Origin of the sequence: Methyloglobulus sp. (assembly GCF_040079455.1) — a bacterium.
In the GTDB taxonomy this organism is placed as follows: Bacteria; Pseudomonadota; Gammaproteobacteria; order Methylococcales; family Methylomonadaceae; genus Methyloglobulus.
In genome coordinates this window covers 1-57,671 of record NZ_JBEBKJ010000010.1, presented here as the reverse complement: position 1 = coordinate 57,671, position 57,671 = coordinate 1, and the positions used below count along the sequence as shown (strand labels likewise).

General features: G+C 45.7%; 48 protein-coding genes, 1 pseudogene and 1 riboswitch (1 of these 50 running past the window's edge). Of the genes and pseudogenes, 31 read left to right on the top strand and 18 right to left on the bottom strand.

Features of this window, described 5'->3' with window-relative positions; translation table 11 throughout:
• The 6 genes and pseudogenes from waaC to ABL924_RS04120 form a co-directional block, all read right to left on the bottom strand.
• A protein-coding gene (waaC, locus tag ABL924_RS04145) for a lipopolysaccharide heptosyltransferase I (protein ID WP_349025804.1) crosses the window boundary here: on the bottom strand, positions 1-834 show its 5' portion. It extends 207 nt beyond the left edge of the window; the window shows 834 of its 1,041 coding nt (coding positions 1-834); it begins with the start codon at positions 832-834; its stop codon lies beyond the left edge, outside the window.
• A gap of 8 nt (positions 835-842) precedes the next feature.
• Positions 843-1,859, bottom strand: coding sequence for a lipopolysaccharide heptosyltransferase II (waaF, locus tag ABL924_RS04140; protein WP_349025803.1), 1,017 nt, complete (start codon positions 1,857-1,859; stop codon positions 843-845).
• 27 nt (positions 1,860-1,886) lie between these two features.
• Positions 1,887-2,813 carry a branched-chain amino acid transaminase gene (locus ABL924_RS04135; protein WP_349025802.1) on the bottom strand — a complete coding sequence of 309 codons (927 nt, stop codon included), beginning with the start codon at positions 2,811-2,813 and terminating at the stop codon, positions 1,887-1,889.
• Between the two features lie 148 nt (positions 2,814-2,961).
• Positions 2,962-3,303, bottom strand: a complete 342-nt coding sequence (locus ABL924_RS04130; RefSeq protein ID WP_349025801.1) for a DUF5615 family PIN-like protein — start codon at positions 3,301-3,303, stop codon at positions 2,962-2,964.
• Positions 3,300-3,455, bottom strand: a pseudogene (locus tag ABL924_RS04125) (DUF433 domain-containing protein). The gene ABL924_RS04130 and the pseudogene ABL924_RS04125 overlap by 4 nt, the downstream one beginning before the upstream one ends.
• A complete protein-coding gene (locus tag ABL924_RS04120; RefSeq protein WP_349025816.1) occupies positions 3,439-3,681 on the bottom strand; it encodes a hypothetical protein in 243 nt (80 codons plus the stop codon). The pseudogene ABL924_RS04125 and the gene ABL924_RS04120 overlap by 17 nt, the downstream one beginning before the upstream one ends.
• 99 nt (positions 3,682-3,780) lie before the next feature.
• Between ABL924_RS04120 and ABL924_RS04115 the strand changes: the two genes are divergently transcribed.
• The 7 genes from ABL924_RS04115 to ABL924_RS04085 all read left to right on the top strand — a co-directional run bounded on the left by ABL924_RS04115 (position 3,781) and on the right by ABL924_RS04085 (position 10,404).
• Positions 3,781-3,987 carry a hypothetical protein gene (locus tag ABL924_RS04115; RefSeq protein ID WP_349025800.1) on the top strand — a complete coding sequence of 69 codons (207 nt, stop codon included), beginning with the start codon at positions 3,781-3,783 and terminating at the stop codon, positions 3,985-3,987.
• 249 nt (positions 3,988-4,236) lie between these two features.
• Positions 4,237-5,439, top strand: coding sequence for a PilT/PilU family type 4a pilus ATPase (locus ABL924_RS04110; RefSeq protein WP_349025799.1), 1,203 nt, complete (start codon positions 4,237-4,239; stop codon positions 5,437-5,439).
• A gap of 193 nt (positions 5,440-5,632) precedes the next feature.
• Complete coding sequence (glyQ, locus tag ABL924_RS04105) at positions 5,633-6,547, top strand: glycine--tRNA ligase subunit alpha (RefSeq protein WP_349025798.1); 915 nt, start codon at positions 5,633-5,635, stop codon at positions 6,545-6,547.
• Between the two features lies 1 nt (position 6,548).
• The gene (glyS, locus tag ABL924_RS04100; RefSeq protein WP_349025797.1) at positions 6,549-8,615 is read left to right on the top strand and encodes a glycine--tRNA ligase subunit beta; all 2,067 of its coding nucleotides are present in this window, start codon (positions 6,549-6,551) and stop codon (positions 8,613-8,615) included.
• Positions 8,616-8,624: 9 nt separating this feature from the next.
• Positions 8,625-9,170 carry a D-glycero-beta-D-manno-heptose 1,7-bisphosphate 7-phosphatase gene (gene gmhB / locus ABL924_RS04095; protein ID WP_349025796.1) on the top strand — a complete coding sequence of 182 codons (546 nt, stop codon included), beginning with the start codon at positions 8,625-8,627 and terminating at the stop codon, positions 9,168-9,170.
• On the top strand, positions 9,136-9,885 hold the full coding sequence (locus ABL924_RS04090; RefSeq protein WP_349025795.1) for a lysophospholipid acyltransferase family protein: 750 nt from the start codon (positions 9,136-9,138) through the stop codon (positions 9,883-9,885). Before gmhB ends, ABL924_RS04090 begins: the two co-directional genes overlap by 35 nt.
• A 108-nt stretch (positions 9,886-9,993) precedes the next feature.
• Positions 9,994-10,404, top strand: coding sequence for a hypothetical protein (locus tag ABL924_RS04085; protein ID WP_349025794.1), 411 nt, complete (start codon positions 9,994-9,996; stop codon positions 10,402-10,404).
• A gap of 281 nt (positions 10,405-10,685) precedes the next feature.
• On the opposite strand, the gene ABL924_RS04080 is transcribed toward ABL924_RS04085, so the two are convergent.
• The 3 genes from ABL924_RS04080 to moaA form a co-directional block, all read right to left on the bottom strand.
• On the bottom strand, positions 10,686-11,564 hold the full coding sequence (locus ABL924_RS04080) for a hypothetical protein (protein ID WP_349025793.1): 879 nt from the start codon (positions 11,562-11,564) through the stop codon (positions 10,686-10,688).
• Positions 11,565-11,947: 383 nt separating this feature from the next.
• Positions 11,948-13,246, bottom strand: coding sequence for a DEAD/DEAH box helicase (locus ABL924_RS04075; RefSeq protein ID WP_349025792.1), 1,299 nt, complete (start codon positions 13,244-13,246; stop codon positions 11,948-11,950).
• Between the two features lie 340 nt (positions 13,247-13,586).
• Positions 13,587-14,594: a GTP 3',8-cyclase MoaA gene (gene moaA / locus ABL924_RS04070; protein ID WP_349025791.1), complete on the bottom strand. Its 1,008-nt coding sequence runs from the start codon at positions 14,592-14,594 to the stop codon at positions 13,587-13,589.
• A gap of 659 nt (positions 14,595-15,253) precedes the next feature.
• On the opposite strand from moaA, the gene ABL924_RS04065 reads away from it, so the two are divergent.
• The 8 genes from ABL924_RS04065 (at position 15,254) to ABL924_RS04030 (ending at position 23,989) form a co-directional block, all read left to right on the top strand.
• Positions 15,254-15,787: a GspH/FimT family protein gene (locus ABL924_RS04065; RefSeq protein ID WP_349025790.1), complete on the top strand. Its 534-nt coding sequence runs from the start codon at positions 15,254-15,256 to the stop codon at positions 15,785-15,787.
• Complete coding sequence (locus ABL924_RS04060) at positions 15,778-16,452, top strand: GspH/FimT family pseudopilin (protein WP_349025789.1); 675 nt, start codon at positions 15,778-15,780, stop codon at positions 16,450-16,452. Before ABL924_RS04065 ends, ABL924_RS04060 begins: the two co-directional genes overlap by 10 nt.
• Positions 16,453-16,798: 346 nt before the next feature.
• Entirely contained in the window at positions 16,799-17,272 is a 474-nt protein-coding gene (gene pilV, locus ABL924_RS04055) for a type IV pilus modification protein PilV (RefSeq protein ID WP_349025788.1), read from the top strand.
• Positions 17,269-17,814, top strand: a complete 546-nt coding sequence (locus ABL924_RS04050) for a hypothetical protein (RefSeq protein ID WP_349025787.1) — start codon at positions 17,269-17,271, stop codon at positions 17,812-17,814. The genes pilV and ABL924_RS04050 overlap by 4 nt, the downstream gene beginning before the upstream one ends.
• Positions 17,804-18,556, top strand: a complete 753-nt coding sequence (locus ABL924_RS04045; protein ID WP_349025786.1) for a PilW family protein — start codon at positions 17,804-17,806, stop codon at positions 18,554-18,556. The genes ABL924_RS04050 and ABL924_RS04045 overlap by 11 nt, the downstream gene beginning before the upstream one ends.
• A gap of 197 nt (positions 18,557-18,753) precedes the next feature.
• Positions 18,754-19,332 (top strand): PilX N-terminal domain-containing pilus assembly protein, encoded by a 579-nt coding sequence (locus ABL924_RS04040; RefSeq protein WP_349025785.1) that lies wholly within the window; start codon positions 18,754-18,756, stop codon positions 19,330-19,332.
• A 32-nt stretch (positions 19,333-19,364) separates the two neighbouring features.
• A complete protein-coding gene (locus ABL924_RS04035; protein ID WP_349025784.1) occupies positions 19,365-22,802 on the top strand; it encodes a PilC/PilY family type IV pilus protein in 3,438 nt (1,145 codons plus the stop codon).
• A 683-nt stretch (positions 22,803-23,485) separates the two neighbouring features.
• Positions 23,486-23,989: a type IV pilin protein gene (locus ABL924_RS04030; RefSeq protein ID WP_349025783.1), complete on the top strand. Its 504-nt coding sequence runs from the start codon at positions 23,486-23,488 to the stop codon at positions 23,987-23,989.
• 130 nt (positions 23,990-24,119) lie between these two features.
• Here the strand turns inward: ABL924_RS04030 and ABL924_RS04025 are convergent, their stop codons facing one another.
• The gene (locus ABL924_RS04025; protein WP_349025782.1) at positions 24,120-24,563 is read right to left on the bottom strand and encodes a transposase; all 444 of its coding nucleotides are present in this window, start codon (positions 24,561-24,563) and stop codon (positions 24,120-24,122) included.
• Positions 24,564-25,040: 477 nt separating this feature from the next.
• Here ABL924_RS04025 and ABL924_RS04020 point away from each other — a divergent pair, with 477 nt between their 5' ends.
• From ABL924_RS04020 to thiC, 5 genes are all read left to right on the top strand, one after another.
• Positions 25,041-25,394 (top strand): hypothetical protein, encoded by a 354-nt coding sequence (locus tag ABL924_RS04020; RefSeq protein ID WP_349025781.1) that lies wholly within the window; start codon positions 25,041-25,043, stop codon positions 25,392-25,394.
• A 210-nt stretch (positions 25,395-25,604) separates the two neighbouring features.
• Positions 25,605-26,309, top strand: a complete 705-nt coding sequence (locus ABL924_RS04015) for a tail fiber domain-containing protein (RefSeq protein WP_349025780.1) — start codon at positions 25,605-25,607, stop codon at positions 26,307-26,309.
• Between the two features lie 573 nt (positions 26,310-26,882).
• Positions 26,883-27,536, top strand: coding sequence for a ribose-5-phosphate isomerase RpiA (gene rpiA, locus ABL924_RS04010; protein ID WP_349025779.1), 654 nt, complete (start codon positions 26,883-26,885; stop codon positions 27,534-27,536).
• A 121-nt stretch (positions 27,537-27,657) separates the two neighbouring features.
• A complete protein-coding gene (secA, locus tag ABL924_RS04005) occupies positions 27,658-30,375 on the top strand; it encodes a preprotein translocase subunit SecA (protein ID WP_349025778.1) in 2,718 nt (905 codons plus the stop codon).
• 230 nt (positions 30,376-30,605) lie between these two features.
• Positions 30,606-30,706: riboswitch (TPP riboswitch) on the top strand.
• A 26-nt stretch (positions 30,707-30,732) separates the two neighbouring features.
• Entirely contained in the window at positions 30,733-32,613 is a 1,881-nt protein-coding gene (thiC, locus tag ABL924_RS04000) for a phosphomethylpyrimidine synthase ThiC (protein ID WP_349025777.1), read from the top strand.
• A 71-nt stretch (positions 32,614-32,684) separates the two neighbouring features.
• Here thiC and ABL924_RS03995 read toward each other — a convergent pair whose 3' ends face one another.
• The 7 genes from ABL924_RS03995 to ABL924_RS03965 all read right to left on the bottom strand — a co-directional run bounded on the left by ABL924_RS03995 (position 32,685) and on the right by ABL924_RS03965 (position 38,489).
• Positions 32,685-33,329 carry a TetR/AcrR family transcriptional regulator gene (locus ABL924_RS03995; protein ID WP_349025776.1) on the bottom strand — a complete coding sequence of 215 codons (645 nt, stop codon included), beginning with the start codon at positions 33,327-33,329 and terminating at the stop codon, positions 32,685-32,687.
• 38 nt (positions 33,330-33,367) lie between these two features.
• Positions 33,368-34,687: a S8 family serine peptidase gene (locus ABL924_RS03990; protein ID WP_349025775.1), complete on the bottom strand. Its 1,320-nt coding sequence runs from the start codon at positions 34,685-34,687 to the stop codon at positions 33,368-33,370.
• Positions 34,684-35,436, bottom strand: a complete 753-nt coding sequence (locus tag ABL924_RS03985; RefSeq protein WP_349025774.1) for a hypothetical protein — start codon at positions 35,434-35,436, stop codon at positions 34,684-34,686. The genes ABL924_RS03990 and ABL924_RS03985 overlap by 4 nt, the downstream gene beginning before the upstream one ends.
• 17 nt (positions 35,437-35,453) lie before the next feature.
• A complete protein-coding gene (locus ABL924_RS03980) occupies positions 35,454-36,038 on the bottom strand; it encodes an RNA polymerase sigma factor (RefSeq protein WP_349025773.1) in 585 nt (194 codons plus the stop codon).
• 417 nt (positions 36,039-36,455) lie between these two features.
• Positions 36,456-36,848 carry a hypothetical protein gene (locus ABL924_RS03975; RefSeq protein WP_349025772.1) on the bottom strand — a complete coding sequence of 131 codons (393 nt, stop codon included), beginning with the start codon at positions 36,846-36,848 and terminating at the stop codon, positions 36,456-36,458.
• A 169-nt stretch (positions 36,849-37,017) separates the two neighbouring features.
• Positions 37,018-37,407: a hypothetical protein gene (locus ABL924_RS03970; RefSeq protein WP_349025771.1), complete on the bottom strand. Its 390-nt coding sequence runs from the start codon at positions 37,405-37,407 to the stop codon at positions 37,018-37,020.
• Positions 37,408-37,733: 326 nt separating this feature from the next.
• Positions 37,734-38,489 carry a TorF family putative porin gene (locus ABL924_RS03965; RefSeq protein WP_349025770.1) on the bottom strand — a complete coding sequence of 252 codons (756 nt, stop codon included), beginning with the start codon at positions 38,487-38,489 and terminating at the stop codon, positions 37,734-37,736.
• 504 nt (positions 38,490-38,993) lie between these two features.
• Between ABL924_RS03965 and pgaA the strand changes: the two genes are divergently transcribed.
• From pgaA to ABL924_RS03920, 9 genes are all read left to right on the top strand, one after another.
• The gene (pgaA, locus tag ABL924_RS03960; RefSeq protein WP_349025769.1) at positions 38,994-41,165 is read left to right on the top strand and encodes a poly-beta-1,6 N-acetyl-D-glucosamine export porin PgaA; all 2,172 of its coding nucleotides are present in this window, start codon (positions 38,994-38,996) and stop codon (positions 41,163-41,165) included.
• A gap of 143 nt (positions 41,166-41,308) precedes the next feature.
• Complete coding sequence (gene pgaB / locus ABL924_RS03955; protein WP_349025768.1) at positions 41,309-43,174, top strand: poly-beta-1,6-N-acetyl-D-glucosamine N-deacetylase PgaB; 1,866 nt, start codon at positions 41,309-41,311, stop codon at positions 43,172-43,174.
• Complete coding sequence (pgaC, locus tag ABL924_RS03950) at positions 43,171-44,469, top strand: poly-beta-1,6-N-acetyl-D-glucosamine synthase (protein WP_349025767.1); 1,299 nt, start codon at positions 43,171-43,173, stop codon at positions 44,467-44,469. Before pgaB ends, pgaC begins: the two co-directional genes overlap by 4 nt.
• 26 nt (positions 44,470-44,495) lie before the next feature.
• The gene (gene pgaD / locus ABL924_RS03945) at positions 44,496-45,044 is read left to right on the top strand and encodes a poly-beta-1,6-N-acetyl-D-glucosamine biosynthesis protein PgaD (RefSeq protein WP_349025766.1); all 549 of its coding nucleotides are present in this window, start codon (positions 44,496-44,498) and stop codon (positions 45,042-45,044) included.
• Positions 45,045-46,009: 965 nt separating this feature from the next.
• Entirely contained in the window at positions 46,010-46,975 is a 966-nt protein-coding gene (locus ABL924_RS03940; protein ID WP_349025765.1) for a VacJ family lipoprotein, read from the top strand.
• Entirely contained in the window at positions 46,968-49,283 is a 2,316-nt protein-coding gene (locus ABL924_RS03935) for an alpha/beta fold hydrolase (RefSeq protein ID WP_349025764.1), read from the top strand. The genes ABL924_RS03940 and ABL924_RS03935 overlap by 8 nt, the downstream gene beginning before the upstream one ends.
• A 101-nt stretch (positions 49,284-49,384) precedes the next feature.
• Entirely contained in the window at positions 49,385-50,521 is a 1,137-nt protein-coding gene (locus tag ABL924_RS03930) for a thiolase family protein (protein ID WP_349025763.1), read from the top strand.
• Positions 50,521-52,836: a 3-hydroxyacyl-CoA dehydrogenase NAD-binding domain-containing protein gene (locus tag ABL924_RS03925; protein ID WP_349025762.1), complete on the top strand. Its 2,316-nt coding sequence runs from the start codon at positions 50,521-50,523 to the stop codon at positions 52,834-52,836. Before ABL924_RS03930 ends, ABL924_RS03925 begins: the two co-directional genes overlap by 1 nt.
• Before the next feature lie 171 nt (positions 52,837-53,007).
• Positions 53,008-53,553, top strand: coding sequence for a hypothetical protein (locus tag ABL924_RS03920; protein ID WP_349025761.1), 546 nt, complete (start codon positions 53,008-53,010; stop codon positions 53,551-53,553).
• Between the two features lie 204 nt (positions 53,554-53,757).
• On the opposite strand, the gene ABL924_RS03915 is transcribed toward ABL924_RS03920, so the two are convergent.
• Entirely contained in the window at positions 53,758-54,288 is a 531-nt protein-coding gene (locus ABL924_RS03915) for a transposase (protein WP_349025760.1), read from the bottom strand.
• 129 nt (positions 54,289-54,417) lie between these two features.
• Between ABL924_RS03915 and ABL924_RS03910 the strand changes: the two genes are divergently transcribed.
• Both ABL924_RS03910 and ABL924_RS03905 read left to right on the top strand, forming a co-directional pair.
• Positions 54,418-56,823, top strand: coding sequence for an acyl-CoA dehydrogenase (locus ABL924_RS03910; RefSeq protein ID WP_349025759.1), 2,406 nt, complete (start codon positions 54,418-54,420; stop codon positions 56,821-56,823).
• A gap of 362 nt (positions 56,824-57,185) precedes the next feature.
• Positions 57,186-57,662, top strand: a complete 477-nt coding sequence (locus tag ABL924_RS03905; RefSeq protein WP_349025758.1) for a transposase — start codon at positions 57,186-57,188, stop codon at positions 57,660-57,662.
• The last annotated feature ends 9 nt before the right edge of the window (positions 57,663-57,671 follow it).

Below are 57,671 nucleotides of genomic sequence, written 5' to 3'. Positions count from 1 at the left end.
AATCGTAATGGATGGCTTGTTTAAGCCCCAAGCGATATGCGTTGGCCCAGTATCGTTACCAACTAGCAAATCAGCTTTGGCAACCACCGCCTTTAGATCATTCAAGTCTAACTTAGGCAACGCTTTTATGCTAGTACATTGCTTGGACATCCAGTCCGCTTTGTGCTTTTCCTGTTCACTACCCCATACGACAAGGCAGTTTTCCTGCAAATCCTGCGCTATTTTTACGAATTTCTCAGGTGGATAGTTCCGGCTTTCCCAAGTCGAACCGATAACAAATACAATTACTTTGCGGTTTTTTTGGAAAAACTCATCAAGTTCCGGATTAGTATTATTGGAATATAAAAAAGGTTTTTTACCCAATATCTGATCGCTTGTGATGCTAAAACCGAGTGGTTTTGATAATACCAAGGCATTTCTATCAATCGTGTTTTCATCATAAGCACAAGCCACTTTCACATTATAAAACCAAGAGGCAGCTTTTTCTCGGATGGAATCTGCATTGAAACCCGCCACTGTTTTGCCAAGCAAACGGGCGGTAACTGCCGATTTAATGAGTCCCTGGGCATCAATAACCAAATCATAATGATTCTTCGCAAAGTAGCGAATTTTTTTTATCTCCTCAAAAATCGCCAGTTTATTATTTTTTAAAGCCTTGAGATTGACAGTAAATATCTGTGAAATATCTGGGTTATGCTGCAAAATACCAGCGAACCGTTCCTCTACAATCCAGTCAATTTCAATATCGGGCGCATGTTGTTTGATGAATTGCAACGCAACCATAGCGTGAATAATGTCCCCCAATGCGGAAAGTTTGACGATGGCGATACGCATAGAGAGGTTCAATTGCCAATAAGTTCAAGAATTCGTTCGGGTGTTATGCCTGTCAGACATTGTGTATGTTCTGGGTGTCCGACGGGATATAGCGGGCAAATACGTTGCCGACAAGGCGAGCAGGGGAGGTTTAAAGTGACGGTTTGGGCTTTATTACAAAGTGGCGGTGCAAATTCTGGCGGTGTTGAGCCATAAATGGCGATGACAGTTTTATCCAATGCTGCGGCTAGGTGCATGAGGCCCGAGTCATTGGCGACTATTGTATTAGCCAAGGACATAAGATCAACCGCTTCGGTTAATGATGTTTGTCCGATAAAATCTCGACATTGCTGGTTTGTTAGTGAGTTAATTGCTACTGCTGATTCTTTATCTTTCTCCGAACCCATTAACCATACTTGCCAGCCCTGCTGGATTTTTGCCTGGGCAACTTTGGCAAAATAGTCGGCTGGCCAACGTTTGGAAGGGCCGTATTCGGCGCCTGGGCACAAGACGAGGACCTTATCAGTCAGGGTTAAACCAAATTTCTGGATAACTTTTTCCTGGCCGGTTTTGTTGTTGGGTAGACTAGGTTGTTGATAATAAGGCGGCTGTGGGGCATTTTCGGGTAGACCCAAAGCAACAAAGCGCTGGACTGTCATCGTAATTGCATTTTTATCCAGCCGTCTTATATCATTAAGTAAGACCCAGCGGCATTCGCCACGATACCCGGTACGCTGGGGAATATTGGCAAAAAATGGAATGAGCGCGGATTTCCAGGAGTTTGGCAGGACAATGGCTTGATCATAGCCTTCTGACCGACATTGCCGACCAACTTTGATTCGGGTCATCAGGCAAAACTCCCCATGATTCAAAGGCATGACGATCGCCTTTGAAACTTCTGGCATCCGTTCCAGCAAAGGTAACGACCAAACAGGGGCCAATACGTGAATAAGGCAATCTGGAAAGGATTTTTTCAGCGACATGAACAGGCTTTGAGCCATCACCATATCGCCAACCCAAGATGGCCCTACGACTAAAATCCTCACCGTTTGTTTGTAGTAGTTAGTAAGCAGTTAGGCGACGTAAGTCAGCCATTCAGTATGGTCAGATTTACGTCCATGCACGTAATCAAAATACAATGCTTGTAATTTTTCCGTGATAGGGCCACGTCCGCCATTACCAATAGCACGACCATCATATTCCCGAATCGGCGTAACTTCCGCCGCAGAACCTGTAAAGAACGCTTCATCAGCCACATACACCTCATCGCGGGTAATGCGTTTTACGATAACTTCTAAACCTTGATCAGCAGCAATCGTCATCAGGGTATCACGGGTAATGCCTTCTAATGCAGACGTGGTTTCCGGTGTATACAGCTTGCCATTGCGGACGATGAAAAGGTTCTCGCCGCTGCCTTCCGCGCAGAAACCTTCATGATCCAGCAACAAGGCTTCGTCATAGCCGGTCGATAACGCTTCCTGCAAGGCGAGGATTGAATTGATGTAATTGCCGTTAGCCTTGGCTTTGCACATCGTGCTGTTGACGTGGTTGCGGGTATAAGAAGACGTGCGGATGCGGATGCCTTTTTCCATATTCTCAGCGCCCAGATAAGCGCCCCATATCCAGGCGGCGACGATAACATGGACTTTCAAGTTGTCAGCCCTCAGCCCCATGCCTTCAGAGCCATAAAAGCACATGGTGCGGATGTAGGCACTATCCAGATTATTCTTGGAGATGGCTTCGCGTTGCGCTTGGTTGATTTCATCTTTGCTGAACGGCATCGGCATATTCATGATATGCGCTGAACGGAACAAGCGGTCGGTATGTTCCTGCATTTTAAAAATCGCTGTGCCTTTTTCAGCATGATAAGCGCGTAGACCCTCAAACACGCCGCAACCGTAATGCAGGGTATGCGTCAACACATGGACTTTGGCATCCCGCCAGTTAACCCATTGTCCATCAAACCATATCAGGCCGTCTCTATCGTCCATTGTTGTCATTGTTTCACCTTAAGTTTTGCTGTTTATTCAAAATGTTGTTTTTATTGCGTTTAGGCTGGAATTATAAAATAGATTGAAAGATTCGCCCATTGCTAAAATAAAAGCCATGATTATGGAGATATATTCAACCTTGCTTATCTGTGCTCGATCAACTGGCTTCGTGTAATCTCTCCACAAAATCACATGCCGTTAATGCTGTGGCAATGGATGATAAATTATCCTCAAAATTTGTGAGAAGTCTCGAATTGGCTATATTACCCGTTGAAACCAGCAATAATTTGTAAGGTACTTGGGATATTAAAAATGAGTTAACAAAATCGGCATCTTTAGTCACAACAATACGTTGGTCGGCAACCGATAGTTCATTTATCCGCGCATCCGATGTTCGGTTCGCATCAGGCAAATCCAGGGTATGCAAAACATCGTGCCCAAAACTTTGCAATAACGCCGCAAGTTTTCGAGGCAATTGGGCATCGACCAAAAATTTCAAGCGGCAACCAAGCCTTCAATCCGCTTGACATGCGCCAATTTGGCAGCAAAATCCAGAGCAACCAAAATATCTTCCCGTTGCAAATCTTCATAATCCGAAAGAATTTCCTCAATAGTCATGCCGGAACTTAATCATTCAAGAATGGTTTCCACCGGATAGCGCAACCCCCGAATGCAAGGTTTGCCGTGGCAAATATGGCTGTCTAACCGTAATGCGCTCAAAAAATGATCCAGACATAAATGTTCCTCGTATTACAAATACCCTATCAATAGGGCGGATTAGCCGCGCAAAATCACCTACATCAAATAAGCCATTTTTCTTCGGGCATGATGCTTGTGCCCACTGGGTATATTCCGCCGCATGGGTGCAAATTTTCATTCGGCGGATTACGATACGCCCAACTAAAAGTGATAATTCAAAACGCAAACGATTTGCGCGCCTAATCCCCCTACGAGCTAACCCAACAAACACTGCCTGTTGCCGGTCTGGTCTGCGGCGTTCCGTTACCGGCAAAAAGCCTACCGCTTTGTTATCAACGGCAGGACAGGGCAAGTACAAGGCGAGCGGCCTTACAGTTATTGGAAAATTGCTTTTGCCATTATCTTCGGGGTTATTGCCGTAGGCGGGTTGATACTCTATATGGATCGATCAGGAATGCTGGAGCAAGTACAAACTTATCTTTAGGGAATCTCTACCCCGCCCTCCCTCTGGGAGAGGCCTATGGTGATAGTTGTAACTGATTAATTTTAAATCCATCATCCAAACCTTCTCCCGAAGGGAGAAGGAGTTTTTTGAATTTTTAGAGGTTACCTTTAATCAACCTCGATATACTTTGGGTTAAACTAGCGATTGTTTATTTTTTGCTAACCAGCCTTCAACTTCTGGATTTATAACCTAGAATTGACCTTATTGATTTTTAAAAGACAACTGATTATGGAATTTAAAGAATACTTAAAATTGCTGGTTCAAAACGATGGTTCTGATTTGTACTTAACCGTCGACGCGCCACCCGCCGCTAAATTTCAGGGTGTACTGCGGCCTTTGGAAAACATCAAACTTACCAAAGAACGATTGAAAGAAATCGCTTATAGCTTAATGGATTTCGAGCAGCAGAAGGCATTTGAACACCAACCTGAATTAAATTTGGCTATTTCGGAGCAGGGCATAGGGCGGTTTCGGATTAATATTTTTAAGCAGCGTAACACTTTTTCGATGGTCATCCGCAATATCAAGGTGGAAATTCCCAATGCCGATAAGCTGGGGTTGCCTGATGTATTGAAAAAAGTCATCATGGAGAAGCGTGGCCTGATTTTGTTTATCGGCGGCACGGGTTCGGGGAAATCAACCTCGTTGGCGGCATTGATAGACCACCGCAACGCGAATAGTTCAGGCCATATTATTACGATTGAGGATCCGATTGAGTACATCCATCCGCACAAAAAATCCCTGGTCAATCAGCGCGAAGTTGGGGTTGATACGCTAAGTTATGAAGATGCACTCAAAAACACGTTACGGCAAGCGCCCGATGTTATCTTGATTGGCGAAATTCGTAGTCAGGAAACCATGGAACACGCCTTGGCCTTTGCTGAAACCGGGCATTTATGCCTGTCAACTTTACATGCGAACAACTCCAATCAGGCATTGGATAGAATCATCAATTTTTTTCCGGAAGAACGCCGTAATCAACTATTGATGGATTTATCATTGAATTTAAAAGCGTTTGTGTCGCAACGCTTAGTTCCTACGCTTGAAGGTAAGCGGATAGCTGCCATTGAGATTTTACTGGCCTCGCAGTTAGTCAGGGATTTAGTCCATAAAGGCGATATACATGCTATCAAAGAAGCCATGGAAAAATCCGAAAACATTGGCATGCAGACCTTTGACAGCCACCTGCTGAGGCTATATAAAGAAGGTATTATTTCTCTTGACGAGGCATTGCAAAACTCTGATTCCCCTAATAATCTTAAGTTGAAGATAAATTTGAGCGAAGGCCTTGGTTCGACATCGCCAGGCAGCAGAGCGGCGAATGCACCAAAAACAGAGCTTGCAAATGAATTGTCGCTGCAAGTTATCATTAAAGATGAAGAAAAGCCGAAAACTGAAGTCCGTGTTGGGCTGCATACTAAAGTGGACTAAAGTGTGAACTGCTAAGATTAAATACACCTTCGAGATAAAGTTTACGTGAGTTTTTTTACAAATTTCTCTCACTAGTCCTATTCCAGAGAGGGGTGACGTTTTGGCTATTGCCCAGGAGATACTTAGAACCTGCTAAAAAAGGTGTTTTTACGTTATAATTCCCCACCTTTTATTGCCGATCCCCACACACGACGTGTCCAGCCCAAACTACGATTTATCAACTTTTCAGGGACTTATCCTGGCTTTGCAAGATTACTGGTCTGCCCAAGGTTGTATTTTATTACAACCATTGGATCAGGAAGTCGGTGCCGGAACTTTCCATCCTGCAACTTTTTTGCGGTCGATAGGGCCTGAACCTTGGAATGTCGCCTACGTTCAGCCCTCGCGCCGCCCGACTGACGGGCGTTTTGGCGAAAACCCTAACCGCCTGCAACATTATTACCAGTATCAGGTTGCGCTTAAACCCTCGCCAGACAATATCCAAGAACTTTACCTCGGTTCCTTACGACAGTTAGGTTTCGATTTGTTGGAACACGATATTCGCTTTGTTGAAGACAACTGGGAATCACCAACCTTAGGCGCGTGGGGATTAGGCTGGGAAGTTTGGCTAAATGGTATGGAAGTGACGCAGTTTACTTATTTTCAGCAAGTTGGCGGATTGGAATGCAGACCGATTACTGGGGAAATAACTTACGGTCTGGAGCGCCTTGCCATGTATTTGCAGGGCGTTAAAAGTGTTTATGATTTAGTCTGGACCAAAACCCCGCACGGAATCGTGACTTATGGGGATGTGTTCCATCAAAATGAAGTCGAAATGTCGGCTTACAATTTCGATCACGCCAATGTCCCGTTTTTATTCCAATGCTTTGATACGTATGAACAGGAATGCCAAAAGTTAATCGCGCTGGATTTGCCATTACCCGCTTATGAAATGGTGCTGAAGGCTTCCCATACCTTCAATTTGCTGGATGCCCGTCATGCGATTTCTGTAACGGAACGGCAACGCTATATCCTAAGGGTTAGGACGCTATCAAGGGCGGTAGCAGAAGCCTATTATCAACGTAGGGAATCACTGGGTTTTCCTATGTGTTCAGGGCAGGGAGCTTAATATGGCTACAAAACATTTGTTGTTCGAGTTAGGTTCGGAAGAATTACCACCCAAAACCCTGGTCAAATTGAGTCAAGCATTGTTAGATGGCGTGTTACAAGGGCTTAATGATGCAGAACTGACTTATTCTGGCAGTAAAGCGTACGCTACGCCAAGACGGTTAGCGGTATTCGTCGAAAACCTGTCTACCCAGCAGCCAGACAAAATAGTTGAAAAACGTGGGCCAGCGATCCAAGCCGCTTATGCGCCAGATGGCAAACCGAGCAAGGCTGCGGAAGGTTTTGCCGCTAGTTGCGGGACGACCTTCGATCAACTGGAACGCTTAAAAACCGACAAAGGCGAATGGCTGATTTATAAGCAAGCAGTAAAAGGTCAAGCAACCGAGCAATTAATTCCTGACATTATTCGCCAAAGTATTTCGGCCTTGCCGATAGCAAAGCGAATGCGTTGGGGCAGTTTTGCCACCGAATTCGTTCGCCCTGTGCATTGGGCGGTTTTGCTTTACGGAAATGCAGTTATCGAATGCGAAATTCTTGGATTAACGACTCGTTCGACGACAGTTGGACATCGTTTTCATGCCCCGCAAACCATCACGATCAGCAGCCCAGAGGCTTATACCGATACCTTGTATCAGCAGGGTAAGGTCATGGTTGATGTTGAACAGCGAAAAGCGCTCATTCGTGACAAGGCTAACCTTGCAGCATCAGCAGTTAATGGGATAGCTTACATTGAGGACGATTTACTGGAGGAGATTGCCGCATTAAACGAATGGCCGGTGCCTGTTACCGGAACATTTGATCCACGCTTTCTGGAATTACCAGCGGAAGTGCTGATAACCACCATGCAAACCAACCAGAAATATTTTCCGGTTAAAAATGCCAGTGGTGCTTTGTTGCCTTATTTTATTACTTTCAGCAATATCGAAAGCACTCGCCCAGAATCCATCAAACAAGGAAACGAGCGCGTTATCACACCGCGCCTGACTGATGCCGAATTCTTCTGGAAACAAGACCGAAAAAAATCTCTGGCAGATCGCGTCGAAAGCCTAGCCAATATCGTTTTCCAGGAAAAGTTAGGTACGCTTGCAGACAAAACTCAGCGGGTGATAGTCCTTTCAGAATTGATAGCAACCCAACTCGGCGCGAATGTTGATTGGGCAAAACGTGCGGCACACTTGGCTAAAGCAGACCTGATGACCGATATGGTCGGCGAATTTGGCAATCTGCAAGGCATTATGGGGCGTTATTATGCTTTGGCTGATAACGAACCTAAAGAAGTTGCCGAGGCCATTGAGCAGCATTACTACCCTAAACAATCAGGCAGCCCGACACCATCCAGCCAAACTGGGCAGATTGTCGCGTTGGCAGATAAGCTTGATACCTTAACCGGAATTTTCAGTGCCGGATTGATTCCGACTGGCGATAAAGACCCTTATGCGTTGCGACGAGCGGCATTAGGTTCGTTGAGAATCATCATTGAAAATGAGTTGGGTCTTGATATAGTTGCCCTAGTCGATGCTTCGCTGGCACAGTGCAGCCATGCGTTTGACCGTGAGAAAACCCGCAAACTGGTCATTGATTTCATTTTTGACCGCTTAAAAGGCTACTGCCTGGATCGTGGTTTCGCACCGGATGAATTTGATGCGGTCATGTCGGTTAACCCGACCCAGCCGTTGGATTTCATGAAAAGATTGCAAGCGGTCAAGGCTTTCCGCCAACTGCCCGAAGCCGATAGTTTGGCAGCAGCCAACAAGCGCATACGCAATATCCTGAAAAAATCCGATACCGCACCCGCCGCGCAAGTCGGTGAACTGGTAGAAGCCGAAGAACGCCATTTGTTTGATACCGCCAAGCAATCGGCGGCTGACATCCAGCCGTTCCTGGAAAAAAAGGATTATCAAGCCGCACTCAGTCGTCTTGCTAAGACTGAACCTGCCGTCAATGCTTTTTTCGATAAAGTGATGGTGATGTCTGATGACCTTGATTTACGTGCCAGACGCTTGGCTTTGCTAACTATGTTGTCAAATCAATTTTTGGAAATTGCCGACATCTCCAAGCTGCAATCGTAATCTAACAGCATGGAACAACGGCATTATGTGCTGATGGATCGGGATGGGGTTATTAACGTCGATTCCGATGAATTCATAAAATCTCCTGAAGAGTGGATTCCTATTGCAGGCAGCCTTGAAGCGATTGCCTTGCTTAACAAGCAGGGTTACGACGTGGTGGTTATAAGCAATCAGTCCGGCATTGCACGAGGTTTGTTTGATGAAACCACACTGACAAAAATCCATGAAAAAATGCACCGGTTGCTTGCCGAGAAAGGCGGTGAAATTGCCGCTATTTACTATTGTCCGCACGGTCCAGACAGTTTGTGCAACTGCCGTAAGCCAAAACCCAGCTTGCTTAAGCGGTTTGCTGAAGAACGCAATATTGATTTAACAACCGTCAGTTTTATCGGCGATTCACTACGTGACATACAAGCGGCACAGGCCGTAGGCGCAAAGCCGATTTTGGTTAAAACCGGAAAAGGTCAGAAAACCCTGATAAACAACCCCAACATCAATCTTCCTGTTTTTGAAAATCTTTATGGCGCAGCCAAATATATCTTATCAAAACAATAACTTCCGAATTTATCTTGGGTCGGCGGTATTTTTAGTGGGTTCGATCATCGCTACTTTTGTTTTTGGCTCTTTGGTTTTGCTTTGTATAATTTTTCCCTTTAACGTTCGTTATCGCATGGGTAAAGGTTGGGCGGAAGCCGTATTGAAATTGGCAGAAATTTGTTGCGGTGTTCGTCATGAGATTGAAGGGCTGGAACATATTAATATCGACAGTGCCGCAATTGTGCTAAGTAATCACCAATCGGCATGGGAGACATTGGCGTTCAGGTGCTTTTTGCCGCCTCAAACTTCGTTATTTAAACAATCGTTATTATGGGTGCCGTTTTGGGGCTGGGCGATGGCTACCCTGAAACCGATAGCCATAGACCGGAATAACAAATCCGCTGCTTTACGTAAATTAATCAGTCAAGGAACTGGGGCATTAAAGGAGGGTCTATGGGTAGTCGTATTTCCAGAAGGGACGCGGATGCCAGTCGATAAAATAGTTAGTTTTAGCGCGGGTGGGGCGATGCTGGCGCAAAAATCCGGTTATCCTGTCATTCCCATTGCACATAACGCTGGAAAATTTTGGCCGCGCTACAGCTTTTTAAAATATCCAGGGACAATCAAAGTAAAAATAGGCCCTCCCATAGCAAGCAAAGGCCGCAAAACGGCTGATATTAATAAGGAAGCGGAGGATTGGGTGAAACTAGCCATGCAGAAAATTGATCAATAAGCGTTTTCCCTTACGATACTGCATTTTGTCGTTACATGAAACCCAGCGAAATGCGTATAATGCAGTGTTCTATGTTGTGAGTTTGAATATTAAGATGGTGTTATGTACATGAAAAAACTGCTGTTAATTCTCCTATTCCCCCTATTCCTTGTGGCCTGTGCCGATAAAAATCATTACGAGCAGGTCGTTTTAGAAGAAATGGAAAAAGAGAAAGATATTAAAGACTACAAGATAGATCCTGCTCACATGGCTAAATGCGTGATTGATACGACCTATCTAAATATGCCCGGATTTTTTGCTTTTGATCCAGACAGACTACAAGCTTATCGCAATTATGCAAAAATGCTGACACTGACAAAAGAGAAAGATCCTAAAAAGACGCTGGAAGAATTACGCAAAGAATTTGGTTCACCGGAAGAGCTTGCCAAGGCTCACGCCAACTATACTGAAAGTATTATGAACTGTTATACGGCTATCATGCATGAGCAAGACAGTGAAGATGGGCAAAGTAAAACTTAAAGAAAGATGGGTGTGTAATACCAATCCCAATAAGTTCACAAGTTATCCCTTCTCCAGTGGGAGAAGGTTAGGATGAGGGGATTCAAATAACAACTTATTGGGATTGGTATAAGCACCTAACTTGAGGTACGCACTCCATGCCCAATCCCCATATTCCGCGACACTAAAGACGTGCTGATTTAATCCTTAGACAGACAAAAAATTAGTGTAACGTATTGATTTCGCTTATGGCTGACTTGCCAGTCCAGCCATTGAGCGAAACTGGTGTGTTTAGATCTCCACTAATCGACTGATTCGTCGGAATCATTGGCTTCAATAGACAAAGACTCATCCGCATTAGGTGATTTGCTTACTTTTTTAGCGGCTTTTTTGGGCGGTGCTTTAGTTTCGTCAGCGGCTGTTGTAGCCGTTTCGTTGGCTTCAGGTTCGTTTTTCTTTTCCTCAACCTTCTTTTTTTGAGGTTTATAAGGATCAAACTCTGTTTTCTCTTTAGGTTTCTTAGCCTCTTCTTCAGCGGCTTTTGCCGCCAACTTTTTTTCTTCTGCGAGCCGTCTATCGTCTACCAGTGAGGCCATGAACTCTTTAAACCAAGCTTGATTCTTGATACTGTCCAGATCTGGATCGGCAAGAATATCAGCATCTTCCGGTAAACTACCTTTATCTTTTGCGATCTTCAATGCTGCCAGACAGTTCTCATTATCGCCATGGATGCCGTAGACACAGGCAAGATTAAAGGTGGCAACACCCGCTTGAATGGAGTTTGCCTTTTCAAACTGTCTTTTAGCCATTTCATAAAGTTCATCAGTCGAGCCTACTCCTCTGGCGCGGGCTAAATCCATACAGGCGACCCCGGCATCCATAGCCGCAGCAAGGTAGTTTGGGTCTAAGGTCATACAAAAAGAGAATTTTGCAATCGCATTACGGTAAATATTGATGGATTCTGACGGCGTTTTGGTTTTTGCTTGATTTAGCAAAGTAACCCCCCAATGGTATAGGGTTGCAGCACGCACCGGATCGCCGGTCAGGACATCAGAATAGTCTTGGTAGACTTCTTTAAGTAATTGATCTGCCTCGCTGCCTTCCTTTTTACGTGCTTTATCAGCTTTTTTTACGGCAGCATCGAGTTTAGACTTTTTTGTGAACGATGCGAAAAACGACATAATTGAATTCTCCTGGTTGAAAGTTTTATCGTTATGGGGTACCTAAAAGCTCAAAATCCTCCTTTCTCCTCCGACAGAAGGGTGGGGTATGGACTTCGAAACCGGTGAAGTATATTACTCTCCCAGAAAGAAAGGGAATTACTAGAGGGAATCTCTAAAAATTCAAAAAGCTCCTTCTCCCCCTGGGAGGGGGTTGGGATGAGGGATTTAAAATCAAGCAATCAACCCTCACCCTAGCCCTCTCCCAGAGGGAGAGGGGATTTTTAGAGACACCCTAGCGATTACTTCATAATACTAAGCCAATACTAACTCATTTCAATACTAAAAATGAGTATGAACGCACAAAAAACGAAAAATGTGTTGAAAGGCATTTTTTTGTACGATTACGGCCTTGAATTTGCACGGCTTTTTGGCTTATCGCTACGTGGGTTATAACTCGTTCCATTGCCACGTTGCGGTGTTTTTTTATCGGTATGCCGATAGTCCTTTCTGCCCGAAATTTTCGCAGGGGCAATTTTCTTTGGTGCAGCAGCGACATTTAACAATATCGGTTCATAACCGGTATCACTTACCCGTGGAATTTGCCGTTTCAATAGCTTTTCGATAGCCCCTAGCAAATGCGCTTCTTCAGGAGAAACCAGGGACAGGGCTGCTCCACTTGATCCCGCTCGTCCAGTACGACCGATCCTGTGGACGTAATCTTCGGCGACTTGCGGCAAATCAAAATTGACCACGTGCGGCAATTCTTCAATATCCAGCCCTCGTGCGGCAATGTCGGTGGCGACGAGCGCAGCAACTTTGCCCGTTTTAAAATATTCCAAGGCTTTAGTTCTAGCGCCTTGGGTTTTGTCACCATGCAGCGCAGCCGCACTGATGCCGTCCTTTATCAACTGTTTCTGTAAACGGTCCGCGCCATGCTTGGTACGTACAAAAACCAATACCTGCTTCCAATTATTGCTTCCTATTAGGTAAGAAAGGCACTCGCGCTTATTGCCCTGGGCAATACCATATACTTGTTCGGATACGTTATCAGCCGTAATGTTTTGCTTAGCGATTTCAATCTCGACAGGGTTGTTAAGGATGGTTGCTGCCAGCGATTTTATGGTGCCGGGCATGGTCGCGGAAAATAATAAGCTTTGTCTGTTTTTTGGCAGAAAGGCCAGAATTCGACGAATTTCCGGTAGAAAGCCCATATCCAGCATTCGATCAGCTTCATCCAATACCAATATTTCCACGTTACTTAAGGAAATATTTTTTTGGTTTACATGATCCATTAAGCGACCAGGGGTGGCGACGACAATATCGCAGCCATGTCGTAACATTCTGGTCTGCATATTAATGCTCGCTCCACCAATGATGACTTGCGTTTGTAACGGCAAGTATTTTCCATATATCGTAATACTTTCATGGACTTGTGCTGCTAATTCGCGGGTAGGCACGAGCACCAAGGCGCGAATTTTTCTTGGCCGTGCTTTTATATCAACATTCTCTGCAAGCCGTTGCAGCAACGGAAGGGAAAAACCGGCGGTTTTGCCGGTGCCGGTTTGTGCGCCAGCAATAATATCTTTACCGGCAAGAATGGGTGGAATCGCTTTACTCTGAACAGGCGTGGGTGTGGAATAGCCTTGGTCAGCAACCGCTTTAAGCAGTGCGTCCGATAAACCGAGTGAGTCAAATGACATGAGAACCTTATATAGTTGAGAAAAATATTTTGCTTATTTGGGAAAGAAGCAGTTGATTTGAGAGGGAGCAATACTGCCCCAATATGTTGTTTAGTTAAGCGATTGAGTCCCTTCTCCCAAAGGGCATAGGTATATACACAACTTTTCGACGTAATAAAAACAACGAGTTGAAAAAGCAATGGACTCCCTCTCCTGCTGGAGGGGGTTGGGGTGAGGAGAATAAAATCAACTATTTACATCCCCCTCATCCCAGCCTTCTCCCTCGAGGGAGAAGGGGCAGATACTTGTGTAGATAGCTATGCTCAAAGGGAGAGGGCATTAAGTAGTGTCCTTAGTGCTGCTACCCGCCCGTAACACTCATGTGCCGTAGGATCACCGGTTGCTCATGGATGTTAAATTCGTGTTTTTCGGGCTTAATCAGCATGGCATCAACGATAGCCTGCTTTAAAATTTCCATATTCCCCGGATTGGCTCTGATTACTTGCTTAAGATCAACCGAATGTTCATTGCCTAAACACAACAACAACTGCCCTTCAACCGTTAAGCGTACTCGGTTACAAGTGCTACAGAAATTAGCGCTGTGCGGCGAAATAAAACCAACGCGGGTGTCAGTGCCTTGTACCTTATAATACACCGACGGTCCACCGGTTTTTTCGGTAGATGCCAGTAATGAGAACTGGGTTGCCAAATCGGCTTTAATACAATCGCTGGAATAATAAGCGGAAGAACGGTCATGTTGGCTGACCACGCCCAAGGGCATCTCTTCGATAAAGCTAATATCAATGCCCTTATCGACCGCAAATTGCACCAGATCAACTACTTCCTGGTGGTTTTTATCCTTCAATATTACAGAATTGATCTTAATTCGCTCAAATCCGGCTTCACAAGCGGCATCAATGCCCCGCAAAACTTGTGGTAAATCACCTGTGCGGGTGATTGCCTTAAATTTATCCGCATTCAAGGTATCTAGGCTGATATTAATCCGCTTTACCCCTGCATTCCTCAAAGGTAAGGCCATGTGTTCCAGTTGAGAGCCATTCGTCGTTAGCACCAGCTCATGTAAGCTTTCAATACTGCCGATATTCTCCAGTAATTCCAACGCCCCGCGCCTGACCAAAGGCTCACCGCCCGTTATTCGGATTTTTTTAACCCCTAATTCAGTAAATGCCTTGGCTATTGTATACAGCTCTTCCAGCGATAAAACTTGCTCGCGTGGCAAAAATGTCATTTCCTCAGACATGCAATACACACAGCGGAAATCACAGCGATCCGTAATGGAAATACGCAAATAATCCACCGTTCTGCCGAAGCGGTCAATTAATTGAGGAGGTATGTGGGAATGTGCCATTTACAAAGAATTGATAACCTATAGTGCCATATTATCACAGTATGGCTAGTTTTCTAAATGATACGAGCCTGTCGTGATAGGCCATAACTTATTGAGTTTTTAGAAAAACTGCTAAACTAGGAGGCATTAGTTTGTGTTAATGGTAGCGATTAAGTTCAAAAATTATTTCCTGATTAGCAAGATGCTTCAGCCAAACGCTGGGCAGCCCCTTCTCCCAGAGGGCATAAGTATCTGCCCCTTCTCCCTTGAGGGAGAAGGTCGGGATGAGGGGGTATAAATAGTTGATTTTATTCTCCTCACCCCAACCCTCTCGGCAACTGCTCCTGCGTTGCCCTACTACCTACATCCATGTAGGCATCCAGCAGGAGAGGGGGCTTGGTGATTTGGTAACCCATTGTTTTTGTTATATTGAAAAGTTGTGTAGATACTTATGCCCAGAGGGAGAAGGGGTTTTTTGAATTTTTAGTGCTCCCCATAAGGTATTTAATCAAAACACCTTCTTTTCTGAAAGAAATTTAGCGGCAACAAACCTCAAAATATGTAATCTGTGACTTACTTCACAAACGCCATTTAAAGACTACAATAAGATATGGTTAAGGCCATTATGGAACATCGTAAACCTGTGTAGCAGTCAATTGCTGTTTATCAAGGAGTTCGCCATGCCAAATAAGCCAATAACAAGCCTGGGGTTGACTCTTCCCGAGGTCGTGACTACAGTTTGCATTTCGGGTATTCTCGCGACCGTGGCTATACCCAATTTTATGAATGCGATAAGCAATAACCGTTCTACAAGTATTTCGAATCAGGTGGTTGCGACCTTAGCGTATTCTCGAAGCGAGGCGATAAAGCGTGGGCAGCAGGTTACGATTAAACATAAAGGCACCACACTCAAAGTGTGGGACAACGGTTGGGATATTTTTGCCGACAGTAACGGCGATGGAACAATGAATAATACAGATGAGCTGTTAAAAACCTACGAAGCCCTGCCCGAAGGCTATACCTTAAGGACGGGTGGCAATTACGCCAGTTGGGTAGCTTTTTTAGCCATGGGCAATAGCCGTGGCGCAACAGGGCTTGCCAATGACAGGTTTAGCTTATGCGACAGCTCAAGAAAAAAAGCACAATCACGGGTCATAATAATCAGCAAAGTTGGGCGAGTAAGAACGGAAACGGGCAAGGCAGAATGTCAGTAAACCATCGGGAAACCTCTAAAAATTCAAAAGCCACCTTCTCTTCTGAAAGAGTTGGTATAGAGGGATTAAAATTGGATTTTTACCACCCTCTCCTAAAAAAGGGAAAGGGGATTGTTAGAGAGCCCCCAAGCTGCAAATTTACCAATGCTCTGGGCTTTACACTGATTGAGCTTATGTTAACAATTGCTATTGCCGCTGTTGTGATGGGTCTTGCCGTACCTAGCTTTAACACGGCCATTAAAAATAACCGGCTAACCACCCAAGCCAATGACCTTGTCACCTCATTAAATCTTGCCCGTAGTGAGGCAGTTAAGCGTGGCACAAGGGTTACCCTTTGCAAAAGTAGTGATGGTGCTAATTGCGTGGCAGATGGTGCAACAAGTAACTGGAGGCAAGGCTGGATAATTTTTACCGATCAAAACAATAACAATGATTACGACCCTCCCGCCGAAACTTTATTGAAAGTACAGGGGAGTGCACAAGTGCAGATAAGCATGGCCGGAAGCGGCAATGTTGTAGACTTTATCTCTTATCTTGCGAGTGGGCTAGTTAATCTGGGGGGCTTTATAACAATCTGTGATGATCGCGCTGGACCTTTTGGAAAAACAATAGGTTTGGGTCCTTTGGGTCGCCCGAGTACCACTGTCGATGTTGCCTGCCCATGATTTTGGAAAGCTACGGAAATATGAATATCCCCTCTCCCTCAGGGCATAAGTATCTACACAACATTTTCAATGTAACAAAAACAATGGGTTGCCAAATCACCAAGCTCCCTCTCCTGCTGGAGAGGGTTGGGGTGAGGAGAATAAAATCAATTGTTTATATCCCCCTCATCCCAGCCTTCTCCCTCAAGGGAGAAGGAGTAGGCACTTGTGTAGATACCTATGCCCCAAGGGAGAAGGAGCAGATTACCTGCCTACTGCCGCACTACCTCCATCCTTGGGGTGCGAAGGGTTTTTATGAATTACGAGAGGTTTACATAATGAATTGCCAACCCATTACTAGCCTATTATGAAACAACAGAGTGGATTTACTTTAATTGAAGTCCTGATCGCCGTAGTTATACTTGCGGTGGGCTTATTGGGCTTGGCATCACTTCAAGCGGTGGGGTTGGGTAACAACCAAAGTGCCTACAACCGCAGCCAGGCTACGCAATTGGCTTACGATATTGCAGACAGGATGCGGGCAAACGCTAGCACTGCGGCACAAGCAAGGTATCTACCTGATGTCATGTTGCCTGCTGACGCTCTCTGTAGAAGTGGTACCACGCCTTGTTCAGATTGTACAACGTCGGCAAATTCATGTTCGACAGATCAACTCGCCCAAAAAGACCTATTGGATTGGAATAATGATCTGGTCGCTACTTTGCCGAGTGGCACTGGCACAATTACGCGTGCTGCTGGAGTTTTTAGCGTCATAGTTAGTTGGGATGATGGTAAAACGGGTGCGGCAAATCGCAACTTTAGGATGGATTTTCGCTTATGAGCGTTCCCAATAATCCTCTCTCCCTCTGGGCAAAGGTATCTACACAACTTTTCATTGCAATGAAAACAATGGGCTGCAAAAGCGCCAAGCTCCCTCTTCTGCTGGAGAGGGTTGGGGTGAGGAGAATAAAATCAATTGTTTATATCCCCCTCATCCCAGCCTTCTCCCCCAAGGGCATAAGTATCTACACAACTTTTCAATATAACAAAAACAATGGGTTGCCAAATCACCAAGCCCCCTCTCCTGCTGGAGAGGGTTGGGGTGACGACTGCATGGATGCAGGAGGTAGGGCAACGCATGGAGCGGTTGCCGAGAAGAATAAAATCAACTGTTTATATCCCCCTCACCCCGGCCTTCTCCCTCAAGGGAGAAGGCGCAGATACTTATGCCTCAAGGGAGAAGGAGTAGGCACTTGTGTAGATACCTATGCCCTCTGGGAGAGAAACAAGGAGAATTTTGAATTTTTAAAGATTTGCATTATGAATGCTGACTATTGCTTGCAACAGATGCAGCCCAATTGGTTTTTTTGCCATGAACAGTAATCGTTTGATGCGTCAGAATAAGCTGCCCTGCCAACAAAAGGGCATGACGCTAATTGAAATAATGATAGCGCTGTTGCTGGGTGTATTCCTGTTGACTGGGATTATACAGATTTTTATAAGTTCCAGGGAGACTTATAGAGTACAAGAGGCGTTGTCCAGGCTTCAGGAGAATGGTCGTTTTGCTATGGATTTTATAGGCCGGGATATTCGGATGGCGGACTATCGCGCGTGTCCGACCAAGCCGTTTTTGACAGATCCAGTTACCTTCGATAGATGGGGTATCACGGGTACAAATGGTGCGGTAAACGCAGCAAATAGTGCCTTGGACGCGCCAGACAGTATAACTGTACGATGGTCGGCTGTTGCGTGTTTGCCCGCCTCAAATGCATTCGTGACCCATGGTTACACCATTGCAGTGCCAGCTTCAGGAATAAGTGAGTTACAGCGAGATGGCAATTCATTGATTGAAGGCGTGGAAAATATGCAGATTACTTACGGCGTGGACACTGATAATAATGGTACCCCTAACTACTATGGGCAAGCAGGAGCAGTCACCAATACTGATATGGGTAATGTAGTCAGTGTCCGTGTCAGTCTCTTGCTTTACACTATTGACAACAATGTGACACCGGCACCCTTGGCTTATACCTACAACGCAGCAACGAGTACGCCAGCGCTACCGGATCGCAGAATACGCCGAGTATTTAATTCTACCTTTACCTTGCGTAACCGGGTTCATTAACATGATAAATCTTATGGTAACCTTTAAAAATTCAAGAAGCCTCTTCTTCCTTTGGGATGCCTACATGGATGTAGGTAGTAGGGCAATGCAGGAGCTATTGCCGAGAAGGTTGGGATGAGGGTTTTAAAATCAAAGGGCTATTTCCCACACCCTTCCTGGAGGTTGAAGGTGTTTTTTGCATTTTTAGAGGTTTCCTTATGATGTCTAGACCTGGGTTATTTAAATCCCAATCCGGCGTTGTTTTGGTGGTCAGCTTAATTATGCTGCTGCTGCTTACGTTAATTGGCCTTTCAGGCATGCAGAGTACCGGACTTGAAGAAAAAATGGCGGGTAATATGCGTGATCGTAATGTGGCTTTCCAAGCGGCTGAAGCCGGTCTACGCGATGCTCAGTTTTACCTTAACAGCGGCGCAGCACCTTTTAACCCATTACGCCTGTCGTCAGGTGGGCCATTTCAAAACGTCATTGCACCATTATGCGCAAATGGGTTATGCCCCACGGAGACTCCCGCAGTATGGGAAGCCTTCACTGATAATGATTGGCGAACGAGTGGTCTGCGCTATGGTGCAAACACACCAGCAACAGCGCTCGTCGATGTTGCTTTCCCACCACGCTATATCATCGAATACATGGGGCCTTGTGTGATGAACACGAGTAACGTGAACCGCTGTTTTGCAGTTTTTCGTCTGACTGTTCGTGCATGGGGCCAAAACGCTACGACGGTTGTCCAGCTTCAAACACTGCATAGAATTGAAGTCCAATCCTTTGCCAATTAAAAACTCCATTATCCTTACTGAGGTATCTAGCAATGAACGTCCAAATTAAAGCCAAGCTCGTGTTCAGCCTGTCGTTACTGCTATGTGCAGAGGGGACGTTCGCAGCACCAATATTTACGCCGGATTCACAGCCCACTGGCTGGCTGGCACAGCCAAGCATGAGTTCATACGACCTCCAATCGGGAACCGAAAATTTTTACCAATTGGATTACTCTCCAGATACATGGAGCGGCGATCTCCTGGCCTTTAAAATCAACGCCTATGCAGCTGTTCAGCCTGCTGGGCCATGGGACAGTAATGACCCAACGACAACATCCGCTGCCGACTTGTTAGATCTCAATGTCACTCGTAAAATCGTTACCCGTGCCAGCGGCACGGGTGTGGGTTTTAGTTGGGGCAATCTTACCACCGCCCAACAGACAAGCATTAGCAGCGTTGCCGCCACAGGTGTCAAAATAGTCGATTATGTGCGTGGCGGCACTAGCAATGAAGTACCCATTGGTGTGTTTCGCCCTCGTGACCATGTTTTGGGTGATATTTTGCATTCCACGATTCAATACTGGAATCATAATGCAAGCACCAAGCGCATTTATGTGGGGGCGAATGACGGTATGCTGCATGTTTTTGATGCAAGTACAGGACAGGAAGTTTTTGCATATATTCCTTCTATGCTCATCCCTAAACTGAATAAGCTGGTCATTAGCAATCCTTATATACACAGCCACTTTGTGGATGGGCCAATCGGTATCAGCAATGTTGATTTTGGTGGAACCGTTAAGACGTTACTGGTGGGTGGGCTTGGTGCTGGCGGGAAAGGGCTTTATTCACTTGACGTTACCGACCCTTCTCCCACCAGTGAAAATGATGCGGCAACTAAGATTAAATGGGAAGTCACCCCAGCTACAACCGGCTATGCCGATCTGGGATATACCTTTGGTACGCCGCGCACCGCTCGCCTAAACGATACTAATGCCACGGCGGTAGCGGTTGTCGGCAACGGTTACGTCAACGGGGGTAGCGGTCATGCTGTGCTATACCTTATCAATATCGACACTGGCGCACTCATCAAAGCCATCGATACTGGATCTGGCACCACCACAAGCCCCAACGGACTATCAACACCGACACTGGTGGAGACCACAGGTGATGACAAAGTTGATTACGCCTACGCAGGCGACATTGACGGCCATGTTTGGAAATTCGACCTAACGGGCAGCGATCCGTCTCTATACAGCGTGGTGGATAAAGATACCGCCACTGCGGGCATCCAACCGCTGTTCACTACCTCGCCAGTCCAGCCTATCACAACGGCTCCTGCAATCACCGCTCACCCCAATGGGGGACAGATGTTAGCCTTTGCCACAGGGCGGATATTGGATAGTGGCGATATAGGCGACGCTTCCGTACATTATGTCTACGGTATTTGGGATGGCGCGCCTGCGGCTAATAACCAGTTACTTTCCCAAACGTTAACCCCATCGACTTATACGCTTAACAGTGTTGTAAGCACTATCCGCACTATTACCAGTAATGTTCCAGACTGGACGGCTGGCACTGGCAAGCACTATGGCTGGAAAGTGGCACTTCCGGCGGGTGAACGTGTGGTGGGAGAAATACCTTTTTATACTGATGGACGTTTTTATTTCCTCAGCACCAATCCCAACACGTTGGCTCAAGCACCGGACAATGGTAAAAATTGGCTCAACGAATTCACTTTTATCAACGGTGGCTCGCCCTTGTCGCCAATATTCGATTTAAACAAAGACAGTGCTTTCAACAGCTCTGATTTGGCTTCCAGTTGTACGCCTAATATAGCTAGCCATATTACGTGCATCCCAGTCTCCAAATATTTAACGGGTGGTGTTTTCTCCCAACCTATCTATGTAACGGGGCTTAATTACAGTACGACATTATTCGCTTTCCACCCAGACCTGCCTACAGCAACTACGACTACGACTACGACTGGCGGTGGCGGTGGCGGTGGCGGCACCGTAGTGGATCCACCCGATCCAGGTGTTTCTGGCGGACATTTTGACTTTGATATTTACTATGGCTCGACTACAAACGTCACTACCAACGTGCCGACGGCTTTATCCCAGACTAAAAGCATCTGCGAAAAAACCAGCAATGTTGTTGCAGATTTAGGTAAAGTATCAAGCAAATACTGCAAAGCTGGTTTAGGTACACCCGCCCCCGGCTTTTCTACAGGTTACAGTTTTTTAACAAATCTATCGTCAACATCAACAGCTTGTAGTGGTGCCAGTGGCAAAACAACTCAAATCCTTACTTGTAACACTTACAACACATTAACAGGCACGGTAGGAAACAACTATGCTAACCAGAAACATGTCCACGAATACGATGATGTCTATGACGTGACGGGGGTTAATATGTTGAATGCGAGTGAGCCACAGTTTAATCTTTCGCCGAACATAATTGCTTCGGCTACCGATACAACTAAACCATTTAAGGTGCTGGTGATGAACCAGTACCTTAATCCGGCGGCTAAACTTTCTATAAGCGGTAGCCCGTACGAAAGCGTTAAAACCTTTAAGGGACTGGCTAGCCAAACCGATGCCACCACTTTGCTTAACAGCTTGCAACCTATTACCCGCAATGATATTGGTACCTTGATCTTCAACTTACCGCTGGATGCATTCAAATCCAAGGACTGGTGGGGTGATGGTGGTGCTGTTCGTGCAGGTTTGATACCGGTAAATTACACCTGTGTTGTTTACTTGAACCCAAATGGCACTATGTTCAATTCTGGAAACAATGGGGTGATAGGCCCGAATGGTGAACGCTTTGACGGAGCATTGGCACTCCAGATTATTAAAAGTACCACGCCCGCGTCGGCCTTGGAATTCAACCACAATGGTAATGGCGGCCTGACTGATGCCCAACGGGCAAAATACGGCTGGCGGGTTAAACAGTCTTTGTATAATCTGTACGTTATCGGCGAATACACCACCTACTGGCATCATCCTAACAACATATGCTACGGAAAACCCGGATGGATACCTGATGCGCCTGAAGATTTGATTTCTGATGCGAAGGCTAAAACTCCTCCAGCAAGCTCGAAAGACCCGAAAGATGGTACATTTAGCGGCGGTGGCGGTATCATATCTACAGCAACGACGGTTAGCGGCAACGCCACAACAACCGTAACGACTTATGTCGGCGGCGCGAAGTACACCAGAACCGATTTAAACAATGGCAATGGCACGACAACGGTGACGCAGACCTTCACGGACGGATCAACCGTTGTCACTACCATTAATAATGGAAGCGGTACAGGTACAGGTACAGGTACAGGTACAGGTACAACAACTCCAACAACTCCAACAACTCCAACAACAGCAGGATGTGTGGATGGTGGGGGTGGGTGTTCTGGAGGGAATACCAGCCCTTATTCGCCACTCGATACTGAAAAAGCAGGCCGTTTATCATGGCGGGAATGGTTTCAATAGACTGACTGCAAAGCGGGTGGGTGGATACGTACTTAGATTCGCATCCGTGCAGGGGTCTTTAGGAAAACCTTATTTATGGTAGTCTCTTATATTCCCCTCATCCCGACCTTCTACCTAAGGGGATAAGTATCTACACAACTTTTCAATATAACAAAAACAATGGTTTGCCAAATCACCAAGCCCCCTCTCCTGCTGGATGCCTACATGGACGTAGGTAGTAGGGCAACGCAGGAGCGGTTGCCGAGAGGGTTGGGGTGAGGAAAATAAAATCAACTGTTTATACCCACCCCCCTCATCCCGACCTTCTCCCTCAAGGGAGAAGGGGCAGATACTTGTGTAGATACTTATGCCCTAAGGGAGAAGGAGTTTTTTGAATCTATGGAGGTTTTCTTGCTCCAACAATCCCCTCTCACTCTGGGAGAGGGCTAGGGTGAGGGGATTTCATATAACAACTTATTGATATGACTAATTTTAATCCTATTTCCCAACCTTCTCGGCAACTGCTGTAGTACAGTATGTACTGAATGCAGCAAACGCAGGAGCGGTTTGTCGTCCTACGTTGCCACAAACCACATGGAAGTGGTGAATGTGGTTGTGCAGGAGCATTTTTCCACCTACTAGCTACATCCGTGTAGGTATCTCGAAGAATGAAGGCGTTTTTTGAATTTTTTATAGGTTCCCTTATGAAACAAGCACAACAGAATGGCTTTACACTGATAGAACTAATGATTGTCGTAGCAATCATCGGTATTTTGGCCGCTATTGCCTATCCCAGCTATACGGAAAGCATGATGAAGTCACGCAGGGCGGATGCGGAAGGATCGTTGTTGTCATTGGCTAATGCGATGGAGCGGTATTATACGGTCAGCAACACATACTGTAATACCAATCCTACCGTAAATGCGGCTGTACAGGCTGCGGCAAATACTTGTGCAAGTACGGCTGGTGGGACAGTTGCGGCCAATAATGATGTAGGGCGTCCGCCTCCCGCTATTTATACCCCACCAAATAATACCAGTACTTTTTATGAAATTAGCATTAGTGCGGCTACGGACGCAGGTTATACGCTAACAGCCGATCCCATTGGTGCCCAAACCAATGACCGATGCGGAAATTTGACGTTGACGAATGCAGGTGCCAAAGGATTTGATGCGCCAGGTACCGCAGCGGAATGTTGGAAAAATTAGGTGATCTCTGATAATTCAAAACCCTCTCCTCCTCCCTCTGGGCATAGGTATCTACACAACTTTTCAATATAACAAAAACAATGGGTTGCCAAATCACCAAGCCCCCTCTCCTGCTGGAGAGCAACTGTGTTTAAAAGCAAGCCAATTTTCCAAAGTTTGGATTCCAGGTGCTATTGCTCTTGATCATGGCGTTGGCAACAATTAGCAGCTTTCTCATGCAGGCAACGAGTGCCGTTTTGGCCTTGCCTTTTTGCAGTAGCCGCCCATAAAACGCCTTAATAGGCGGATTATGGGTAATTGCGCTGACAGCGGCCATATAGAGTACGGTTCGCACTGATGCACGCCCACCCCATATTGTCCGTTTGCCCTTCAGTGTTCCGCTGTCCCGGCCGAAGGGCGCAACACCCACGAGCGCACTAATTTCTTTATGGGTCAAAGCCCCAAGTTCCGGCAAGTCCGTAACCAAGGTCAGTGCGGCTACGGGGCCTATGCCTTTTACTGTTTTTAGGCGAGCCACCTTTTCCTTAAGGGCATCGTCAGCCGCTATGAGAGCATTAAGTTGCTTCCGTGACAACCCGTGTCAATGGGGGGGAGAATAAAATCAACTGGTTATATCCCCCTCATCCCAGCCTTCTCCCTCGAGGGGAGAAGGGGTTTGTTGGATTTTTAGAAATATCCTCAACACCTAACAAATATATTCAGGCTACATTCAGCTTGGATTTAGTATGCTCACAAGCAGGGTTTTCAAAGCAGTTAAAACAAACTTTTTTGTTTTGCTTATTTAGGGCAACTCTGAACATGTCACCGTTAGTCCTTAGCCTATCGGAGGACTTACTGGGATTCAGTATAAGATTCAAAACCATAACCCAAATACCCCTCTTTTATTGGGTTATTGATCCGGCCTTGTAATGTTTGAACTATCTGCTCTGAGTCCTTTAGCGAAACCACGTAATTCAAGGGTTGCAGCCTTTTTATCACCAGTAAAGTTAAATCTTCAGTAGACCGAATCTATAACTAAAGCTCTAATAACCGCCAAAACAGGAATCTGAATATGAAACAAAAAAACAAAGCCATCCTTTTAGGGATAGTGCTGTGGTCTAATTTGGTTTTAGGGGTATCACCACCGAATCCCACGGGAAGTGACATTCGCCAAAATACCGCCGGTGGTGCAAGCGTGCTTTTAAAGAACACCGTAGGCGTGGCTAACACGGGCTTTGGCAGTGGTACACTTGCTTCAAACACCTCCGGCTCTTTCAACACGGCTAATGGTCAATTCGCACTAAATAAAAACAATATTGGCTATTCTAATACCGCTATAGGTACTGGGGCGCTCTCTCAAAATACCAGTGGTCATGGTAACTCTGCTTGCGGTGTTAATGCCCTTTTATCTAATACGACAGGTTAAGATAATACAGCGAATGGCAGTAGTGCGCTAAACGATAACATCACTGGCGTGTACAACACAGCTATTGGTTCTCTTTCGCTTTTGAGAAACATAAAAGGAAACGGCAACACGGCGAACGGTTATACAGCACTCTTCAACAACCAGTATGGTAGCTACAATACTGCACTTGGATTCGGAGCTCTTAGCTTTAATTGGGCTGGAAATTATAATTTGGCATTGGGAATAAATGCTGGAAAAAATCTATTCTCAGGAAAATTCAACATCTACCTAAGCAATAACGGTGTAGAGACTGAAGACTCAACCATTCGTATTGGAAGTGCAAATCAAAAACGTGCATTTTTGGCTGGTATTCGTGGGACAACCACTGGCTTAGCGAATGCTGTTCCCGTTGTTATTGACAGCAATGGTCAATTAGGCACAATCAATTCCTCTGTCCGCTTCAAAAAAGACATCCAGGACATGAACGAGGCGAGCCATAAGTTATTGCAATTACGTCCCGTAACCTATCACTATAAACAAGCTGACGAAAGCGGGGGAAATCCGCTAGAATACGGCCTGATAGCGGAGGAAGTTGCTAAAGTTTATCCTGATTTGGTTGCTTACGGTGCGGACGGTAAGATTGAAACCGTGCAATACCAGAAGCTAACGCCGATGATCCTTAACGAACTCCAGCATACGAATGCGCTATTGGAAGCTGAGAAGTTGAAAGGTAAAACACAGGAAGATCTGCTAAAAACTGAACAACTAAAAAATCAGCAGCAGGCTCAAGAAATCGATAACTTAAAAGGGCAGATGACGGTACTCCAAACTCAGGCGCAACGGATTGAAGTTTTAACTTCGAGGCTATCCCGAATTGAAGCGCAACAGTCGATTGGTATGCTAGAAAATAACGGGCAAAAACTAGTGCATAACTAATAAGAAATCTCTAAATAATCCCCTCTCCCACCGAGCATAGGTATCTGCGCAAGTATCTGCCCCTTCTCCCTTGGTGGACGACCGCCAGGGATGGAGGAAATGCGTGAGTAGGGTATGGAATCTACGACGCTAAGGGCGGGATGGGGGGTATAAAAAGTTGATTTTATTCTCCTCGGCAACCGCTCCATGCGTTGCCCTACTGCCTACATCCTTGTAGACATCCTGCAGGAGAGGGGGCTTGGTATTTTGCAACCCATTTTTTTTGTTATATTGAAAGGTTGTGCTTTTGGAGCTTACCTTACAGAAGTGTGCTGCATTATCAATGCCATTACGCTTTCGACAAGTTCAAGACGAATGCGATTAATTATGGACCTAAACAACTAGCGGTGTCTTTTGTTAAATTCTCAAAATATCTAAGTACATATTGCTGTATCTAGAACCCAATAATTGGGCAAATAAAAAATCGGCTGAGGAAACTTTCCATCTGAGGTATTATCATGACCTGTTTTTCATCCGGGTGCTTTTTGTAGTTTAAGCAAGTTCCCTAATTTTAATAACAACAACGGTAATATCATGACACAAGACGAATTGAAACAAAAAGTGGCTCAAGCGGCATTGAAATATATTAAAGACGTACCTGTCATTGGTGTCGGTACAGGTTCTACGGTGAAGTATTTCATCAATTATCTGGCGGATATGAAGGCAGACATTGAAGGTGCGGTATCCAGCTCAGAGGCAACCACGGTGCTTTTAAAACAAGCGGGAATTCCAGTGTTGGACTTAAATTCGGTGGGTACAATTGAAGTCTACGTAGATGGAGCCGACGAAATTACCCCACATAAACAATTGATTAAGGGCGGTGGCGCGGCATTAACACGAGAAAAAATTATTGCCGCAGCCAGTAAGAAGTTTGTGTGTATCGCGGATGGTTCCAAGTGTGTGGATGTTTTAGGCAAATTCCCATTGCCGATTGAAGTAATTCCGATGGCGAGAAGCTATGTCGCCAGGGAAATGGTCAAATTAGGTGGTCAACCTGTATGGCGGGAAAACTGTATTACCGATAATGGAAATCAGATTATTGATATCCATAACCTAGATATTTTAGACCCCATCAAAATGGAACAAGTCATTAATAACATCGTCGGTGTGGTTGCTGTTGGACTGTTTGCCATGCGCCCTGCGGATGTGGTGTTGGTGAGCAAAGATGAAGAAGTTGTCACGTTTTAAGATGTCCTATCTTTTAGGCTAAACGGCAGTTATTGTCTTTAAAACGGTGGCTGTTTTTTGTACCTAATAAGCCAGACAGTATATAATCAATGGTTTGATTCAATTTACATCGGAAATAAACATGCTGAGCAAGCTGGTTAGATTAGTTTTTGGAAGCCGAAATGACAGGCTTGTTAAGAAAAAGAGGAAACTTGTCAAAAGGATTAATGCGCTAAGCTCAGACTATGAAAAATTATCTGACGAAGCATTAAAAGCCAAAACTCAAGAATTTCGTAATCGTCTTACAAAAGGCGAAAAGCTGGGCAGCCTTATCCCAGAAGCTTTTGCCGCAGTCAGGGAAGGTTCTTCGCGGGTCTTTGGAATGCGCCATTTCGATGTGCAGTTTATCGGCGGGATGATCCTCAACGACGGCAAAATTGCTGAAATGAAAACCGGCGAGGGTAAGACCTTGATGGCGACTTTAGCGGCATATCTCAATGCTTTGCCTGGACACGGCGTTCACGTCGTTACCGTCAACGATTACCTCGCCAAACGGGATTCCGAATGGATGGGTAGGTTGTACAGCTTCTTAGGGCTAACCACCGGCGTTATTATCAGCCAGATGGAACACGATGAACGAAAAGCATCCTACGCCGCAGACATCACTTACGGCACCAATAATGAGTTCGGGTTCGATTACCTGCGCGACAATATGGCCTTCAACCTGGAGCAAAAAGTCCAGCGTAGCTTGAATTTTGCTATCATCGACGAGGTTGATTCCATCCTGATTGATGAGGCCAGAACGCCGCTCATTATTTCTGGACCGACGGAAGAGAGCACCGAAGTTTACGTTAAAGCCAATGCCATCATTCCGCACCTGATCAGACAGGAAAAAGAGCAAGGCAATGGCGATTACTGGGTTGATGAGAAAGAACGCCAAGCCCATTTGACCGAGAAAGGCCACGAGCATGTAGAACACTTGATGGTGGATCATGGCTTAATGACCGAAGGCACCAGCTTGTATGATGCGACTAACATCCGCCTGATGCACTATTTGAGCGCGTCCTTGCGAGCGCATACCTTGTTCAAACGCGATGTCGATTACATCGTACAAAACGATCAAGTCATAATTGTTGACGAATTTACGGGTCGTATTATGCCTGGCCGGCGTTGGTCAGAGGGTTTACATCAGGCGATTGAAGCGAAAGAACGCGCCTCAATCCAAAATGAAAACCAGACGATGGCTTCGATTACCTTCCAGAACTATTTCCGCTTGTACGAAAAGCTCTCAGGCATGACGGGTACGGCTGACACCGAAGCATTCGAACTCAACAAGATTTATGGCCTTGAAGTGGTCGTCATACCCACGCACCGGAAAATGATCCGCAAGGATTTGGGCGATATGGTGTATTTGACCGCCGACGAAAAATATAACGCCGTCGCAGAAGACATCAAAGATTGCGTTCAGCGCGGACAGCCGGTTCTGGTAGGCACAACATCTATTGAGAATTCCGAACGGGTATCGGTTTTGTTGAATAAGCTGGGTGTCAAGCATGAAGTCCTTAACGCCAAACAGCACGAACGTGAAGCGCATATTGTGCAACAGGCCGGTATGCCCAGTGCGGTTACCATTGCCACTAACATGGCAGGTCGAGGCACCGATATTGTGTTGGGTGGCAACCTGGATGCTGAATTAGCGGCGTTAGGCCCTGATGCCAGTGGTGCAGACAAGGATAGGGTCAAGGGCGCGTGGCTGGAACGGCATAACCAAGTCATTGCTTCTGGTGGCTTGCATGTGATCGGCTCCGAGCGCCATGAGTCCCGTCGTATCGACAACCAATTGCGCGGTCGTTCCGGTCGTCAAGGCGATCCCGGCTCCTCACGCTTTTACTTGGCATTGCAAGATGACTTGATGCGTATTTTTGCATCCGACCGTGTCGCTGGCCTGATGCAAAAACTGGGCATGGGTAGTGGCGAAGCCATCGAACATCCTTGGGTCACCCGCTCCATCGAAAACGCCCAGCGCAAGGTAGAAAACCGCAACTTCGATATTCGTAAAGAAATCCTGGCTTATGATGATGTTGCCAATGACCAGCGTAAAGTGGTCTATGCCCAGCGTAATGAGCTTATGGAGGCCAAGGATATTTCCGACATCGTCGTCGAAATACGTAAAGATGTAGTGAACAACCTCATCACCCAATACATTCCGCCAAAAACTATGGAAGAACAGTGGAATATCAAGGGGCTAGAAGAACATCTCTATCAGGAATTCAATACAGAAGTCCCGATCCAAACCCTGCTGGATCAAGACAAAAAGCTTCAAGAAGCAGGGCTACGCACCCGAATTATTGAAGCGCTGGGGCAGCTATATAAGCACAAAGAACAGCAAATGAGTTCAGAAGTTATGCGGCATTTTGAAAAGTCCGTCATGCTGCAAGTGTTGGACAACAGTTGGAAAGAGCATTTAACCGCAATGGATTATCTGCGTAAAGGCATACATCTTAGAGGCTACGCGCAAAAAGATCCCAAACAGGAATACAAGCGCGAAGCCTTCGAAATGTTCACTAACTTACTCGACCACATCAAGTACGAAGTAACCCGAATCTTGTTCCGTGTGCAAGTCAGCCAAGAAGAAGACATACAGGCGATGGACGAGCAAATGCAAGCCCCCAGGGAGTTGCATTTTGAACATGCCGAAGCATCTGCATTGGGTGAGTATGATCCAGAAACCACCATTGAAGAAAACCCTGTCGCACCAGCACAACCTTTTGTAAGAGAGGCTAACAAAATAGGTCGTAATGATCCGTGTCCGTGTGGGTCAGGGAAGAAGTTTAAGCAGTGTCATGGGAAGTTGGATTAGGCTAGAGTAACCGTCATTCCGGCATCGATTGCCGGAATCCGGCAATCATCATGGCTGGGATACTTTCTTTTGCTTCGCCAAGCACCGCTCCAAGTTTAAGCAATTATTATACTTCCCTCCGTTTTATGGCATTTCATCGCTTAACCTTTTTTGCCTCAAATAAAAGGCCACTTTGATCACAGCACCTTAGATTTGCAATTTTCTTTTATTTCCTTTAACTTAGTTGTATCCGTAATGGCTAGGGGTGCTTCGAATATTTTCCGAGGCTGAGAAATACCCTTTGAACCTGACCCCGGTTAATACCGGCGTAGGGAAGCCCACACTTCCCGCGCCTTGTCTTATTTTTTGGAGATAAACATGAGCGCTGTCATTAAAGATGCCTCTTTCACCGCTGAATCCGCTGCTAACAGCATAAAAATCGATTCTTACCCTGCATCGGAGAAAATCTATGTGCAAGGTAGTCGTGCCGATATACGCGTCCCTATGCGTAAAATAAGCCTATCTGATACACCCGTCCACTTTGGCACGGAAAAAAATCCGCCGCTTTATGTCTATGACACATCAGGCGTTTACACCGATCCTAATGTGGTGGTGGATTTGAAGAAAGGTCTGGGTTCTGTCCGTGCTGCCTGGATAGCGGAACGCAATGATACGGAAGAATTATCTGAGCCGAGTTCTGAGTTTGGCCGTCAACGAATGGCCGATGCAGCGACTGCACATCTTCGTTTTGAACATATTCTGAAGCCGCGCCGCGCGATAGCTGGCGCAAATGTATCGCAGATGCACTATGCCAAGAAGGGCATGATCACGCCCGAAATGGAATTTATCGCCATCCGTGAAAATCAGAACATGGAGCTAATGCGGGATTTATGGAAAGACCAACATCCTGGCAATTCTTTCGGCGCATCCATACAAACTTCCATTACGCCTGAATTTGTCCGTGATGAAGTCGCCAGAGGACGGGCGATTATTCCCGCCAATATCAATCATCCAGAGCTGGAACCGATGATTATCGGACGTAATTTCCTGGTGAAAATTAACGGGAACTTGGGTAATTCTGCGGTAACTTCGTCGATTGATGAAGAAGTCGAAAAAATGCTTTGGGGCATACGCTGGGGCGGCGACACTATTATGGATCTGTCTACGGGCAAAAATATCCACGAAACCCGAGAATGGATATTACGTAATTCGCCAGTACCGATTGGCACCGTGCCTATCTATCAAGCGCTCGAAAAAGTAAACGGTAAAGCCGAAGAGCTGACTTGGGAAATGTACCGAGATACCTTAATTGAACAAGCAGAGCAAGGTGTGGATTACTTCACCATCCATGCTGGCGTACGCCTTCATCATGTTCCGTTAACCGCAAAACGCATGACCGGTATCGTGTCTCGTGGCGGTTCCATCATGGCGAAATGGTGTTTGGCACATCATACTGAAAGCTTCTTGTACACGCATTTTGAAGAAATCTGCGAAATCATGAAGGCTTATGATGTATCTTTCTCGTTAGGTGATGGCCTACGCCCTGGCTCCATTTATGATGCTAACGATGCGGCACAATTCGGTGAACTGGAAACTTTGGGTGAACTGACCAAAATTGCTTGGAAACACGACGTACAAACCATGATCGAAGGCCCAGGGCATGTGCCTTTGCACATGATTAAGGTCAACATGGAAAAGCAGTTGGAAGAATGCGGGGAAGCGCCATTTTATACCTTGGGGCCATTAACCACCGATATTGCCCCAGGTTATGACCATATCACCTCGGCAATAGGTGCGGCAAACATAGGTTGGTACGGCTGTGCAATGTTGTGTTACGTCACCCAAAAAGAACACTTGGGTTTGCCTAATAAACAAGATGTACGTGAAGGCATCGTCACTTACAAAATCGCCGCCCATGCTGCTGATTTGGCTAAAGGCCATCCTGGCGCACAAGCGCGTGATAATGCCATGTCCAAAGCACGTTTTGAATTCCGTTGGGAGGATCAGTTCAATATAGGGCTTGATCCTGAAAAAGCCCGCGAATTTCACGATGAAACCCTGCCAAAAGATTCGGCAAAAGTGGCACATTTCTGTTCGATGTGTGGCCCACATTTCTGCTCGATGAAAATCAGTCAGGACGTACGAGATTACGCCCAAGCAAAAGGGATAACGGATGAAAAGGAAGCCTTAGCGGCAGGAATGGTGGAAAAATCGAAGCAATTTATTGAAGAAGGTGCGGATATCTATCACAAAGTGTGATTTCTGCCAGACCTTAATTTCGAAGGATCACCGGAGCAAACTCCCACAGCTTCGGTGATCTTTTCAATCTTTTATCTAGCAGGAGGGCGGCCTGTCAGCCGTGACTTCCAAGTTTCTCTTATACTCGTCCGGTTGTGATGAGTAAACCGTCTAATTAACAAGGCGACACCTTCTTCATAATCGTTGTTATTCAACCCGCCAAGCTGCGTTGTTAGCATAAATACGCACATCCCGTGAATACCGCCAAAGAAAGCTAACGCTGTTTGTTTTAGTTGGGCAGGCGATAATTCAGGAGTGAGTTGTGCGAATTGCGACTCAAATTTTCCATAAATATTATCGACTTTCTTCTGATACCAAGCTGGAACTTTAATATTTTCTGGCAAGCGGTGTTCAAAAACCATGCTCCAGCGATTAAGGTTTTGGCTGGCAAATCTGATATAAACACCTGCCAACTCTTCTAAGCCCTTCTCCGCGCTAGCTGTGCCTACTTGTTCCATTTGTTCGGCTATCGTATCTAGCGTTCTCCCTTTGAGATGCAAGATTAAATCGTCCATGCTCGTAAACACCATATAGACACTGCCTATGGTATAACCAATTTTCGCCGCTACTTTACGTACCGTTAACAGGGATAAACCACCTTCGATAACCAAATTTTCGGCTGCAACCAGGATCATGTCTTTTATTTGCTCCAGGGAGTGATCCCCTCGTCTTGCCATTTTATTTCCTCAGAAAAGTTAGAGTATTTTAGATTTATCTACAAAGGTTTTCTCTGTGCAACACTCACAACTGATTGAGAACAAGCAACTGTTTCGCATAGCGCATTCACCGCAACATTAGCATTAACGCCAGCAATAATGCCGCCTTTTGGCATCACTTTGGATTTGTGCAAAATCGTATGAACTTCAGCCACGGTTAAATCCTGTTTAAGTTCTAACAACAAAGCGATTACACCAGACACCTCAGCCGCAGCTATCGAACTACCTGAGATAAAATCGTATGTGCCATGCGGCAAAGTAGTTAGTATTTTATCGCCTGGAGCGGCTACGGATTCCGCCAAAGAATCAGGCACTGAAACGGGCTGTTTAATAGACTGAACAGAAATAACATCTTTTAGGGATGCTGGAAAACTCTCGACTGAATCAGCAAATCCTGTATCGGCGGCGACAACGATAATACCGTTTGCTATTGCTTTATTGAGCAACAAGGTCAGCAAAGGATCCTGAGGCCCAGTTAGGCTCATATTCAACACATCGACACCCGTTTTGATTGCCGTATTTATGGCCAACGCGAGGGTGAAACTGTTACATATTGCTTCAATAGCGTCGGCTTTATCCGGCCAACAGGCTTTCAATACGACCAGTTTGGCATTGGGTGCTACACCAATAATTCCCTTGGCGTTATCTCTTCTAGCAACCATCACTCCAGCCACTGCCGTGCCATGCTTGTCAGTTGAAAAACTGGCAGATATATCCTTTGCGAAATTCTGGTTTTTGCTGATCTGCCCTGCTAAATCGGGATGATCCAAATCTACGCCAGTATCAATCATACCAATAATAATATCTTGCCCAGTAGCCCTGCCATGCGCTAAACCAATTTGCATTTGCTGCAAATTGGTCTGAAGCTTAAAGTAAGGGTCGTTGTAAGATTGCGCCTTAGTCTTAAACACATTCATACTTTGCACAATGTCGACACGATCATCTTTGGACAAGCGCTCAATGGCACTGACTACAGTGGTTTTGTCTGAGACCTTATAAACCACACACTGTGCCCCTACTTCACTCATTGGCCATTCAGCCAATTTCTCCAAGCCGTAATCATCAGCGAGCTGATTAGCGACTCTCTCGCTCCAAGTGGAGCTTCGGTAATCGCCACGCCGCCTGTAAGACGTTGGGGAAGCAGTACCCTTGATGCTATTAATCGTGTTATCAGAAAAAGTAACCAGCAGCAGACGGTCAGCATTCCTTTGGTCTAACAGGCTGTAGAATCCACTTTTGCTGTCGGTTGCATTTTTGCTTTGCGAAGGAGTAGAAAAAATGGTCAACCCAAGTAAGGCTAACAATAAATAAATTCTCATTTTTCTTTCTCCATGTGCGTTGAGGAAAGCAACTCATAAGCTGGTTCTGCAAAAATTACGCTGGAATCTTTTCTTAACATTCCAACAACACCAAGTGGATCTGTAGGGGTCATGTCTCTGTCTAATCGAACTGTATAAACACCTTGTGCAGTTGGGTTATCAATAAACTGACCATGTATACGTTTGAGAATTTTACCTTTTTGCTGCTGACTGATACCCTCTGCAAATACCACCCTGATTTCGTTTGCGCTTATGGGATTTTGTTGGGCGTTAGAAAGGGTTCGAAACTCGTTGCCTAGTTTCACTTCAGTATCAAGGTAGCGTGGCATCAACAGTGATAGCAACACGACTGCGGCCATCGCTAGCGCAGGACGCAATACCGAATTGTTAATCCATCCCTGCTTTCTAGCACGGCTGATTCGTCTAACATTATCGGAAGCACCGATTTTAAGTTGTTCAGGGCGATTTTGTTGAGGCAAAGATTGCATATCCAGTGGTTTGGCGGTATGCAGACGCTTTTTCAGCCGTGAAAAAGAAGCCTGCTCTGCCGAGTCTAACGAACCTTCCTTGATAACAACATGCGCCAACTTCTGTAGCTGGACTACCTCACGTTTACAGGTAAGACAAACAGTTAAGTGATGATCTACTTCTTTTAGCTCACTGCCTTGCAATGTCTTGTTAACATACCAAGGTAACAACTGAGAAAGTTCTTGATGAGCTGAGTCAGATACTTTATTTATATGTTGCATCGTAAACTCCTCAACTTTCAGTTTGTGTGAGACGAACTATCGTTCGTTGGGGCTAAAATCACTGCCAGCTTTTTACGGGCATGGTACATTCGGGTCTTTACGGTATTTTCAGGGCAGCCCATGATGGCTGCAATTTCGCTGTAATGAAGACCTTCGTAATAGGTAAGCTCTATGACTGCCCGGTGTTCAGGTGATAATTCGCCCAGCGCAGATCCCAACCAATCATCCATTTCCAGCTGAAAGAGTCCGGCATCTTGTTTACCTAACCACGAGTTATCTTCGTCGAGATCATCGAATGATTCCTCTTCTGGACGACCAGCATCACGCACGGCCTGTCGAGCCTTATTAAAAGCGATGCCAAAAATCCATGTTGAAGGTTTACAGTGCGGATCGTAGCTTGCGGCCTTCTCCCAAACGATGAACATCACATCGTTAATAACCTCGTCGATCAGCTCATCTCGCCGAGTGACACGGGCAATAAACCGGAACAAACGGGTGTAGTAATGGTGATAAAGCTGCTCAAGTGCTTGCTCATCTGCATCGCAGAGCCGCGCTATTAACCCAGCATCGCGCAGTTGCTGACCATTTTGACATGTATCCAATGGCGTTCCTGCAAAAGATTGTGTTGGGACAGCATGAGCTTTCATAAATGATAGACCAAATAAAGTAACATTTGTTCGTTGATTGCAGAAAGTAAGTAAAAGGTTCAGTCGAACCTTAAAAAAATATTAAATGTATTCAAACAAACAACAATATTGTTATATGCACGAGGATTCGTTTAGTTTAAATAGTATTAATTATCATGCGATTACAACCACTTTAATTAAAAGGAATTTGTTGGCAGCGTGTACTAGCGATGTGACACAAAACGTGGGGAGGGACTAATGCGTGCCTTGCGGGAAGCTTTGAAGGTTTGTATATCGAAAAAAACATTTAAGAGCCACTCCTCGAAGAGGAATGGCCGGATTAAAATCGAATGGTGGTAATTTAACAAACAACCGAAAAACAGCTGATCGACATTACTTAGCCTTACAAGTTGCTCCAATCGCCCCTACTATAGCATTAGTTCCACTACGGCGGATGTAACCTATAACTTTATTGCTTTTAATGAAAGCGGCCGGGATTGCTGTCGCTCCGGCTTTAACGTCATTCGGATTACTGTCAAAATCAAACTCTACCTCATGGCTGGAATCAGCAATCATCGTTGCTTTAGACTGCTTGGTGACCACTCCTGAAGTTACTCTGGCATAGAAAGTCCCGGTAAGACCAGCACCATCCACAGATATTTTCGAACGGCTAGTGCCACGGACTTCACATTTAACGCTAATAGTTGCCGCGTTCGCATCGGCCAAAATAATTAGGTTAAGTGCCAAGGCTGTTACAGCTAAGCCCGCTATTTTTTTAAAGCCCATGTTTTTTCTCCTAGTTTAAAATTGAAATATTGGTTGTTGAACAAGCCATCAACAAACTGATTTTTTGTACAACTCAGGTGTTGATTACACAAAAAAGCAGAAAGGTTCATTAGGTGATAAAAATTTCGACATCTACCCTATCTCATCTAAAGGGAAGAAATCGCTAACCCTACTTAACAACCGCACACGTTGGCCCCACGGCACCGAGGAGACGATTTGTTACTGCCTCACGAAGCCTTACTATCACATAATTATTTTTAATATACGCTGCAGGAATTGATCTAGCTCCAGCCCCAATTGCTACAGGATTACTATCGAAATCAAATTTTACTACGCCGCTGGCATTTGCTGCCTTCGGGAGCGAAGCCTTGCCGACTCCTCCTGAAATCAATATTACCCAATATTTCCCTTTAAGACCTGCGCCAACCACTGATATTGACGAGCGAGTAGCACTGACTTGACATTTGCAACTAAGAGTTAATGCACTTGCATAACTCAAAATACTCAAGTTAAGCACCAGTGCCGTAATCGTTAATCTAATTATTTTTGTTGCGTTCATATTGCTTCTCCAAGCTCGATATTGAAATATTGTTCATTGAAAACAATCTCAAAGGTGGATTTTTATTCAGTGCGCTTGTTGATTACAAAATGTTACAGAAAGGTTCACTGTGGGATAAAAATATTTCCCGATTATTGCTGCCCCCCCTACAAGGCTATATTTCTAACCCTAAAGAACCCAACGTTTAAGATAAGCCAATAAGATGAATTTTAGCTTATTGATATAATAAGAAAATTCATGGGTATTTTGGACTCAATAAGCTCACTTTCACTCATGAAGCCGATAGAGTTGGAGATTTTTCTGAAAAAAAGGCTTGCCAGTGTTGTTTAGAACCCGGCCGATATGGAAAATACAATGGTTGCTTTTTGGGTATGCGGATGGTCGAAGAAATCCAACTCCTCCCCAACATTTACCTCGCTTGCTTCGTAGTAACGTAAATCCAGTGCAATAAACTTATATCGCCCAGTGAATCCAACATTCCAGTAAGGGTAATCGGCTGACAAGACGCTCTTGGTATTTGCGTAGCCAAAGCTACTGGAAACTTCCAAGTAGCCGGTCAAAGGATACCGTCCGGTAAGCTCGTAGAAGTAGGCGTCACCTTCGAGCCCGTAGAAATCCTTGGCATAAGACGTTTGTAAGCTAAGTAGATCCTTGTAATGAACAAACAGGTAAAACTCGTTGTAATCAGGCTCTGTTGAAAAAATCAATCCATCATAAAAATAGCGGGAGTACTGCAAGTCCACTCGCCAATCATCAGCCAGCTTAAAACTCCAGCCCACATAAGGGGTAATTTCAACTTGTGCTGAATCGGGGAAAATAGTCGTGACATCGAAAAACTCATCCAACTCACTTGAACCTATGTTAAAACTTGATGCGCTAGCGCCTATGTATAACCCAGACGAGTGCTGATAATCAAGGTTGCCTTGAATGGTTGGCTCGTTATTGCTTTTGGAATACATACGCCAAACATAGTTAGTCGTACCTGTTATCGTTCCATGAATTTCAGCGTAAGCGAAATCGGTTTGGTACAAAAACACTGCCATGCACAGTAACTTCAAAGAACGAGTGAGTGTTTTTTGCATGGCCATCTGGGAATATTTGGACTAAGCAGCTTTTATCTTAAGTAAGCGTTATGTGGTTCTATCAGACCATTATAAAGCTAGCGCATTGTTTTCAATTTGAAAAGTAAACACCTTTTTCGTTAGAGGTTCTCTAAATATTAATTTCTTTTCCAATGGATTGGTATCGCATCCTTGCAGCACTCCGCTTGTTACTCAGAAAAGCCAACTCAACTCAATTATAACAAATCTGGTCTGTTACCCAATACTAAACTGAACTCATGGGAATTCCTAAAACAAAATGAACCTTTTCCTTCTGCTTTGGAATATACGTTTAAAACAGCGTAACTGGGTTAAGGTTTTTTCTGATGGCTTCGGAAAGATACAAGATTCAGTTATCGGACATTAACATAAAAAACTACAACCTCGAATGTTGTTAAAACCACATTCAATGCATTCAGAATTTAAAAAACTTAAGAGAAACCTGTGGGCAAGCTTATTACGTTTGATTTTATGAGGAGATGCTTCGTGATTTTTTGTACGCTATTCATCGCTACTGATGCCATGTCACTACCGACAAACAGGGCTAAAGATAAATTGCGAGAGTTGAGTTCAATGGAAACACATCAAGTCGCCGGACATGCGCTTGATCTCGTTGAACACGGTCAATTTGAGCAAGCAGAGGCATTATTAAATCAATCTCTACAATGGCCGTATCAAAGAGAATCATTGCCTCTGCTTCGTGTGCGAGCAGGACTCTACAAGCGCAAAAATGATTTCGTAGATGAGGCCGAGACGTATAACCAGATTTTACAATTAACTCCGAATGATAAAGAGGCCTTGCGTGGTCGCGTTTTCGCTACCTCACATATGGGCGCGTTACATTTGGCAATTAAATATGCCGAGCAAAACCCCGATGTTTTTTCTCAGGCTGAATTGCTCGATTTACACCAGGCAAGTGCGGGTAGAAGCATCAAATGGGGAACAGTGGAAGAGAAGGCGGGGATTGGGCAACAACGTTTTCAAGCCACTGACAAAGCTTTATTAAGAAACGAAACCGTGCGAACCCTACATGCACTAGAACATAAAAGCGAAAGTCCATCGGGTCGCTATACCGAATTTGACCGCATCGTCGCGTTGCGGGATCGGGTGCGGATGAAGGATGCCATTGCCTTATATGAAACTTTAAAACAACGGCGGGGTGATATTCCCGCTTATGCGCTTGCAGCGGTGGCAGATGCCTATCTGTATCAGCGGCAGCCCGAAACGGCACGTGATTTGTACTTGCTCGCATTAGAATCAAGCAAAAATGACCGTGACTATCCCAATCGGGAGTGGCAACTGAAACTCTTCGATGCTTATATCGACACCAATGAATTTGATGCGGCCAGCGAACTCATTGATAAGGTTGTGGCTGCAACTCCACCCATTTTGAATAAAGGTTTGCGTGGTGTCGAAGTCGATAATGAGATTTATGAGGAGGCTCGGTCAGATCAAGCCCGAACACGTGTGTACGCCGATCAGTTAAACGATGCTCAAGAATTACTGGAAAAGACGCTTGAAGCAGCTCCATTCAATCTCGACGCAAGGCTTACCAAGGGCGATCTTTTCCAATTCCGCGAACAGCCGCGTACCGCCCAGAGGCAGTATGCCAGCGTACTTGTCGATGATCCAGGCAGTAGTTTTGCCGCTACTGGTATCGCGGAGACCGCTATTACCTTACATGACCCCCGAACTGCCAAACAACAACTTGCTAAGTTAAACCAGTATTACTCGGAAAACCGTGAGGTTCAGCGTGTACAGCAGTTATTTCGTGCTTATAGTCGGCCATTGCTTACGGTAAGCTCAGGCTGGGGGAGAAGCCCATCCGGTCTGGGAAATCGGGGTAATCAGGATTGGCAAGTCGATACATTATTGCATTCGCCTTTACTCAATCATCATTGGCGTGTATTTACCCATGCCTTTAATGCAGAGGCGGATTTCGATGAGGCTGCCGGTATTCGACGGCGCATAGGCATTGGGGCAGATTACCGCTCTCCCGAATGGCGTATCAGCGGGGAAGTTAATCAGGATCAAACTCGGCTGGATAATTATGGAGTCAGTTTGGATGCGGCCTGGACACCGGACGACCACTGGCAATGGGATGTCGGGTTTGAATCAAACAGCAACAATATCCCATTGCAGGCCAGTGCGGCGAATATTCGTATGCATTCTGTCGAATTAGGCATCGGCTACAACCACAATGAATCTCGCAACCTGAGTATGAGCCTGGGTTATTCCTGGTTAAGCGACAACAATCGCCGGATTGAAGCTGGGATAAAATGGCAGGAACGTTGGTGGAGCGGCTCGACTTACAAACTGGATACCGTCGTCAATGTGGCTGGTTCGGATAATTCGTTGGTGAATGCGGATTATTTCAATCCCCGCAGTGATTTTTTAATTGACGCACAAATGATCAATGAATGGACTTTATGGCAAAAATACCAACGTAGTTTCAAGCACCGCGTCGTATTAGGTGTTGGGGAATATTGGCAACAGGGCTTTGCGTCAGGGATGACCAACATAGTGCGTTATGAGCAAGAGTTGAATCTGGATCCTTTTCGTACCATCAACTACGGTGTTGCTTACGAGCGGCACCCTTATGATGGCGAACTCAACGAAAGCACTTCGGTATTCCTTAACCTGACGTGGCATTTATGAAACGGTTAATGGAAACCTCTAATAATTCAAAAAACTCCTTTTCCCTTTGGGAGAAGGTTGGGATGAGGGCTTTAAAATCAAGCGGTCATTTCCCTCACCCTAGCCCTCTCCCAGAGGGAGAGGGGATTTTTAGAGATTCCCTAATGTTGATTACAAAACAACTCATCGCAACAGGCATTGGATTATTGCTGTTAGTCTATATGGCCTGTTTGCCCAGTTATGCCCATGTACCTTTGGATACCAAGCTTAAAACTGACTTCCCAGAAGATCCTTACGCCAATGATGGCGTGAGTTTTCGAGTGTTGTGTTACCACGATGCCCGCGACAATTTGCGGGAGACTTTCCAATCCTGGCCTGAACGTGGGGCGCTGGATACGTCCACTTTAATCGAACAGTTCGAATGGCTTCGGGAGAACGGTTATCACATGGTCAGCCTGGATGCCATCCTTGCCGCCCGTAACGGCGGCCCGAAACTGCCGTCCAAAGCCATACTGCTCACCTTTGACGACGGCTATCTCAGCATGTATACGCGGATTTTCCCGCTGCTTAAGCTCTTTAATTATCCCGCTGTCATCGGTTTAGTAGGCGAATGGTTAGACGACACTAACAATGGCAAGGTGTTTTACGGCGACCGCTGGATGCCGCGTAAACATTTTGTCACTTGGCCGCAGGTGCGGGAAATGGTGGCTTCCGGCTTGGTTGAGGTAGCATCACATTCGCACAGCTTACACAAAGGCTCAACCAGCAATCCGCAAGGCAGCTTACCTTCTTCAGCTATTACCCGCATTTACGATGCCCAAGCCAAACATTATGAAACCGATGCTGAGTATGTGGCTCGCATTCGCGCCGATCTTGCCAAAAATTCTGCGTTGATTGCCCAAGAAATTGGTAAAAAACCGCGTGTCATGATCTGGCCTTATGGTGCTTATAACATGTTAGGGGCGCAGGCTTCAGAAGCGGAAGGAATGCCGATCACCATGACCCTGGAGCCTGGCTCCAACACACCAGACCATCCCTTGGCGCGGATGCGCCGCGATATGTTGTTTTTCCATGACAAGGTCAGTGATCTTAAAAGCGACTTACGTCAGCAAGAACGCTATGACGGTGAAGATCAACCGCTAAATCGGATTGTCGCAGTTGATTTGGATGCGCTTTATGACCCTGATCCGGTGAGACAAGATAAAAAACTGGGCGATCTTATCGAACGTATCAAGCGGTTACGGGTTAATACAGTTTATCTTCGTGCTGTAGCGGACTTAGATCATGACGGTTACGCAGATGCCGCGTATTTCCCTAATCGCCACCTGCCGATGCGTGCCGATTTATTTAACCGCGCTGCTTGGCAACTGCGTACCCGTGCGTCGGTTGAGCCGGAAACGCTTTATGTGTATGCCTGGCTGCCAATCCTGGCGTTTGAATCAGCAGCAGAAAAAACTGCCAGCAACCAGATGATTAAGGAGATTTATGAAGATGCAGCCAAAAATGCACCTAGGATTGGTGGTTTGCTGTTTGGTAACGACGAAAAACCAGGCGCATTTTCAGGGAATGATCTCACACAGTTTACCCATGAACTCATGACTATTTTCAAAGTGCATCAGCCTTATGCGTTTACCGCGCGGCTCATACCTGCTGCATCGGTGACCGATATTAAGGCCGGAGAAAATGCAGCCCCGACCTTTGCAAGTCTTCTCAAACATTATGACTTTGTCACCTTATCGTTAACCAAGGCAGCAGAAGATACCAGCGATACAGATCACTGGTTGGAACTGCTCACGGACAAAGTGGCACAAATACCAAATGCGCTTAATACAACTGTTTTTCTATTGCCTACGACAGAGGGAGAGTCGCGCATCCCTAGTGAACAGTTGGCTGACCAACTGCGATTATTACAGCAAAACGGCGGTCGTAATTTCGGCTATTACCCCGACCAAGCTGCTCATGACCATCCGCTGCTCACAGTTATTAGAGCAGCCATATCATTGCAAACCAACCCAGGAAAACAACCATGATTGAAACATTAAGATTAATCGGACTGCATGCCATTCAATTAGTGTTTGGCTTCACTTATTACTATCCCCTTTTTATGGCTTATTTATGGTCGATTGGTGCCTTGTGGTTTTTTCTACGCTACGAGTTTCGACAACCCAAAATTGCACAACTCACAGACCACCCCAAGGTTAGTATTGTTGTACCCTGCTTCAATGAAGAAGATCATGTGCGGGAGGTGATCGGTCATTTAATGGATATGCATTACCCAGACTATGAGGTTATCGCCGTCAATGATGGCAGTACAGACAACACTGGTAAAATTTTGGATGAATTGGCAAGCAGACATCCCCGGCTTAGGGTGATCCATCAAGCCAAAAATCAAGGCAAATCTATTGGGCTTACCACCGCCGCTTACTTGGCGGATAGCGAATATATCATCGGCATAGATGGCGATGCTCTGCTCGATCATGACGCTATTTCTTGGTTTTTACATCATTTTCTCAGCGGCGAACAGGTGGGTGCTGTGACCGGCAACCCCCGTATCCGCACCCGTTCAACCTTGTTGGGTCGGCTTCAGGTGGGTGAGTTCTCTTCCCTGGTAGGCTTGATTAAACGCGCCCAGCGTGTGTTTTATCGGCAGCTTTTCACGGCATCTGGTGTTATCACTGCATTTCGTCGATCTGCTCTGGAGGATGTCAATTACTGGAGCCAGGATATGCTAACCGAAGATATGGACATCACCTGGAAGCTTCAACTACGGGGCTGGGATGTCCGTTTTGAACCACGGGCATTGGCCTGGATTCTGATGCCGGAGACGATGAAAGGGCTTTGGAATCAACGGCTGCGCTGGGCGATGGGGGGATTGCAAATCATCAATAAATATAAAGGGATCTTTCTCGACTGGCGTACCTATCCGGTCTGGCCGTTGTTTTTTGAACATATACTCAGCGTCTTTTGGGCTTTATCTGTCACGGCGGTGTTAGCGGGTTATCTGTTTGATTTATTAGAAATTGCATTTCATGGCATGTCATATGGCATGTCACATGGTGCTGTGAGTTCCATGACTTCACTGCTACCGGAATACAGTGGTGTCATTATCGGCACAACCTGCTTGCTGCAAATGCTCTTGAGCTTGCTGATGGATTGCCGCTACGACCATCAACTTCTGCGTTATTACGTTTGGACAATCTGGTATCCGTTCGGTTTCTGGATAGTGAATATGCTGACCATTATTGTTGCCATACCGAAAATCCTGTTCCGCAAGCGGGGTTTACGCGCTCGTTGGGTAAGCCCTGATCGGGGTATCTCTTTATAAATCTAATCACTTGTTGAGGAAAACTTATGAAAACTTTAATTCTTAATCAATATGCAAAGCAGTCGTTTATCAAACGCTTAATTGGCAATACGCTTACTGGGCTAGGTTGGGGCTTCTGGATTTATCTCTGGGTGCCGCTATTTACAGCAATTATGCTACTTTCAGGCACACATCCCGAGCAAGCAACGTCGGAGGCATCTCGTTCCATTCTTAGGTTGTTGTCGACGCTGATTAGCCATGGATCAATGGTCATTGTCATGATCGGGGTGTTTTTGACTTGGTCGTTATTGCAAGTGTTGGGCAAGCGTTATCGCTGGAACGCTTTGCAGAAAGGTCAAGTAAAATGGGTGCGCCCAGCATCACCGTCTGCTCACACAGGCCAGAGTATGCAACGCTGGCAGCAAACGCAATGTATGGTGGTAAGCCACGATGATGCGAGTGGTAGCATTCAACAAGTTGAAACCTTAAAACCTAAAAGCAAGGTTGCAATACAGCAGTATCCGGTAACATACCTACTACCCGTGCCGCCAAATTCAGCATACCAATTTGATTCCATCGCAAGGAGCGTTCGCTGATGGGATGGGCATACGCCACACCAAAAATCATTGGTAGGCTAGATAAATATTCATTCGGAAACCTCTAAAAACCCAAAAACCTCCTTATCCCGTTGAAATACCTACACTCATGGGGATCTCTAAAAATCCCCAGCACCCTCGCTACGCTCTCACTCTGGGATGCCTACATGGATGTAGGTAGTAGGGCTGGGTAGGAGCGGTCGTCGTGAAGACTACCATTAAGGTATAATACCAATCCCAATAAGTTGTTATTTGAATCCCCTCATCCTAACCTTCTCCCACTGGCGAAGGGATAACATGTGAACTTATTGGGATTGGTATAAGATCAGATACTTACACTCCTCGCATTATCCCAGTGCGATTAAAGGCTCCCCATATCAATGAACCAATCCAATTTACACCTAGATAGTTTCCTGTTACGACCAGGCTACTTTCGCTTTTACTATTGATTCGGTCTTGTGAAACATCAACTTCGTTCGGCTTGAGTCTGTCTAAAAGACAGTAGGTTTTGATAAGCTCAGCTCAAATTTTTTCAACTACAATCAATAATAATCAGTATTTTAAAAAATATTTACCCGCCACATACCTTCCTATTGAACTAATATCCTGTGCCATTAGAGGATGAATGCTAAACGAGCAAAAGCTCGCAAATAAACAAATCTACAATCCCTACAGCAGATCAGGTAGCAAGAAGAGTGTTCCGATGCCTAAACAATCCGCAAGATGTAAATCAATAATCAACATCATGTACAGATGCCATTAGGGGATCTCTAAAAATTCAAAAAACTCCTTCTCCCTCTGGGAGCGGGGATTTTTAGAGGCCCCCATTAGTTGAGGCTCTCTTGAAACCAGAGAGCCTGATCCATTTTTACTAATAAACAGCTTAGGTTATACTTGCTGAAAGGAAAAATTGTTCTCAGCCCCAATACACAGCCATTTAATCCAATCACTATAGAACACCTATCATGATTACCCAAAAACCTACACCCATTGTGCGCCAAATGCTTGGTGTCCTAATCATTTCAAATGTGCTATCCGGTTGCTCGACAACGGCCACTACGCAATCCGGCACTAATGATCCATGGGAAAGCTGGAATCGCGATGTGCATGGCTTCAATAAGGATGTGGACGATGCCATCCTAAAGCCAGTAGCAAAAGGTTATCAGGAAATAACGCCGAATCCAGTTGATGAAAGCATTACCAATGTTTTTAGCAATATTAATGACATAGGTGTAACCATCAATGATTTCTTACAACTTAAATTTCTCCAGGGCGGTATGGATGCCAGTCGTTTTCTTATTAATACCACCGCAGGTGTAGCCGGAATTTTTGATGTCGCAAAATTGATCGACTTACCCAAACATGACGAAGATTTTGGTCAAACTCTAGGCTTTTGGGGTGTTCCATCCGGTTCTTACATGGTTCTGCCATTCCTGGGATCGAGCAATCCCAGGGACACCGTTGGACTAATTGGCGATGCGCTTTTTAATCCGCTGACTTATGTGTCGTTCTTTGGCGGCTTTGCAGCCAATGCTGCCACCTCCGCCGCTACCGCTGTTGATGTCACTGATACCCGGTCTGACTTGATGTCATCCGAAAAAATCGTTAATGAAGCGTCGGTAGACCGCTATGATTTCGTCAAAAATGCTTACAAACAACGCCGTGAATACTTGATCCATGACGGCAATCCACCCGAAGAAAGCAATGATCCCTTATTGGAAGAAGGGCTTGGAGAGGGCGCAGCCGAGGGTTCGGCAGATAATAACACTCAAAATAATCTGACAAACAATGCCAGCCCATCTACAGTGCATGATCCCAACGCCGTCACTATCATAAACAATTCTACCAAGATGCCTGCCCAAGACAGCACTGTCGCTCCTGTTATCAATAATTCGAAACATCTTTTAGACTTGTCTGCCCCTGATGAGTAGTAATAGCGCCATGCCAAAAACGGCTTACCCTGATAATTGGTATGAAATAGACAAGGCACTGTATAACCGGTCAGTACGGGTTTTCAATACCGTTAAAAAAGTACTCAGTGTCAAAATGCAACTCCATGCTGACACGCAAGTACACCAAGGCGATATCTTCCTGTTTAACCATTTTTCCCGGTTCGAAACCTTCATCCCGCAATTTTTGATCTACGAACAAACAGGCGCTTATACCTGCGTTATCGGATCCAATGAGTTTTTTAAACAAGACACTGTGCTAGCCAGATATTTTCAGCAGGTTGGTGTTTTTCCTACCGACCATGACCGCTTATTCTCTTTATTAACAGCCCAAATAATGCGGGGAAGGAAGGTTGCTATTTTCCCGGAAGGCGGCATGGTCAAAGACCACCGGGTAATGGACGATAAAGGCAACTACAGCATCTATTCGCGCATGACGGGGCTAAGACGCAAGCAACACACGGGGGCTGCGGTACTGGCGCAAGGGGTTGAAGCCATTAAGATCATCGTCCGTCATGCCTATCACCAAAAAAACCATGAGCAACTGGTCTGGTGGAAGGAACAACTTCAGCTAGATAGTCTGGATCAATTACTCACTTCCGCACTCAAACCCACCCTTATTGTCCCTGCCAATATTACGTTTTATCCCATTCATACATCGGAAAACCTATTATTAAAAGCCGTCGATTTTTTTTCCGATAGCTTAAGTCTGCGGCACACCGAAGAATTGCTGATCGAAGGCAATATCATGTTGAAGAATACAGATATGGACATCCGCATGGGTAAACCGCTTGAACCTTTTGACCGCAATTTTATTGACGACCAAAATTTATTGCCAGAAATCATGGCTAACGCGCAGTCGATGGACGAAATATTTACCTTCCAAGCCCATCCCAAAGACCAGAACGAAAAACGCCTGGGCGACTATTTCAAGGATGCCGCCAACGCGACCCGTGACCAATACATGGAGGAGATTTATCTCAACGTCACCATTAACCTGAGTCATCTGGCCTCAACCTTAATTATGCACCTTATCAAGCATGGGAAGATGCAGATCGAACGGCAAAAATTCTTCACCACACTCTATATTGCCGTCAAGTTGTTACAAAGCAATGCCAACATCAACCTGCACCGCAGTTTACTTAACCCCATTGATTATAGTGAATTGATCAGCGGCACGGGTACACGTTTTGAGCATTACATAAAGGAAGCCAAAAACACTGAGCTTATTGCCGAAGACAACGCCCATTACCACTTATCGCCTAAACTGCTGGAAGAGCATGATTTTGACAGCATCCGGTTGGAAAACATGGTTGCAGTTTATGATAACGAAGCCAAACCTATTACTCTGGTACGTGAAACCATAATTAAGGCACTGGCAGAATCTGATGATGTCGATCAGCAGGAACTCTCCGCCTGGCATTTTGAAGATGAATGCCGTGACCTTACTTGGGAACATCACGCCTATAACAAGCCTGGTTACGATGACATCAATGACCAAGAAACCGCATCTGCTGATGCTAACCCGTTTTTTCTCGAACCACATAATGACAATGGCATAGGCGTTCTCCTGATTCACGGCCTGCTCGCCAGCCCTGCCGAACTCAGGGGTTACGGCGAATATCTGGTCAAACAGGGTTACACAGTGATGGGAGTGCGGCTTAAAGGCCACGGCTCATCGCCTTATGCCTTGCAAGATCAAACCTGGGAAGATTGGTATCAGTCTGCACTTCGAGGCTACAAGATACTTAAAGCGCATTGTAACCGAATTTTTATCACCGGATTTTCTACTGGCGGGGCTTTGGCACTCAAATTAGCTTCCGAACACTTCCCCGAAATTATTGGTGTAAGTGTCGTGGCATTACCAATTAAATTCATCAACCCTGCCTTCATGCTAGTACCTTTATTGCATGGCACCAATAAGTTGGTGGATTGGTTGTCATCATTCGAAGGAGTTAAGCCTTTTATTGAAAATCCCACAGAACATCCCCAGGTAAATTACCGGAATGTGCCAGTCAAAGGCCTATATGAGCTGCGACAACTCATTGAGAAAATGGATGATTTTGTACCCCTTTGCACAGTTCCTGTCTTGGTTTTACAGGGCGATAATGATCCCGTTGTGGCTTTTAAAAGTGCTGAGGAGATTATGAATAAACTCACTTGCAAAAACAAACAACTTAAAATTATTCCTTCAACCCGCCATGGCATTTTGATGGAGAATATCGGCGGCACCTGGGAAAGCATTGACGAGTTTATGAAAGACTGTATAACTGAAACAAATACGAAGTAATTTGGTCTTAGCTGCGGTGGAAATGTAAATGAGGTCATATAACAGCTTAATGTAAACCAATCGCATTGAGCAAAGCGGTGCAGGTGTAACAGGAGAATAAAATGAAAAATGTTGTTATTGCTGGATATTGCCGATCACCCTTCACGCCAGCCCAAAAAGGCGGATTGGCAAGAGTGAGACCTGATGACCTCGCCGCCCAAGTGGTCAAGGGCTTGGTCAGTAAAACGGGCATTAATCCTGACGACATCGAAGACCTTATCTTGGGTTGCGCTTTTCCCGAAGGTGAGCAAGGACTTAATGTGGCCCGGTTGATAGTTTTTTTAGCCGGCTTACCCAATACCATAGCAGGGATGACGCTAAACCGTTTCTGCGGCTCGTCCATGCAAGCAATCCACATTGCGGCAGGCGCAATCCAGATGAATGCAGGCGAGGTGTTTATTTGTGCTGGCCTAGAATCCATGAGTAGGATTCCGATGGGCGGTTACAATAATATGCCCAACCCTGCGTTATATGAGACGTTTCCGCAAGCTTACATTAGCATGGGCGATACGGCGGAAAATCTCTCTAAAAAATATCAAATCAACCGCAAGGAACAAGAAGCCTTTGCACTGGATAGCCAAAAGAAAGCCTATGCGGCCCAGCAACAAGGACGTTTCGATGAAGAAATCATACCAATTACAGCGAAATCAGTTGTTATAGATAAAGACGGCTGCTTACGTCCTGATTCCACTCCCGAAGGGTTAGCGGGACTTAATCCCGCTTTTCAAGCCACCGGCACAGTTACCGCTGGTACATCTTCGCCTTTAACAGACGGCGCAGCCGCCGTGTTGGTGTGCAGTGAAGATTATGCCGATGCCCATAAGCTGCCCAAAATGGCACGCATCAAGTCTTTTGCGGTATCCGGCTGTGCGCCGGAAATCATGGGCATAGGCCCAGTGGCCGCAACACATAAGGCATTGTCCCGCGCCGGATTAAAGTTAGAAGATATTGATATTGTTGAATTGAATGAGGCATTTTCTGCACAATCCTTAGCCGTTCTGAAAGAATTGCCGATTCCTTTAAGCAAACTCAACCTCGATGGCGGCGCAATTGCGCTTGGTCACCCGTTGGGTGCAACCGGCGCACGGATTACTGGCAAAGCTGCCAGCCTATTGCAACGGGAAAACAAACGCTATGCGTTAGCGACACAATGTATAGGCGGAGGTCAGGGAATAGCCACTATTCTGGAGGCAATCTAATGAACATCCAAAAAGTGGGGGTTATCGGCGCGGGCGTGATGGGCGCAAGTATTGCCGCCCATATCACCAATGCGGGCATTCCGGTTTATTTACTCGACATCGTACCCAATGATGCTTCCAACCGTAACGTCATCGCCGAAACTGCCGTCAAAAAGCTCTTGGATAGCGAACCGGCAGCGTTTATGCATAAAAACAATGCCCGACTCATCACCACGGGCAATATTGAAGACAACCTAAACTGGCTAGCCGATGCTGATTGGGTGATTGAAGCCGTCATTGAAAACCCTCAAATAAAACAGTCGCTGTACCAAAAGCTGGACGCGGTTTGTAAGCAAGATTGCCTGATTTCTTCGAATACGTCCACCCTGCCCTTAGCCTTGTTGGTTAAGGATATGCCGGACAGTTTCAAGCGGCGCTTCATGATAACCCATTTTTTTAACCCGCCCCGTTACATGCGGCTATTAGAGCTGGTTTCAAGTCCGGCAACAGATCCCGTGTTTGTGGAAGCGGTCAGCCGATTTGCCGACATAAAACTGGGCAAAAATTGCGTAACTTGTAAGGACACCCCTGGCTTTATCGGTAACCGCATCGGTATTTACTGGTTGTTATACGGCTTATTAGACGCAATAGAAAATGGCATAACGGTAGAACAAGCCGATGCCGTCATGTCTGCACCGTTTGGTATTCCCAAAACCGGCATATTCGGGTTATTGGATTTGGTCGGCCTGGATTTGATTCCGCCAATTTTGAAGGGAATGAAGCTTGCGTTGCCTCCACAAGATGCTTTCCATGAAGTTAATCACTTGCCTGATATTGTGCAGAAAATGATTAATGAGGGTTACACTGGCAGGAAAGGCAAAGGCGGTTTTTACCGCTTGAATAAGGTCGATGGCGCTCGCATCAAAGAATCAATAAATCTTGTTACAGGTGATTACGCCAAAAGTGAAAAAGCCGATTTGACTGCAATCAAAGATGCCCAAAAAGCTGATCTTCAAGCATTACTTTCGCACAACGACCCCGTCGCTCAATATGCGTGGCGGGCGCTTTCCCATACCTTATGTTATGCCGCAAGTTTAGTTCCTGAAATTTCCGATGACATTACCGGCATAGATGCCGCCATGCGCGACGGCTATAACTGGAAATTCGGTCCGTTTGAGTTACTTGACCAAATTGGTGTGTCTTGGTTTGTCGATAAGCTGAAATCCGAAAACCGCCCAGCTCCACCTTTGTTAGCCAAAAATTCCAGCCTATATTCAACAGATTCAGGTCGATTAACGTTTACCGACCTTGCTGGGAATTATCATCCTGTGCAACGGGCGGAAGGCATCTTGCTGCTGTCCGACATCAAGCAACAAACTAAACCATTGCTTAAAAATGGTTCTGCCAGCCTATGGGACATCGGTGACGGCGTGGCTTGCCTTGAATTCCACAGCAAAATGAATACGCTGGACATGGACTCCATGGCGATGATTGACCAAAGTATCGACAAGGTTAGTAAGGAATTCACAGCCTTGGTTATCCATAACGATGCGGAAAACTTCTCCGCTGGTGCTAACCTTGGGCTGTTGATGAAAGCTATCCATGAAAGCGATTGGTCGACTGTGGAGCTACTTATAAAAACAGGCCAACAAACTTATCAGGGGTTGAAATATGCGCCGTTCCCCGTGGTAGCCGCACCATCTGGCCTTGCATTGGGCGGTGGTTGTGAAATCCTACTGCACTGTGATGCTGTCCAAGCCCATGCTGAACTTTATATGGGCTTGGTCGAAGTCGGTGTTGGGCTGATTCCCGGCTGGGGCGGCTGTAAGGAATATATGCGCCGCTGCCTGCAATTAAAACGCCCCAGTGGGCCGATACCGCCGGTCGTTAAAGCCTTCCAAACCATTGGTTTGGCAAGTGTTTCGAAATCTGCTTTTGATGCCAAAGAACTACTGTATCTCGGTGCAAACGACAGCATCACCATGAATAAAGACCGGCTCTTGGCCGATGCCAAAACCAAAGCCTTGGCGTTATCTAAAGACTACGCACCGCCCAAACCTTATCTCTATCCAATGCCGGGTAAAACCGCTAAGGTATTGTTGGACATGGGCATCAAAGCCTTCCATCTTATAGGTAAAGCCACAGACTATGATGTGATCGTTTCTGGTCAACTTGCCCATGTTTTAAGTGGAGGTGAGAGTGATTTCACCGCGCCGCTGACAGAAGACGACATTTTGGCTCTGGAATTAGAAGCCTTTCTTGCTCTGGTTAAACAGCCAGGCACGTTGGCAAGATTGGATCACATGCTGAAAACTGGGAAACCGTTAAGAAATTAACGGTTTTGTTAGCTGTATCCTAATCAAATTTAGGTGGATAATTTTACTTATAGGATGTACTGAACAAAGTGAAGCGCATCGTTTATCGCGAACGATGCGCTTCGTTCCTCGGCAATCCTATAGCTAATTTTAGTTTGCGCTTACTTTTCTTTACATACGAGCGATAATGCCATGAATGCGAATTGGAAATTTTTAGTTGCTAAAAATAAGATCAAGACAATATTTGGGATTGACTCTTTCTTCGCTCGAAGTTGTTTCGTGGCAGTTTTAATGGCCACTGCGCTGTTTGCTGATCCCGCTGCAGCACGCAAAACAGCCAATCCCAGCGACCCAAAAGTGTTCTTTCCGCAAAGACCACTTCCGGCCTCAAAGGACGATGCCTACAAATCGATGTTTGCGTTAGCTAGAGGTAGACTGGAGTTGAAAAATGGTTGTTTAAGACTAAAAGAAGGAAAGGAAAGCTTCTTACTCATATGGCCTGGCCGGTATGGATTGGAAGTTGAAAATCATACCCTCATCATCAAAGATGTGTATGCAGGCTATGAGCCTGAAGTCAGGATAAAATTAAATAGTGAAGTTATTTTAACGGGCGGTGGCGTACCCGATGGTTATGTACCCGATGCTAGCACGCTTGTCCGCCCAATTCCTAAAGGCTGCAAAGGCCCTTACTGGTTGGTAGGCGGTGTGGAACTAGCACCTAAGGGTAAAAAACGATAACGACGCTAAAGACTATATTCGGCGACTATAAGCCAGGATGCCTTTCGAGCAAAGCGTTTTGCCACGCTTGCTCCACAACGATGTGAGCATAACAAATGCTGAAAGACAATTGGCTTTAAGCAACGAGTAGATGCTTAGCCTGTACCCCTAATTTTTGGGGTAGAGACATAGGATGTGCCGACGAAAGGAGGCGCATCAATCGGGTTATTCCTCGCCATCCATTTTAAATTGCCCTGAATGTCCCCACATTGCCGGATAAATCCCGCGTTCCACAAATTGATGAAAGCTTGAATGAGGCCAATCGATCACCTGTTTTACATGACCATGTTTGACCGGATTCCAGTGGATATAATCAATATGGCGATTATAGTCTCCTTGGTTCGTAATCAAATGCGCCCAAAATCTGCGTTGCCAAATACCACGCTCTCGGCGGATTAACCGACTGGCTGAAATCTTTTCACCCTTATCAATAGCTCTTGAAAAGAGACCTTTGAGCATGTTCCAACGTATTGAATAATTGCTATCATCTGCGGGTAACGTCCAAATACAATGTAAATGATCTGGCATTATTACGATTGCATCAACATGAAATGACTTTTGCTGTTTGACGTAACGAAAACAGTCTCTTAACAAATCAATGTGTTCAACCAACAAACGATTATTTTTCCGCTCAGCAAGGTTGACGGTAAAAAACCATGTGGCGTTTGGAATGTAGTATCGGCGATATTCGGTCATGAAGTTATTATATCGCGAACGATGCGCCTCCTTACGTCGGCACATCCTATTAATAAATAACCACATCTAGCTGTTCTTTATTTTACTGCAAATACGAGTAAACTAAAGCAAACTACTTGGAGAACCACCATGCTCTGGCTACTCGCACTTATAATCCTCGCCGGTATATTGGCTTATTACAAAGCCTCAATACACTGGGCTACTCTCGCCATCACCGCATTGCTGGCGGCTTTCTTACTGGTGAATGGCGCTTCATCGTCGAGCAATCTCAGCTTGTGGATGACGTATTTGATCGTTTTCATCCCTTTAAACGTAATCCCTTTACGGCAATGGCTTATTAGTCGCTGGGTTTTCAAATTCATGAAGGCCGCTTTGCCCGCCATGTCGCAAACCGAGCGGGAGGCCTTAGAAGCGGGTAATACCTGGTGGGATGCCGAACTATTTTCAGGCAGCCCTAACTGGGATATCTTACAAAGCCTCCCTGTCGCAAAATTCACAAAGGAAGAACTGGCCTTTATTGACGGCCCGACCGAAACTTTATGCGGAATGCTCAACGATTGGGACATTACCCATAACCGCATGGATTTACCGCCAGAGGTTTGGGATTACATCAAAAAGCAGAAATTCTGCGGCATGATGATACCCAAGAAATATGGCGGGCTGGAGTTCTCCGAATCGGCACATTCTGAAATTGTCATGAAAATATCCAGCCGCAGCAGCACGGCTGCGGTCACCGTGATGGTGCCTAATTCACTCGGCCCTGGGAAACTGTTGCTGAATTACGGCACGGAAGAGCAAAAAGATTATTATTTGCCGCGATTGGCTAATGGCGAGGATATTCCTGCCTTCGCATTAACCGGCCCACATGCAGGCAGTGATGCGGGTGCGATGCCGGATACGGGTGTGGTCTGTTATGGCAACCATAAGGGTCAGGATAAAGTATTAGGAATTCGCTTAAATTGGGAAAAACGCTACATTACCTTGGGGCCAATCGCTACCGTATTGGGTCTCGCCTTCAAACTTTACGATCCCGACCACCTGATCGGCGACAAAGAGAATATTGGTATTACAGTTGCATTGATACCCACCAATACCCCAGGCATAAGCATTGGAAGAAGGCACTTTCCCCTGGATTCAGCATTCCAAAACGGCCCAAACTGGGGCAAAGATGTGTTCATCCCAATGGACATGATTATCGGTGGCGTAGCTCAAGTCGGCAACGGCTGGAAAATGCTCATGCAATGCTTGACGACCGGACGCGCCATCTCATTACCAGCCTTAAGTGTCGGCGCAGCAAAATTCACCAGCCGCAACATCGGTGCTTATGCCCGTATTCGTAAACAATTCAACATGCCCATCGGTGAATTTGAGGGCATTGAAGAAGCACTGGCGCGGGTCGCAGGTGAAACCTACATTCTCGACGCGGCACGGCAGGTGACCAACGCCGCTTTAGACCAAGGCGAGAAACCTGCCGTCATTTCTGCCATTCTAAAATATGAATTGACCGAACGCATGCGGCGCGTGGTTAATGACGGTATGGATATACTCGGTGGTGCTGGGATTTGTTTAGGGCCGAAAAATTACCTGGGACGCGTATATCAGGTTATTCCGGTCAGCATTACGGTTGAAGGCGCTAATATCCTTACCCGCACGATGATGATCTTCGGGCAAGGTGCAGTCCGCTGCCACCCTTACATCCAACAAGAAATGGCGGCGATAGCCGAGAGCAACTTGGCGGCATTCGACCAAGTTTTCTTCAAACATATTGGTCACTGGGGGCATAACAAAGTGGCATGTTTATGGTTGGGATTAACCAACGCCCGTTTTCTGGCAACGCCTGACGATAAACAAACTAAGCGATATTATCGCCAAATTGCACGGCTCAGTGTGGGCTTTGCCTTCCTTGCCGATTATGCGTTGTTAACCTTAGGTGGCGCGCTTAAACGCAAAGAACGCCTTTCAGGTCGTTTTGCCGATGCGTTATCTAATCTGTATTTATGTTCTTGTGTGCTAAAACATTACCAAAATCAAGGTAGTCAACAAGCCGACCTGCCGCTATTACATTGGGCTTGCCAAGAAAGCATATACCGCGCTCAACAAGCTTTAGCGGATATTTTGACTAAGCTGCCATTCCGCCCTATTACCTGTTTGTTGCAGGTTTTGCTGTTTCCGCTAGGCAAACCCAATAAAGCCGCCAACGATGCGTTAGTCCATCAAATAGCTGCGTTATTAACAAACGATACACCAACTCGTGACCGCTTAACTCAAGGTATCTACATCAACAACAAACCCGACGATGGCACTGGCAGGATTGAAGTGGCTTTTAAAGCCGTACTTGCAGCGGCTTCCGTAGAAGCCAAGATAAAGCTGGCACAAAAACAGAAGCTCTTAGCTAAAGGTGAGCTATCAACGCTGATAAACGATGCGCTGACCAAAAACATCATCACAAAAGAAGAAGTCAAACTACTTACAACAGCAGAACAAGCGAGACTGAAAGCAATTAGTGTTGATGATTTTGGCGCTGAGGAGTTGTAAACGGTGGGTAAAAAAACCATGACTAATCATAACCTCTTATAATCCCCTCTCCCTTAAGGCATAAGTATCTACACAAGTATTTACCCCTTCTCCCTTGGGGAAGGAGGTCGGGATGAGGGGGAATATAAACAGTTGATTTTATTCTCCCCACCCCGTCCCTTGTATGATTAAGCAACCGTGAACAAGAGGTTTTTATTAAAATAGGATTTCTAATAAAACTGATGTGGTAGACCGATACCCCTCTGGTTCTACAGAGACCGTTGGAGAGCGATGGTCGCCACATCATCCCCCCCATTAACTCGAACAGTTGCCAGGAATATAAGATTCCGTATCCACAAGGCTGAGAACCCGAGAATTTGATTATGACGACAAAAACATACGAATACAACATAGGCGTTGACATTCCCAAACAGAAACTGGATGTCTTGTTTGGTAGCCAACAAGGCATGGCTATTGATAATGACCCTAAAGGATTTGAACAGTTTTTAAGAAGGATAGCCCCCCCCCCATTGACACGGGTTGTCATGGAAGCAACTGGGGGCTATGAACAGCTGTTGGCGGCATTTCTGCTAACACGGGGCATTGATGTCAGCATTGTCAACCCAAAACGAGCCAGGGATTACGCGAAAGCACTGGGCCGACATGCCAAGACGGACACCATTGATGCGCATGTCATTCGGCTTTTTGCAGACACCGTCAATCCATTGGTGATGCCACAAAAAGTGAAGCGCAACAAGCTTAGCGGCGTTAACTGTAATGGTCAATATAAACCGGACACTTTTTTAGACAGCCTTCTTATAAAAATCCCGCTCAAACTGCAACGGGGATTGATAGCCTAACTTTGAATG

Excerpts from the sequence above, each read along its gene's own strand:
- ABL924_RS04135 (WP_349025802.1), bottom strand. The coding sequence starts at position 2,813 with ATGACAACAATGGACGATAGAGACGGCCTGATATGGTTTGATGGACAA.
- ABL924_RS04120 (WP_349025816.1), bottom strand. The coding sequence starts at position 3,681 with ATGAAAATTTGCACCCATGCGGCGGAATATACCCAGTGGGCACAAGCA.
- ABL924_RS04110 (WP_349025799.1), top strand. The coding sequence starts at position 4,237 with ATGGAATTTAAAGAATACTTAAAATTGCTGGTTCAAAACGATGGTTCT.
- glyS (WP_349025797.1), top strand. The coding sequence starts at position 6,549 with ATGGCTACAAAACATTTGTTGTTCGAGTTAGGTTCGGAAGAATTACCA.
- gmhB (WP_349025796.1), top strand. The coding sequence starts at position 8,625 with ATGGAACAACGGCATTATGTGCTGATGGATCGGGATGGGGTTATTAAC.
- ABL924_RS04090 (WP_349025795.1), top strand. The coding sequence starts at position 9,136 with ATGGCGCAGCCAAATATATCTTATCAAAACAATAACTTCCGAATTTAT.
- ABL924_RS04085 (WP_349025794.1), top strand. The coding sequence starts at position 9,994 with ATGAAAAAACTGCTGTTAATTCTCCTATTCCCCCTATTCCTTGTGGCC.
- ABL924_RS04080 (WP_349025793.1), bottom strand. The coding sequence starts at position 11,564 with ATGTCGTTTTTCGCATCGTTCACAAAAAAGTCTAAACTCGATGCTGCC.
- ABL924_RS04075 (WP_349025792.1), bottom strand. The coding sequence starts at position 13,246 with ATGTCATTTGACTCACTCGGTTTATCGGACGCACTGCTTAAAGCGGTT.
- moaA (WP_349025791.1), bottom strand. The coding sequence starts at position 14,594 with ATGGCACATTCCCACATACCTCCTCAATTAATTGACCGCTTCGGCAGA.
- ABL924_RS04065 (WP_349025790.1), top strand. The coding sequence starts at position 15,254 with ATGCCAAATAAGCCAATAACAAGCCTGGGGTTGACTCTTCCCGAGGTC.
- ABL924_RS04060 (WP_349025789.1), top strand. The coding sequence starts at position 15,778 with ATGTCAGTAAACCATCGGGAAACCTCTAAAAATTCAAAAGCCACCTTC.
- pilV (WP_349025788.1), top strand. The coding sequence starts at position 16,799 with ATGAAACAACAGAGTGGATTTACTTTAATTGAAGTCCTGATCGCCGTA.
- ABL924_RS04050 (WP_349025787.1), top strand. The coding sequence starts at position 17,269 with ATGAGCGTTCCCAATAATCCTCTCTCCCTCTGGGCAAAGGTATCTACA.
- ABL924_RS04045 (WP_349025786.1), top strand. The coding sequence starts at position 17,804 with ATGAACAGTAATCGTTTGATGCGTCAGAATAAGCTGCCCTGCCAACAA.
- ABL924_RS04040 (WP_349025785.1), top strand. The coding sequence starts at position 18,754 with ATGATGTCTAGACCTGGGTTATTTAAATCCCAATCCGGCGTTGTTTTG.
- ABL924_RS04035 (WP_349025784.1), top strand. The coding sequence starts at position 19,365 with ATGAACGTCCAAATTAAAGCCAAGCTCGTGTTCAGCCTGTCGTTACTG.
- ABL924_RS04030 (WP_349025783.1), top strand. The coding sequence starts at position 23,486 with ATGAAACAAGCACAACAGAATGGCTTTACACTGATAGAACTAATGATT.
- ABL924_RS04020 (WP_349025781.1), top strand. The coding sequence starts at position 25,041 with ATGAAACAAAAAAACAAAGCCATCCTTTTAGGGATAGTGCTGTGGTCT.
- rpiA (WP_349025779.1), top strand. The coding sequence starts at position 26,883 with ATGACACAAGACGAATTGAAACAAAAAGTGGCTCAAGCGGCATTGAAA.
- secA (WP_349025778.1), top strand. The coding sequence starts at position 27,658 with ATGCTGAGCAAGCTGGTTAGATTAGTTTTTGGAAGCCGAAATGACAGG.
- thiC (WP_349025777.1), top strand. The coding sequence starts at position 30,733 with ATGAGCGCTGTCATTAAAGATGCCTCTTTCACCGCTGAATCCGCTGCT.
- ABL924_RS03995 (WP_349025776.1), bottom strand. The coding sequence starts at position 33,329 with ATGGCAAGACGAGGGGATCACTCCCTGGAGCAAATAAAAGACATGATC.
- ABL924_RS03990 (WP_349025775.1), bottom strand. The coding sequence starts at position 34,687 with ATGAGAATTTATTTATTGTTAGCCTTACTTGGGTTGACCATTTTTTCT.
- ABL924_RS03985 (WP_349025774.1), bottom strand. The coding sequence starts at position 35,436 with ATGCAACATATAAATAAAGTATCTGACTCAGCTCATCAAGAACTTTCT.
- ABL924_RS03975 (WP_349025772.1), bottom strand. The coding sequence starts at position 36,848 with ATGGGCTTTAAAAAAATAGCGGGCTTAGCTGTAACAGCCTTGGCACTT.
- ABL924_RS03970 (WP_349025771.1), bottom strand. The coding sequence starts at position 37,407 with ATGAACGCAACAAAAATAATTAGATTAACGATTACGGCACTGGTGCTT.
- ABL924_RS03965 (WP_349025770.1), bottom strand. The coding sequence starts at position 38,489 with ATGCAAAAAACACTCACTCGTTCTTTGAAGTTACTGTGCATGGCAGTG.
- pgaB (WP_349025768.1), top strand. The coding sequence starts at position 41,309 with ATGTTGATTACAAAACAACTCATCGCAACAGGCATTGGATTATTGCTG.
- pgaC (WP_349025767.1), top strand. The coding sequence starts at position 43,171 with ATGATTGAAACATTAAGATTAATCGGACTGCATGCCATTCAATTAGTG.
- pgaD (WP_349025766.1), top strand. The coding sequence starts at position 44,496 with ATGAAAACTTTAATTCTTAATCAATATGCAAAGCAGTCGTTTATCAAA.
- ABL924_RS03940 (WP_349025765.1), top strand. The coding sequence starts at position 46,010 with ATGATTACCCAAAAACCTACACCCATTGTGCGCCAAATGCTTGGTGTC.
- ABL924_RS03935 (WP_349025764.1), top strand. The coding sequence starts at position 46,968 with ATGAGTAGTAATAGCGCCATGCCAAAAACGGCTTACCCTGATAATTGG.
- ABL924_RS03930 (WP_349025763.1), top strand. The coding sequence starts at position 49,385 with ATGAAAAATGTTGTTATTGCTGGATATTGCCGATCACCCTTCACGCCA.
- ABL924_RS03925 (WP_349025762.1), top strand. The coding sequence starts at position 50,521 with ATGAACATCCAAAAAGTGGGGGTTATCGGCGCGGGCGTGATGGGCGCA.
- ABL924_RS03920 (WP_349025761.1), top strand. The coding sequence starts at position 53,008 with ATGAATGCGAATTGGAAATTTTTAGTTGCTAAAAATAAGATCAAGACA.
- ABL924_RS03915 (WP_349025760.1), bottom strand. The coding sequence starts at position 54,288 with ATGACCGAATATCGCCGATACTACATTCCAAACGCCACATGGTTTTTT.
- ABL924_RS03910 (WP_349025759.1), top strand. The coding sequence starts at position 54,418 with ATGCTCTGGCTACTCGCACTTATAATCCTCGCCGGTATATTGGCTTAT.
- ABL924_RS03905 (WP_349025758.1), top strand. The coding sequence starts at position 57,186 with ATGACGACAAAAACATACGAATACAACATAGGCGTTGACATTCCCAAA.